This is a genomic window from Pseudomonas sp. FG13 (assembly GCF_057809755.1).
In genome coordinates, this window is record NZ_JBMDKO010000033.1 from 1 (window position 1) to 57,671 (window position 57,671).

Consider the following 57,671-nt stretch of genomic DNA (forward strand, 5'->3'; position numbering starts at 1 on the left):
TGTTTGCTCCAGTGTTGAAGGTGCCGCCGTCATCGCGAGCAGGCTCGCTCCCACAGGGAAGCTCGGTGAGACTCGAAACTTGCAGGCACCTTGGTCCCATGTGGGAGCGGGCTTGCTCGCGAAGGCGGTGTGTCAGTCGACAGGATCATCACTGATCTATCGCTTTCGCGAGCAAGCCTGCTCCAACAATAGGGGTCACTGGCCGCAGGGCCTCATCGATTGAGCAGGAACTCCAGCAACGTCCCCGCGCAGGCTTCAATGCTGCCTTCCAGGATCAGCTCATACCCATGGGTGTTTTCCGTGGGTATCGCGATACAACCTCCCATGGCCGACACGCCGCTGCCCATGACGGCGCTGGCATCACTGGCAAAGTCCACAAGCAATGCAAATTGCGGCGCCAGGCCGCAGCGTTCGCCGGCACGGTACAGCTGGTCGACAATCCAACGGCTGTAGCAGCCTTTTTCGTCCCCCGTGTTGATGATCGGGTCGACGCTCAGTCGGGTTCCGTACTCCTGAACCACCGGCCCGACCTCAACTGCTACGGTCACCTCGCCCGGTAAGTGGGCGGCGGCGTATAGCGCTCCGGCGTTGGACTCTTCTTCCTGGGTGGTGAACACGAAATACACCTCACCGACCAGCTCTGACCGGCGTTCGGCCAACAGCGCGGCGGCCTGCAGGGTCGCGACCATCGGCGCACGGTCGTCGAGAAAATGCGCGGCAATGGCATCGCCCACCCGAAACGGCCGGCGCCAGTGCTGGCTCAGCACCACCCGCGTGCCGGGGCGCACACCGTGGCGGTGCAATTGTTCCCGGGAGCAACGGGTGATCACGTGGACATCTTCCCAGTGCACATTCCCGGACAGGACATCCGCCCCCTGATGGGTTTCGGCCGTGCTGTGCATGGAGCCGAACGACAACACACCCGGGATGAAATCCCGATCGCCCAGGATGTCCACCGGGCACACGCCGAAGTTGATCGGGTTGGCACCTCCCAAGGCCACCACCCGCAGTGTTCCATCGGGTTCGACGCGTTTGACCAGCATGGCGATTTCGTCCAGATGCGCCATGACCCTGACCGGCGTTTGGCGGCCGCTACCGCTGGCGGTACCCTCGATCAATCCGATGACGTTTCCGGCCGGGTCGACCCAGGTCTTGTCGCAATGGGGCTCCAGTTCCCGCAGGCAAATTTGCCGGACTTCGTCTTCTTGCCCGCCCGGCCCGCGGGCCATCAGCAGCGCTTCCAGCATTGGTAATGTCGACAGGTTCACTTGCATCGATCAGGTTCTCCTTATGCCTGCCACAGTCGTCGCTGTGGGAGCGGACCGAAACGTACTTGTCTTTCTTGAGGGGGCTGGCTCTGGAAAAATTTGATCGAATCGGCGGATAAACAGACGAGCGGGCCAGGCCAGGTGACAGACCGGCGGGCATATGGCAGGGTTGACCCCAGTATCGCCAGGCATCACATTGCCTGGGCCGCCGATGACCAAAGGGCGGCTTTGTCGTAGCGCAGACTTGTGGAGCCCATGACCGCGTCGATTCCGATCCGCCCCCCCTGCCCGCCTGGCGTCTGCGATTGCGGGCGCGATGCCTTGCTGGAAACGGCGGGCAGCGATCTGCGCATCCTTTGCCTGAATCGCCAGGAAGAAAAGCGCTTGCTCGAGCGGCTGGAAAACATCCAGGACCTGGCCGAGCTCGAACGGTTGCAACAGCGGCTTTACGAAAACCTGGGCATCCGCCTGACCATCGAGCCGGGCTACAACGAAGTCCGGACCATGCGCGGTATCGCCATCGAGTTCCAGGAACAACCCGGTCTCTGCCGCAAGATTCGCCAATCGATCCCGGCCGCCATTCGCCGCGGGCTGGAAAAGCGCCCGGAAATCGCCTGGCGCCTGCTGGACGCCCACGACTTGTTCCGCGACGCCTGAGGCTCAGCCTCAGCGCCGGATCCGGTGCAGGAACTCGGTTCTTTTCTGCCGATCCGCCTGCTCTTTCGCCAGTAGCTTGGGCAGCAGATCGGTGGCCTGTCGCACCCCGAGGATGAACACGCCGTCATCATCGCCGATGGCAATGTCCCCCGGATGCACAGTGACACCCGACACCCGGATCGGCTGATTGACTTCGCCGCCGAGCCCAAGGCTACGGGTCGTGAAAGCGCTGACACTGCGACTGAACACCGGCAGGCGATGGGCTCGCAGGGCGGCCACATCGGTCACCGCGCCGCACACCACGACGCCGGCCAGGCCTTTGATCAGGCCGGCCAGGGTGCGCAATTCTCCCCAGCAAGCGCAATCGGGGTCACCCACGCATTCCACCACCAGCACATCCCCCGGCTCGCTCAACAGCAAGGCTTCGCGCAAGACACTGCCGTCGGGTGTGAAGAGCCTGACCGTGACCACCCTGCCGAGCATGCGCAAGTTATCGAACAGCGGGCGAATACCCCGCAGGTAACCGCTGTCGGTGAAGTGCCCCAGGGTGGACGAAGCGATACCCCGGTACTGTGCCAACAGCGAGTCAGTGACCTGCGCTGGCGCGATTGAATCATTCATGTCTTGTTCTCTTGCGCAGCAACGGGCAGGCCGAACAGTATTCGACCGGGTTGCTCGCTTGGTAATAGAAACAGCACGTGCGCCGCAATCGCCGACAGCCTCCATCGGCAAGGGGCATGGGGGCGCGACGAAAATGCTGCAACGGGTTGTAATCCAGGCCGAACAACCCAGGATCGGCCTGGTTCAGCAGCCAGTCGAAGTCGGCGTCGATGCGCCGGCGCGCGGACGGATCCTGCAGGCTGTCCATGCGTTTTTCATACAGCGAATAGACCCGCACCGCCGTGTTTTCCCAGAGGATGCGTCGGGAGATGCCGCTGACCTGGGCGAACCGATCCCACAATGGCTTGAGCAACCCGGCGAACAGGCTGCCGACCACCGCTTCACGCCAGGCCTCCCGCTCGCCGGCGGCATAGGTCCAGGGCTCCAGGTCCAGCAATGGCATCGACGAGGTCCAGCGTCCCTCGTCGTGACCGTATTCGATGACGCTGTTGTCCAAGGACATCAGCAGCCCCTTGTCGCATGCCGACAGCGCATACAGGCAGGTGTTGGTGATGAGGAACGACATTCGCTTGCTCAACAGCGAGGCGGTGATTGCCCGGGACGGTGAGCCAAGGACCGGCGTCAGCTCGTCCAACAGCCGCAGGCACACACCGCCATTCAACAGTTCATGGGCCGCCAGGGAACGCGACGAATCGCGTTCCCCTGCCGGTTTCAACCGCAAAGGGCCGCTGAGCACCGCCCACTCGCCAGCCGTAAACCGGCGGGCCGCATCGGTGAATGCCGGTTCGATCCCGAGCCCACGAGTGACCGCCATGCCCTCAGGCCTCCAGCGATAGCCGGCGGAACGGGTTGACCACCTCGCCCTTGCCGAACGGCATGCTGCCCGGCCCACCGGCCCGCTCGATCATGGGCGTGAGCAACAGCTTCTGCGGCCAGTTTGGCGAGTCGAACAACTGCGCCTTGAGCATCGCCCGGGCCTCGGCGTCGAAGTCGATGGTCTCGATCAACTCGTCCAACACGTCCCGCAAGGCCTGCCACAAACCATTCACCGGCATTGAGTAGACCTGCGCCAGGGTGTCCATGATCGCCCGCATGTTGACCTGGATGCCCAGGGTCTGCAGCCAGAACAACAGGTCTTCAGGACGCTCGTGGTACAGCGTATTGGCGTGGCCTTTCTTGATGCGGTACACCGGGTCCGCCATGCCGTTGCGCTCCAGCCACGGCACGAAGATCCGCAGCGAATCGTGGTCGCGCAGCAGCAGGCCTTCGGCATGGCCGTCCTTCCACACCAGCACCGCGTTCTGGCCGTGGACTTCCCCCAGCATGCCGAGGCGAAACATGCGCAAGTTGATGTCGAAGAAGCTGCGGGCCAGTTCGCGGAACAGGGTCATGACCGACTCGGCGTCCGCCGGCAGGTTGCGATACCGCATCCAGTCGTCGAAGAAGTGGCGGTTGCTGCCCGGCAGCGGCGTGCCCAGGGCGGCCATGGGCAGCAGGCGGGTGTCGGCATCGCTGAGCAACGCGCTCGGGTAACCCCGGACCATGGCCGACAGGTGCCTCGGCGCCTCGTCGAACAACGTGGCCTCGGGTGGCATGAACGCCCACCACTTGCCCTCATCGCACAGGTGCAAGGACTGACGCAGGGTCGCGTCTTTGTCCAATACCTCGTGGAGCAAGGCTTCGCTCAGGCCGCCATTGATCATCTTCACCGCCGGCAGATAGCGCGACGCGCCCAAGGAGTGAATGGCCATCGGCAGCTTGAGGTAGTCGGCGCTGTCGAAGCACGAAGTCATGGAGCGCAGCGACGAGGTGGCGAAGAAATCGCCCTCGTTGAAGCTCAAGCGCTGGCAGTCACCCTTGGCGAATACCTCACCCAACTGTTTGTCGAGCACATGTTCCCACTGCCATGGGTGGACCGGCAGCGCAATGTGGCTGTCGGCCAGGCCCCTTGCCTGCATTTCTCCGGCGAGTCGGGCCTGCATAGGCTCAGGCAACAGATAACGTGCCGGATAACACTGCGCCAGGTCCCCCACGCCTCCACCGCATTGCAGAAGCGTGCGGTCCACCGCCACCCAGTTCAAGGCCACCGGGCGGGCGAATTCGGCCTGGTAGCGCAGGTATTCCTCGTCGTCGAGCCCTTGCTTGGCTTTGGCCAATGGGTGATAGGGACGATCGCGCAGCGAGGCCCATTGTTCCATGGTGCGGAAAAACGTCGCCGGATCCTGGGCCATCAACTCACGGTCATCCACCGTATGGGACAGGGACAACGCCGTCTGTTTGACGCTGGTGCGCAGCACATCGAGAAACAGCGCCAGCCCTTTATCGTTGTCCTTGAAGCGCTCGGCCATCGCGCTGAACACGCGCTTCATGAAGTCTTCCGGGGAGAGGACGGTCCATTGTTCCTCCTGCCGGGCCAGCACCGCTGTGCCCGGCACTTTTTCCCACTGCTGGGTGATGCCCGCACGCAGGGCAACGCTGATGAAGCGCTGTTCGGTCGGGTCGTAGCACCAATCCCAGATACGCTGCTGCGGGGTCAGCCCGGCGAGCGTCGGCGCTGTCGGGTGGGCCTGCTGCCAGTCGCCGATGCGTACCAGGGGCAAGGGCTCGCTGCCGAAGAAATGTTCGGCCAGCAAGCAATCCACCAGATCCTGCATGACGATATCGGCGGCTTGGGCCAGGGCTTGTGAGGTCAGGCGAGTCATCTTGATTCATGTCCTTCTGAAGAAAGTGTGGCCAAGCGGCCCTGGAGGGCGCGAAACGCAATGCCGCGCTCGTCGCCCAGTACAAAGGTGTTCACCCCTCGGGTACGCCAGCGGGCGTGGTCGTCGGGTTGGCGGGGAATGGCGCAATAGGGAATGCCGGCATCGCGGGCCGCCTGCCAGGTGTCCAGCAGCGCCTGTTGTACCGCCGGCGTGTTGATCTGCCAGGGCGTGCCAAGAGACTGGGACAGGTCCGCCGCGCCTTCGAGGATCATGTCCAGGCCGGGCACCGCCGCGATGTCCGCCGCACGCCGTACGCCTTCGGCGCTTTCAATCATCGCCACCACCATGATTTGCGCGTTGGCCAGTCCCACGTACTCGGCCAGGCTGTGTTTGCCAAACGAACCGGGGCGCCCGGCATTCAGGCTGCGCCGCCCCAACGGCTGGTACTTGCATGCGGCAATCGCATCGGCCAGTTGTGCCGGGCTTTCAATCATCGGCAACACGACGCCCTGGGCGCCGCCATCGAGCAGACGTAGCAGGGTTTTCGGATTCAGGTCCGCCACCCGCACCAAGGGTGTGATGGCGTAGGCTTCGGCCATGCGGATCATGTGCTCCACAGTTTCCGGGTTGATCAGCACATGCTCCATGTCGATGATCACGAAGTCGTAGCCCGCCTCGGCGATCAACTCGATTGCCATGGCCGACGGAATCGAACTGATCAGGCCATAGGCGGCCTGTCCCGCACCGAGCTTGAGCTTCAGTTGATTGGTTCTCAGCATGTCTGCGGCCTGAAGGCGTGCAGTGGATTGGGCACCGACTTGAAACGCCGCTCCCCGTCCCCCAGCAGGCGACGCTTGGTCAGCTCTTCCACTTCATAGGACGGTGCGAACACGTCGAACAGTCCGAAGCGCTCGCGGTGTTGCGGGTGGGCAGCCTGGTAAGCCGTGATGACGTCGGCGGTCATCTGCCAGAAGCGGGTTTCATCCAGCTGATAGTGCTGGCGCAGGAAAATCGCCATCTCCGCCAGGCAAATGAAGAAGAAACAGTCGCAGGAGAAATCCCGCACCGCATTCACGTCATCGGTGAGGATGAACGAGTTGCGGTTCAGCTTTGCATGGCTGGCGGGCAATGGCACCAGGGTCGGGCACAGCTGCGGCCGCGCCAGGTGCGCCGGGGAGTAACGCACCCCGTCATGGAAGTCCTTGAGAGCGATGCGTTGCGGCCAACCGTCCCGGGTGATCAGCACGATGTTCTGGCCATGGGACTCCATGCCGATGCCCTCGGCGTAGAGCATGTGAATGATCGGCGGCACCGTGACTTCCAGCAGCCGCTGGGTCCAGGCCTGCAAACCGTACTGGGCAATCCAGGCATCGATGAACGGCAGTTGCTCGCCCTGGCCGTAGCGGTTTTCCACGTGGCTCAGCCCGTTGAACGGCACCGCTTGCTCATCGGGTTTGAGATAGGCATGGATGCTTTCACGCCAGATCGCGCCGAGGGTGCCATAGGCTTGAGGCGCGCGGGTGGCCGGCAGGTGGTCGTAATTGAAGCTGACGCCGGCCACCTCACCGAGGATGACGAAATCCAGGGCACGGGCGGTGCTGTCGGTGGCGATCAGCTGCTGCAGCCAGTCGGTGATGATCGGGCCGTTCATCACCGTATGCCGCGCCAGAATCCGCGTGCTGGAGGTGTTGGTCATGCTCATCGCCAGCTTCACATAGGGGCGCTCGGGCGCGCTTGCGTTGGCCAGGGTGCGGATCGATTGCTGGGCCTTGTACTGCTCCTGCGAGGTGCCCAGGTAGATCAATTCGCCGCTGAGCAGCTCGGGGTAAAACGTCGGGACAATGGTGTTTTCCCACTGCCATGGATGGACGGGAAGCACCCAGTAAGCGTCCGGCGACTGACCGCGGCCTTCGAGGATCGTGGCCAGCTGTTGCAGGCGCGTCTCCCCTGCTTCCTGGCGGATGAACGCGTCGAAATCCATCTTGCCGGAATGGTTCATCGCCCCGCAGGACTTGGCCACGGCCAGCCAGACAATCGCGATGGGGCTGGCGAACTCCGGTCCGTAGCGGGTGTTGTCGTGCAGGGAGAAACCGATCCGCGATTTGTAGCACGGGTGGTAGCTGTGGGCGTCCATGAAGTGCTGTTCCAGCGCATCCACATCCAGCCGATGGGGCGCGCGCGGTACACGGTAGCCTTGGCTGCGGGATTGCAGATCCTTGAGCTGGGTCTGTTCCAGTTCCTGGATAAAACGTGGCAGGTGGGCGCTGCCTTCGAATTCGCCGAGCAGTTCCGCCAGGGCCTGGTGCAGGTCCGGCGCCTGGGATTGGCCTGCGGCATCGACGCGCTCAAGGCTGGCGTGATCCAGGCGGATCAGCTCGAAACTGCTGCTACGCAGGCCGTTGCAGTGGTATTGCACCGGTTGTTGCGCGGCATCGGTGCCCTGCACGATGAAACGATACCGGCCGTTCGCAAGCGCCTGGCACTGATACGCCAGCACGTCTTCGTACAGCAGGGTTTGCAGCAGTTGACCGACCACCCGCTGTTGGACTTTTATCCGGACATCGGCATCGGTGCCCGCCAGCCAGGCGCCTGGGGCGGTGGACTGCGGGGCTTGTTCAAAAATCGTCATGGGAATTCCTTATCGATTAACGTTGTTCGAGGGCCGCGGATGGCGCCGGGGCCGTCCGTTCCGGCATGGGGAAGCGCCAGGCGCAGGGCAAGGCCAACAGGATCAGCACGCCGGTGGCGATAAACACTTCGCTGACAGCACCCGAGGTTCGCAGCGCAGAACCCGCTTCGGCGCCCAGGCGCATTTCCAGCCAGAGCGAGGCGATCACGATGGCCAGCGACGACACGAGGCGCCGGGAGATGTTGTTCATCGCCGCGCCCTGGGTGACCATCGGCTCCGGCAAGGCGTTGAGCCCGGCGGTGGTCACCGGCATGTAGGAAAGCCCCAGCCCGGCACCACGCGCCATCATCAAGACGAACACCGTGGCGAGGGTGGCCTGCGGGCCGAGCATGCCCAGGGCCAGGGTCGAGGCGCCGGTCAGCAACATGCCCACCGACACCACGGCCCGTGGCCCATGCCGGTCGAGCAGCTTGCCGCCCATCTGGCCGAACAGGCTGGCGAATCCGGCGGTGCACAGCAGGGCCAACCCGGTCCAGATCGCGCTGTAGCCCAGCACCATCTGCACCAGGAGCGGCACCAGCACCAGGCACTCGAACATGCCCACCGATTGCACCACGGCGATGATCACGCTCAGGCGGTAGCCGCGCAGGTTGAAGATCCGCAGGTTGAGCAGCGGCTCCGAACGGCTCAGCTCGACGCGCACGAAGGCGATCAGGCACAACGCGCCGGCCGTCAGCATTGCCAGGTTGAGCGGATCCAGCAGGCCGTCGGCGTGGTGCAGGCGACTGGTGGCGACCATCAGCAAGCCAATGCCCGAGGCGATCAGCAGATACCCGGCGAAATCGAACGGCTTGCGCTCCGGCGGTTCGGAAGCCGGCAACACGCCCAATCCCAGGATCAGCGCCACCAGCCCGATGGGCACGTTCATCAGGAACAGCGAGCGCCAGCTGAACCACTCCAGCAGCAGGCTGCCGCACAATGGCCCCACCGCCGGGGCGAGCATCACCACGGCACTCCACAGCCCCGTGACCCGCCCCCGCTCGTCCTTGGCATACACCGAGAAAATGATTGCCAGGGACAACGGGATCATCAGCCCGCTGGCGATCCCCTGGACCACCCGCGCCGCAATCACCAGCACTATCGAGTCAGCCACCGCGCCCATCAGCGAACCGCCGATGAACAGCGCCACGCCCCACAAGTACAAGCGCTTGCGGCCGAGGCGATGGCTCAGGAAGCTGGTCAGCGGCATGGTCATGCCCATGGCGGTCATGAAACCCGCGACGATCCAGGTCGCCATCAGTGGTCCGATGGCGAACGCCGCCATGAACGCCGGTAACGCCGGGTTGAGCGAGCTGTTGTTGAGGCTGACCGTGAGGGTGCCCAGCATGACGTTGATCACCACCCAGTGACGCGGCACCGTCACAACCGCGCTCCAGTCGCAGTGGCGCCGACAAACTGTTGCAGCGGACGCGGATGACACAGGAAGTCCGCGTGGGAGATGTTGTAGCCATAGGCACCGGCCATGGGCAGTACCAACAGGTCCCCCACCTCGGCCCCTTGCAACTGGCGGCCGCGACTCAGTACATCCTTGGGCGTGCACAGCTGGCCGACCACGGTCCAGGCCTGCGCGGTGTCCGGCTGCGGCTTGCGCCGACGTGGCAGGTGAATGACCGGATGATCGTGACTCTGGGCCGCCGGCAGACGGAACTGGTGGGTCCCCCCCCGACAGACCAGGAAGTGCTCGCCATGGCTGGTCTTGGTGTCCAGCACTTCGATCACGTAGTAACCACAGAATGCGCTGATGAAGCGGCCGGGCTCGAAGCGCACCACCGGTGGCTGCTCATGCTGCGCCAGGGACTTGCCCAGGTGCCGGCACAGACGCTGCCAATCGAAGCGCTGCCCGCTCAGGTAGTCGACACCAATGCCGCCGCCGACGTTCAGGTGGGTCGGCTGCTCATCCCCGGTCGCCAACGCCTTCCATTCGGTCCAGCGCTGCAGGTAGAAATCCAGCAACTGCTCGTGACGTTCCACCGAGTTCTGATGGGACATCGCATGCACATGGAAGCCTTTGAGGCTCAGGTGACTGAACGCTTGCACCCTTCGCACGGCTTCCGGCAGTTCCGCTTCGTCGATGCCAAAGGGCGTCGCGGTGCCGGCCATCGCCAGTTTGCTCGACAGGGTCGACGGCAACTGCGGGTTGATGCGGATGAACACCGGTTGGACGCGACCGGCCTGTTGCGCAAGACGTTGCAGGCGGTCGATCTCATTGAGGCTTTCCAAATGGATGGCCTCGACCCGGTTCTCCAGGGCGGCACGCAGATCCGAATCGAGTTTGCCCGGCCCGGAGAACACGTAGGGCTTACGCGTCGGGCATGCCACGACCCGCTCGATCTCGCCGCCCGAGGAAATTTCGAATCCACTGACCAGGGGGGCCAGGGCCGCGAGCATCGGCGCTTCGCTGTTGGCCTTGATCGCGTAATACAGCTCCACACCGGCGGGCAGCGCGGCCATGACGTCGCTGACATGACGGGTCAGCGCCTCAAGGTCATAGACAAACAGCGCCAGTGGGTCTTCGCTGGTGCGTCGGGCCGCATCAATGGCGGCCATCACTGTTTCAGGCAGATCACGCATAACGCACCTCCTCGCCCCAGGGCGAACGCAGGCTGACGTAACCGGCCTGACGATCGGCCTTGGCGGCCAGGCGCACCTTCAGATTGGTTTTGCAGGAAATCGATTCGCCGGCGATCAACGCGTCCAGTTCCGGCGCCGGCCGTACCAGTTCCTGACGAATGCTGCGCAGTTGACGCGCCACCCGTTCCCACATCAACGGGGCCAGGTGCGGACGCTCCCAGCTCAGGGCCAGCACCGCTTCCGACAGATTATTGATCAGCAGGCAATAACTGATGCGACTCCAGCCCTGCTCACGGCTGTAGACCAGCGACTGGCGCACCCGGGGATGCAGGCCGACGTCAATGCCGGACATGCCCAGTTCCTCGGTCAGCTTGACACCTTCGAAGTCCCGCAGCAGCAGTTGCTGTGGCTGGCCGTCGTCGTGAATCAGCACGCTGTTCTGCAGATGGGGTTCCATCACGACGCCATGGTTGAAAAACAACGCCAGCACGGGACGCAGCAGCAGCGCCTGGTAGCGGTCGAACCAGTCGAGCAATTGCCCGTCATCCAATGTCCGGCCGTTGAAACCTTGCAGGAATTCATGGACCAGCGGCTGGGAATGAATATCCCGAGCAAACAGCGTACCGGCCATGATGCTCACGTCTGCGCCGCCGCGACGGCAGAAGTTCTCGCGCAGGATCGCGCCGGTCTGCTCGCGGAACCAGTGGCTGTCGGCTTCGCTCGCATGCTTGGGCGCCCAGCTCAACGAACCCGGCTCGGCCACGGTGGACAGGCCTCCCAGGGTTTGCGGCTGGATCTGCTGCAAGCGCTGGAACAACTGGTCGATAATCAGTGTGCTTTCCAGCTCATACCAGGCGTTCTTGCGCACACAGTTGGTGATGCGCACGTTCAACGAGCCCTTGATGAAATAGTCATGCCCTTCGATGTACCAGGTGCGCATGGAGGCCGTCGGGCTGGCCAGCGCGCCAGTGGTGCCCAGGTCCCGCAGCTCGCCCAGTTCCAGTTGCTGTTGCACCCGCCGGTCCTGTACGAACAGCTGTGCCTGGACCGGGTGCAGGCAGATGATCGCCCGGTCCGGCCGGGCACGGCTCTGATCGGCGAATCCGGCCAGCACTTGCTCTTCGGTCAGCCCGTTGGCGGAGATCCGCAGTCCTTCGCGCGGGACCTCGAACAGGTGCAACGCTGTCCGGGCCTGGAACTCGGGAGCGTAGGTTTCCTGGGCCAGGTGGGCTGGCCAGAGCCGCGCCTTGGGCGCCGGATGATTCGGATGACCAAACCACAACCCCTGCTCGCTGGCCAGGTAGTTGCTCAGTGGCGCCGGACCATTACCGTCGATGTTGTGGGCGACGATGGCGGCGGTCAGGGACTGGCTTTGCAGCACCTGTTCGAGCAACTCGTCGTTGCTGGCACGGGTCATGTGCTCACAGGCACCGAGCAGTTGCGCGACGAACTCGGGGAACGCCAGGTTGCTCCACGACGTATCGCCCTGACGCGCATACACATCAGACAGGTAGCGATGGCTGCCAAGACGATCGCGACGATCCACCAGCACGAAGAACTGTTGGCCGTTGGGCAGGCTGATGGTCAGGGGAATCCCCTTCGATTGCAGCCCTTCCAGATAACTTCCAGGTGCAATGCCGCGCATATCCTGGGGCCAGTGATAATCCAGGCAGTTTTCCGGCAGCGCGAACTCTTTGATCAAACAATTGAGCAAGGCGCGAGTGCTCGCCAATTCGCTGACGCGGTGGGATAAAGCAGTACGATCGGGATATTGCATAGTTGCTCCTCGTAACCTGCGGGTTACGGATGACTTCATGTCTGGGCAAGTTCGCTTTGTGTTCAGCGACAAGACAATAGGTGCCCGCCTTCCCAACTCTGGGAAATTTGTTTAATGCTGTTTAACCAGTGACTGATATGACTGATATAGCCACGTATATATCGAGTGGTTGTTTAATGGCGCTCTTGCGAAAGTGCAGCCTGCAACGCTTGTTCAAATCGTTCCATTGCCAGGGCACATTGCTCATCGTCGATGATTAACGGCGGCAACAACCGGATCACGTTGCCCTGGCGCCCCCCTCGCTCCAGCAACAGTCCGTGGTCGAAGCAGTGTTTCTGAATGGCGACGGCGAGGATGGGGTCGCCCGGGTAGCTGTTCAGGCGGTCGGGGGCCTGGCGCTCATCGACGATCTCGATGCCCAGCATCAGCCCACGCCCTCGCACCTGGCCGAGGGCCGGATAACGTTGCTGCAGCTCCACCAGTCGAGTCTTGAGCCAGGCGCCACGACGTGCGGCCTGGGCTGGCAGGTCCTGTTGCTGCAAGGCGTTGAGCGTCGCCAACCCCGTGGCCATGGCCATCTGGTTGCCCCGGAACGTCCCCGTGTGAGCGCCCGGCTGCCACGCATCGAACTCACGCTTGAGGCCCAGCACCGCCAGCGGCAATCCCCCTCCTACCGCCTTGGACATGACAATGATGTCCGGCTCGATCCCGGCGTGCTCGAAGGCGAACATCTTGCCGGTGCGACCAAAGCCCGCCTGGACTTCATCGATAATCAGCAGGATACCGTGCCGCTGGGTGACCTCGCGGATACGGCGCAACCATTGGGGCGGGGCGCAGTTGACGCCGCCCTCACCCTGCACCGCCTCGAGGATCACCGCCGCTGGCAGCGACACACCACTTTCCACATCCTCGATGAACTGGGTGAAGTAATAGCCGAGCGCTTCGATCCCGGCTTCACCGCCGATGCCCAGTGGGCAGCGATACTCATGGGGGTACGGCATGAATTGCACGCCCGGCATCAAGGACGCCACAGCGTCTTTCGGCCCGGTGTTACCCGTCACCGACAACGCACCGTGGGTCATGCCGTGATAGCCGCCGCTGAAGCTGATGATGCTGCTGCGCCCGGTGAACGTCTTGGCCAGCTTGAGCGCCGCCTCTACCGCGTCCGCCCCGGACGGCCCGCAGAATTGCAGGCAATAGTCGCGTCCCTGCCCTGGCAGCAGGCTCAACAGCTTTTCACTGAAGGCGTCCTTCTGCGGTGTGGTGAGGTCCAGGGTGTGCATGGGCATGCCCGAGGAGATGAAGTAATCGATGCTGGCCATGACGTCAGGATGGTTATGCCCCAATGCCAACGTCCCGGCCCCCGCCAGACAGTCGAGGTAGGTCTTGCCTTCCACGTCCGTCACCCAGACGCCATGGGCCTTGGCGATGGCCAGGGGCAACTTGCGCGGGTAACTGCGAACATTGGATTCGAACTGGCCTTGGCGGCGCAGATAATGTGCATTGTCCTTCTGCAAAGAATCGATGCGTACAGCGCTTTCATTCAACATGAGAATCAATCCTGATTAAGTCCCGATATGCAAATTATTCTCATTCGCTGATGAGTGCAATATTTAATTTCAAATAAATTGGGAATTTTCCGCGATCCATTTTTATTAAATGACGCGCAGGGGAAATTCACCGAAATGAATTGGAGTATTCAGGAATAAACATAGGAACAAGGCACTTTAATATCAGCACCGAAAGCAGTGTTAATCAGCTTTTATATCGAATTACAGGCCTCAAATAATTGCAGATTAATATCAACCAAAATCAGAACGATATATAACAATAGGTAAATAGCTCCGTCCCTGGAGCTGTACACCGTTTAGAAATCCACGGTAGCCGACAGAAGGTAGGTGCGCGGGGTCGACAATGTCAGACCGGGCTCGCTGTCATCCGAAGCCCCGGCTGAACTCCAGTAGCGTTTATCCGCCACGTTCTCGACGTTGGCACGCAGGGTGATGTTCTTTTCATCGACCTTGAAGCCGTAACGTGCACCGACGTCGAAGCGTACCCAGGAATCGATTTCCTTGGTGTTGGACTGGTCCAGATACTGCGAACTGGAATAGATGCCGCGGCTAGTCAGGGTCAGGCCCTGCACAGTCGGCACGTCCCACTCAGCGCCCAGATTGATGTTGTACTTCGGCGTGGCCGGCGCGCGGTTGCCGTCGTAAGTGCCGCCGGTGGTGTTGGTCAGCTCGCTGTCGATGTACATCACGCCACCTAGCAAGCGGGTGCCTTTGAGGGGTTCACCGAAGACGCTCAGTTCCACGCCGGTGTTTTCACGCTTGCCATTCGGACCGAAGACACGTGTCGTGGCGTCGGTCGCGTAGGCCGGCTGCTTGATCCGGAACAGAGCGGCAGTCAAGGCGAACGGACCGGCGTCGTACTTGGCCCCTACCTCGACCTGGCGACTGATGAATGGCGGGAAAATCTCATCCTCGTTGATCGAGGTTGACGGCGCGATCTTGCCCTGGCTCAGGCCTTCCATGTAGTTGGCATACAGCGACAGTTTATCGGTGGCCTTGAACAGGATGCCGCCCGATGGCGAGACTTTTTCCTCATCATAGGCAGTTGCACCTTTGATCCCTGCGGTCCAGTCATCCACTTCCACCCGCTGCCAGCGGGCACCAAGGGTCAGCAGCAAGCGGTCATCGAAGAAACCCAGGGTATCGGATAGCGCCACGCCGCTGAAGTGATTCTCGGTGTAGACCTTGTCATCCTTGCGCGTAGGAGTACTTGGCGTCGTGGTTTCCACCGGGTCATACAGGTTGCTGCTGCCGTTGGCATAGCGGGCACCGCCGTTGGTGAAGTCCATGTAGAAATAGCTGGCGGCCAGGTTGACTTCATGACTTACCGGCCCGGTGTGGAACCAGTTGCGCACCCCGACATTGGCCGTACGGACACTTTCATCCCGAGAGAAATCACGGGGGGAAACAGTGAAATCGCCAGCATCATTGGTGATCGAAACATTATGCCGAAGAAAATCATGATGACTCTCACGCGCACCGACACCGCCGTATAGCATCGTTGAGTCACTGACATCGTACTCGGCGTTCACCATGCCGAAGGTGTCGTTGGTGCGTGCCTTGCTCCAGGGCTGGGCATAGTTGCTGCGCACATCGCTGGCATGGGGGACCTGTGCGTTGGCGCCGACCTGCACACGTTCCTGCGGCGCATCGGTATCGCGCTCGGTATGGCCGATGTCCGTGGAGAGACGCAGCCGTTCGCCGCGAAAGTCCAGGCCAACCACCGCCATCTCGCGGTCCACGCTCTGGTGATCCCATTCGGTGTCGCCGGACTGCTTCACACCGTTGAAGCGAATGCCGAACTTGTTGTCTTCGCCAAAACGTCGGCCGACATCCACGGCACCGCCGAGCTGGTTGTTGGACGCGTAGCTGCCGGTGAACGAGGTGATGGGCTTGTCAGTGGCGTGCTTGGGCACCACGTTGATCCCGCCGCCTACGCTGCCTCGCGGCGAGATGCCGTTGATGAGCTGGCTCGGTCCCTTGAGGATGTCGACGCGTTCAGCCATTTCCATGTCGATCGTATAGGTCGGCAGGATGCCGTAGAGGCCGTTGTAGGCCACATCACTGTTGAACAGACTGAAACCGCGGATAGTGAACTGCTCATACCGCCCACCCGCCGGGTTGGTCGCACGCACCGAGGGGTCGCTGTTGACCAGGTCGCCCAGGGTTCGGGCCTGTTGGTTCTTGACGGTCTCGCTGGTGTAGGTGGTCATGCTGAACGGCGTTTCCATGAAGTCGCGCGAGCCCAGCAAGCCTTGGGAACCACGACGCGCGACCTGGCCACCGGCGTACGCCTCGCCCTCCTCCGAACTGGCGGCGCCGAGGATCGAGGTGGGCGCCAGTTGCAGACTCCCCCCTTCCTGCGCCGGGGCCAGGATGTAGGCCTGTTCACCCACCGATTGCAGTTGCAGGCCGGAGCCTTGCAACAACCGGGCAAACCCCTCCTCCACCCCATATTCGCCCGAGAGTCCGGCGCTGTTGCGACCACTCACCAGCGCCGGATCCACCGACAGGTTGACACCCGCCAACCCGGCGAAGCGGGTCAGTGCCGCGCTGAGGCTGCCGGCCGGCACCTGGTAGCTGCGCCGGGCCGCTTCTTCGGCATGGCTGGATGAGATGAAGAACGGGCTGGCGCTCAGGCTCAGCATGAGACTCAGGTTCAACAGCGGACGCCAGCCGGCAAGGGCCGGGCGAACATGCAAAGGGACTACTGCGGACATTGGAAGGAGCTCTCGTTTTTGTGCACTTGCCTTGAATGACAAGCGAGACAAAAAAAGGGGACAGGCTTCAGGCGATATTTTTTCGAAGCGTCAGAGTGACCCAATAACGGGTGCGCATCTGGATATCCAGGGGCAAGCTGGCCGAAAGTAAAGCGAGGACTTTATCGGTGTTTTCCAGACGGAAACTGCCGGTTACCCGAAGCGACTCCAGGGCGTCGTCCCAGCGCAGCACACCCGGACGATAGCGGCCCAGCTCACGGAGAAAGTCCCCCAGCGGCTGGTTCTGCGCCACGAGCACCCCGTCGCGCCAACCCGGTTGCGTGACGTCGAGCCCGACCACTGGCCCTGCGCCTGCTGCGTGGAGGCTGGCCTGCTGGCCCGCCTCCAGCCGCAGCACAGGTCCGTGCAACGGTTGCAGCTGTGCCGAACCGCTGACCACCGACACCCGGCAACCTTGCTCACCCAGGCGCACGCAGATTTCACCCCGGTTGACGGTAATCAGCCCATAGGGCGCCTGGACAGCCAAGGGCGTGACGCCACTGACCTTAAGGGCCATTTCGCCTTGCACCAGCCTCAGGCGCCGGGCCTTGAGATCCAGGTTCACGGCGCTGTCGGTGTTCAGTTGCAAGAGGCTGCCATCGACCAGCGACCAGCTCCGCTGTTCGCCGGTGGCGGTGTGCAGATCGGCGCGCCAGGCGTCCAGTGGCAACGCCCGGCCCAGCATCCAGGCCGTCGGAACCAGCGCGACGACGCCCAATGCGCGCTTGAGTACGGCACGCCGGGGCAAGGCTGGACGATCCAGGGTCGCCATGCCCAGCGAAGGCGGCACCCCGGCGAAGCGCTGACGCAGCCGCTGGGCCTTCTGCCAGGCCGCTTCGTGGTGAGCGCTGCTGTCGCGCCAGCGTTGCAGGCCGGCGGAGTCGAACTCGTTGCCGCCGAACTCCATCAGGGTCAGCCAGCGGGCAGCCGCCCGGGCGACCTCCCGAGCCTCGGACGACGGGGCCGGACGTATCAAAAGTCCACCAGCAGGCAATGCTCATAGGCTTGGGCCATGTAGCGCTTGACGGTGCGTTCGGACACCTGCATGCGCTCGGCGATTTCCCGGTAACCCAGGCCTTCGAGCTGACTCCACAAAAAAGCCCGCCGCACCTGGGGCGGCAGGCCATCGAGCAATTCGTCCAGGGCATGCAGGGTTTCCAGCAGCAGCCAGCGTTGCTCCGGGGACGGAACGCACTCTTCGGGCAGGCTTGCCAGGGCATCGAGGTAAGCCTGTTCCAGGTTGCGACGGGTATAGAAATTGCTCAGCAGCCGCTTGCCCACTGTGAGCAGATAGGCCCGTGGTTCATGCAGGTCCGCCAGGGGTTGGGCACTGGACAATACCCGCAGGAAAGTATCCTGGCGCAGATCCGCCGCATCCCAGGCATTGCCCATGCGCCGCCTCAACCAGCCTTCCAGCCAACCGCCATGGTCACGGTACAACGCGTGAAGGGAGTGCTCCGCCGGCGTAGCTGCATCAAACATGTCAAGAAGCCCTGCGCATGGAATGTCTTAAATGAGACTGATTCTAATTAATGTTCGCGAGCTAATCCAAGTCCTTTGTGCGGCGAGATGTGTAAATAAAGGCGAAACCGAGGGCTCTAGGCCAACCATCTCTTGTGGGAGCGAGCCTGCTCGCGATGGCGGTCTGCCAGTCAACACCAATGCAAGCTGACCCATCGCTAGCGCGAGCAGGCTCGCTCCCACAGGGGAATTGTGGGCATTCAGGACTTTCGCAGACGCCGCGCAATACTGTGGGGCGGCGGCCAGACGCTGGGATTGGATTCAACCGGGACATGGTGGGAGCGAGCCTGCTCGCGATAGCGATGGGTCAGTCAACATCGATGCAAGCAGGTCTACCGCTTTCGCGAGCAAGCCCGCTCCCACAGGGGTCTTTCTGACACACAAAAAAAGCGCCCTTGGGATCAAGGGCGCTCGGGTGGCGTGGGATATCAGTGGCTGGCGTGCAGGACTTGCGGCACTTCCGGCATGGCCGAAGAGTGGTGGTTGATGATCTTCCACTGACCGTTCAGGCGCTCGTAGAGGTAGGTGTAGCGCGCCTGCACATCCTTCTTGCTGCCATCGGCATTGGTCAGGGTGAAGGTGTAGACCCCACTGTCCATCGCCGCATCGGGACCCAGGTGGCGGATTTCCCGGTAGTTGATCTGCCCGACCGGCTTGCCCGCCAGGAAGTGCTCGAAATAATCCTGGATCTGCGCCGGCGTGGTGCGCACTTTGTTGGAAAGGGTCGGTTGCAGAATCGCATCCGGCGCGTAGAGCCTGGTCATCGCGCTGGCACTGCCGCTCTGCAGGGTCTTGTTCCATTGGTCGAACAGCGCAGCGATCTCCCGATCATTCACGTTCTTGGGTTGTTCGGCCACGGTGCGATACACAAAAGGCGTGGCATCGGCGGCATGGACAAAAGGCGTGGTCAGGACAAAAAAAGTGGCGAGGGCCAGGGTTTTCATTTTCATCGTAGCGTTCCTTTCGGTATTAATAGCGTCGGTTTCAATGGCCCCACTTTGCCGTTCGCAACGGCCCCCGCCATCGGCCAACCGGTGCCAATCGACTATGCCGATCGGCAGATAGGCCCGGCGCCGATGACGCGCTCTAATACCCATGTCGCGACCGGACCGGTCCCTTTCACGCTGGAGCCCCCATGCAAAGCCCACCCCATGATCCCGGCAGCGCCCTGGCCATTCGCAGCCAGTATCGTCAGTCGCAAAGCCGCGCCGCGCGCCTGGGCCTGTTGTTGGGCACTGGCCACGAACTGACCCGATTGCCCTTGGCGCAAATGCGCCAGCGTGTTGTGCAAAGGGCCTGCGCGTTCATCGCCATGGACCATGGCCTGCTGCTGGAGTGGACACCCGATCACCCGGCAAGCGCCCTCGCCAGCCATGGCAATGGCGAGCGACTCGATTGGCTCGCCAGCCTCGCTCATTCGCCACTATCCGGCCCGCAGTGGCTCGAATACCCCGACAGTCCCCTGCCCCAGGTCCTGCGGGTCCCGCTGCGAGCCGCCGACGGGACAGTGTTCGGTGTGTTGTTGCTGGGCAACAGCGTGATCATCAGCGCGCCCGACAACGAAGACATCGAATCCCTGCAATTGCTGGCGACCCTGCTGGCCGCGCACCTGGAGAACCATCGGCTACTCGAAGCCCTCCAGGCCCGCGAGCGCACCATGTCCGAACTGGTCCACCGGCTGTTCACGGCCCAGGAAGACGAACGCAAGCGCGTGGCGTATGACCTGCATGACGGTCTCGCGCAGAACCTGGCCGGCCTGCATCAGCGCTTGCAGGGGTTCGCCGGACGCTGTCCGGTGTTGCCGCCCGACCTGGCGAGCGAACTGCAAACCATCCTGGCGTTGGCCCAGGGTTGTGTCGGTGAGGGCCGGCAACTGATCGGCGGCCTGCGCCCCCATGTGCTGGATGATTTCGGCCTCTACAAAGCCGTCGACAAGGAAGCCGATCGCCTGCGCGAGGCCGGCCTGACAGTGGATTGGGTCGAACACAGCGCCGCGCGTCTGCCGGGCAATACCGAAATCGCCCTGTTCCGCATCGCCCAGGAAGGCATCAACAACATCCTCAAGCACGCCCGGGCCGGCCACGTGAGCCTGGGACTCTCGATCAGCGACGGCCAGGTGGCCCTGCGGGTGGAAGACAATGGCCGTGGCTTTGCCCTGGAGCAACCCATCGAAACCAACGGCACTCGCCATCTGGGCCTGGCTGCCATGCAGGAGCGGGCCATCCTGCTGGGCGGCCAACTGACATGTTTGAGCCGGCCCGGCGACGGCACCCGATTGCAGGCCAGCGTGCCGCTACCCCTCCACGGAGCACATCCATGACCTCTCCTTTACGGCTGCTGCTGGCCGACGATCACGAAGTCACCCGCGCCGGGTTCATCGCCCTGCTGGCCGGCAATGCCGGGTTCGAGGTCATCGCCCAGGCCCGCGACGGCCAGGAAGCCCTCGACCTGTGCGAACAGCTGCAACCGGACATCGCCATTCTCGACATCCGCATGCCGGTGCTCAACGGCCTCGGCGCGGCGCGCATCCTGCAGCAGCGCCAGCCAGGCATCAAAGTAGTGATCTTCACCATGGACGACAGCCCCGACCATCTGGAGGCGGCCATCGGTGCCGGCGCCGTCGGCTATCTGCTCAAGGATGCCAGCCGTGATGAAGTGCTGGACGCACTCAAACGGGTCGCCCGGGGCGAAGAAGCACTGAACAGTTCAGTCAGCGCGCGCCTGTTGCGGCGCATGACCGAACGTGGCAGCAGCGGCACTGCACAGCTCCAGGCCCTGACTGCGCGGGAACGCCAAGTGCTGGGACTGGTGGCGGGCGGCTTCAGCAACCGTGAAATCGGGGAAAAGCTCGGCATCGCCCCCGGTACGGCCAAGGCCCATGTGGAGCGGGTCATCGGCAAGCTCGGGGCTGCCGACCGGACCCAGGCCGCCGTGCGAGGCATCGCCCTGGGATTGGTGGCACAACCCGCCGGGCAATGGCCATGAAATACCTCGCGGCCCGCCGCTGGGCCGACCTGCCGCTGCGGGGCAAGGCGTTGGTGGTGATTTCCCTGCCGCTGGTGGTGCTGCTGCTGTCGCTGGTGCTGATCTACATCACCGAGCGCCAGACTGCCCGGGCCGAAGAAGATGTCCGTCGGGTACTGCGTGTCCAGGGCGATATTCAGACGGTGCATACCCTGCTGGCGGAAGCGGCGGCCAGTGTACGTGGCTACCTGCTGACCCGACGCGAGGACTTCCTGCCCGGCTATGAACAGGCCACGCTGCTGATCGAGGCTGCCCTGCAACGCCTGGACCACAATGTCCGCGACGCCAGGATGCGCGAACACCTCCAGACCATCACCCCGCTGATCGATGAGAAACTCAACGGGCTGGTGGAACTGCGCAGCGGCAAGAGTGGCGACACCGAGGCCATCACCGCGCTCCTGATCAAGAACAAGCAAGTGCTGGACGTGCTGCGCGAACAGATCAACGCCATGCGCATCCGCGAGGATGCCCTGCTCGCCGAGCGCAGCGCCGCCGCGTCGGCCACTCGCATGCGATTGTTGCTCGCCACCTTACTGGCGGCGGTGTGCGGCCTGTTCGGCGCGATTGTCGCGGTGCTGTTCCTGTCCAAGGGCATCGTGGCTCGGGTGCAGCAGGTACAACGTAACGCCCAGCGCCTGGCATTGGGCCAACCCTTGCTGCCGCAACCGCCGGAGCAGGATGAAATCGGCCAGTTGGGCACCCGCCTGGTGGAGGCCGGACAATTGCTGGCCGAGCGCGAGCGGGCGCTGCGCGACAACGAGGAGCGCCTGCGGCTGATCATCGACGGCGTGAGGGACTACGGGATCTTCGCGCTGGACGCCAAGGGTTACGTGACCACCTGGAACGCCGGCGCCGAACGGATCAAGGGCTACACCGAGCAGGAAATCATCGGCCAGCATTTTTCGCTTTTCTACCTGGCCGAAGAATGCCCGGCGCATCCGGAGATGGCCTTGCGCGAAGCCATGCGCGACGGCCATTACATGGAAGAAGGCTGGCGTTGTCGCAAGGACGGCAGCCGCTTCTGGGCCAGCGTGGTCATCACCGCTCAGTACGACAGCACCGGCGCCCTGCGCGGCTTCTCCAAGATCACCCGTGACATCACCGACCGGCGTGCCGCCGAGATGGCCCTGAGCACCGCCCGCGAAGAAGCGGAAAGCGCCAGCCGGGCCAAAAGCGAATTTCTCTCGCGCATGAGCCACGAACTGCGCACGCCCTTGAATGCCATCCTCGGCTTCGCGCAACTGCTGGACATGGACTCCACGGCCGGTCAGCGTCCCCAGGTCAGCCACATCCTGCGCGCCGGCCAGCACCTGCTGGCGTTGATCAACGAGGTGCTGGACATTGCCCGGATCGAGGCGGGTCGCTTGCCGCTGAACATCGAGCCAATTCCCCTGGCGACGGTTCTGCACGAAGCCCTGACGCTGGTTTCACCCATGGCTGCCGACGCCGGCATTCACCTGGCCGAGCTGCCGCCGCTGCCCGATGGCAGCGGTGTGCTGGCCGACCGTCAGCGGTTGGTCCAGGTGCTGCTCAACCTGTTGTCCAACGCCATCAAATACAACCGGCCCGAGGGTGAAGTGCGCATTGAGGTGGCCGTCCTGGACAAACGGGTGGACATTGCCGTCAGCGATACCGGGCGCGGCATCGCCCCGGAGCAGTTGGACCAGTTGTTCAAGCCGTTCGAGCGCCTGGGCGCCGATCCCCAGGTCGAGGGCACCGGGCTCGGCCTATCCCTGAGCAAAAGCCTGCTGGAGATGATGCAGGGCAATCTTCAGGTGCGCAGTGTGCCGAACGAAGGGTGTTGTTTCACCTTGCAGTTGCCAGGCGCCCAGGTCGTCACCACGCATTTGCCGCCTATCGCGGCCCTGGCGGTTACTCGCCCGCCCGTTGAATACCATGGCAGGGTCTTGTGCATCGAGGACAACCTGTCGAGCCTGGCGTTGATAGAAACCCTGATGCAGCGCCGCCCCGGCATCCAACTGCTGTCGAGCATGCAGGGCCAGATGGGCCTGGATCTGGCACGCCAGCATGCGCCGCAACTGATCCTGCTGGATGTGACGCTGCCGGACCTGGAAGGCCTGGAAGTCTTGCGTCGCTTGCGCCAGTCCCCGGCCACCGCGTCCACCCCGGTACTGATGATCACCGCCGATGCCAGCGACCTGACCCATCGCGCCCTCCAGGATGCCGGTGCCACGGCGATCCTGACCAAACCCATCCATATCCAGGCCTTCCTGGCCCACCTTGAACGTTATTTACCGGAGCCTGCATGAATCGAGACCTGCGCATCCTGATCATCGACGACCAGCGCCCCAACCTGGACCTGATGGAACAACTGCTGGCCCGCGAAGGGTTGCACAATGTGCTGAGCAGCACCGAGCCTCTGCGCACCCTGGATCTGTTCAACAGCTTCGAGCCGGACCTGGTCATCCTCGACTTGCACATGCCGGCGTTCGACGGTTTCGCCGTGCTGGAACAACTCAACCGGCGCATTCCGGCCAACGATTACCTGCCGATCCTGGTACTGACCGCCGACGCCACCCGGGACACCCGCCTGCGTGCCCTGGCCCTCGGTGCCCGGGACTTCATCAGCAAACCCCTCGATGCGCTGGAAACCATGCTGCGCATCTGGAACCTGTTGGAAACCCGGGCGCTCTACAAGGCCTTGCGCGAGTTGATTCCGGCCCAGCAGATCGAGCTGTTGCGCCAGCATCGGCCAGGGCCAAGCCAGTAGGCGCTGTGGGCTGTGGGCTGTGGGCTGTGGGCTGTGGGCTGTGGGCTGTGGGAGCAAGGCTTGCCCGCGACTGCGGTAGGTCAACCAGCAAAAATGTCGACTGGTCTGCCCCTATCGCGAGCAAGCTTTGCTCCCACAGGGTTTGCGCCGGCTGCCTGGTATCAAGGCAAGTCCTTGCTCCCATAGTAACCTGTGGGTACGGCCTCAATGACCGCGAATGTAATGCTCCAACTGCCGAATCAGATCCACTTGTTCGACGATGGCCTGCTTCACCAGGTCGCCAATCGACAGCAGACCGATCAACTGCCCGTTATCCAGCACCGGCAAGTGCCGCAGGTGGCTGTCGGTCATCACTTCCATGCAGCGCTCGATGCTCTGCTGGCTGTCGGCGGTGACCACCGGCGCGCTCATAATGGTGCGCACCGACGTCCCCACCGAGGAGCGTCCGTGCAGCACCATCTTGCGCGCATAGTCCCGCTCGCTGAACACTCCCACCACCTGGCCGTCCTCGATCACCGGCAACGCGCCGACGTTCTTCTCGGCCATGATCCGCAGGGCTTCGAGCACCGTTTGGTCAGGCGCAATGCTGTGGACGTGCTGGTTTTGCACACTCTTGAGTTTCACCAGTTGAGCGGCGGTTTTCATTATCGATCCCCAACTTCACATAAAGGGCAAACAGCAAAATTCGATTCAGACACAATCCCTGTGGCGAGGGGATTTATCCCCTCGCCACAAAAGCAGTGTTCCCGAAGGCGCGATCAATCCTCGCCAATCTCCACCACATCACCATTCAACCGCACCGGCCACACCCGCAGGCGCTGTTCCGGGTACTCCAGGCAATGGCCGTCTTCCAGGCGGAAATGCTGCTTGTACATCGGCGAGGCAATCACCAGATCCCCCTTGATGCTGCCCAACAGGCCGCGGCCGATGACATTCGCGCCCGACTTGGGGTCGCGGTTGTCGATGGCGTACAGCGGCTTGTCCTGCTGTTCGGGCAGATACAGCAGCGCCACCTGGCTGCCGTCGTGCCAGGCGACCACGCCGGAGTTGGGGACCAGGTCTTCGCGGCTGCACAGGGCACGCCATTGCACCTGGGCGGCGGCGGTGGGAATACGAACGACGTTTGACTGGCTCATCAGAGCACCTCCTCGGTGACGGGAATCAGGTGAAGTTCGCCGGCGTGAACCGGGCGACGCTGGCCGCGCTCGCGGACAAAATGCACATCCGGATCGCCGCGCTTGTCGTTGACGAACGTGCGGAAACGCTTGAGTTTTTCCGGATCCTTGAGGGCGTTGGCCCATTCGCATTCGTAGCGGTCGACCACCAGTTGCATCTGGGCTTCGAGCTCGGCTCCCAGGCCCAGGCTGTCTTCGATGATCACGTCCTTGAGGTAGTCCAGGCCGCCCTCCAGGCTTTCACGCCAGACCGATGTGCGTTGCAACTTGTCGGCAGTGCGGATGTAGAACATCAGGAAACGGTCGATGTAGCGGATCAGGGTTTCGTCATCCAGGTCGGTGGCGAACAGCTCCGCATGCCGGGGGCGCATGCCACCGTTGCCGGCGACATAAAGGTTCCAGCCTTTTTCCGTGGCAATCACGCCGACGTCCTTGCTCTGGGCCTCCGCGCACTCGCGGGTGCAACCGGACACCGCGAACTTGAGCTTGTGGGGCGAGCGCAGGCCCTTGTAGCGATCTTCGAGGGTCAGGGCCATTTGCACACTGTCCTGCACGCCGTAACGGCACCAGGTGCTGCCCACGCAGGATTTCACCGTGCGGGTGGATTTGCCGTAGGCATGGCCCGTTTCGAAACCGGCTTCGATCAGCTCGGCCCAGATGTCCGGCAACTGGTGCAGTTGGGCGCCGAACAGATCGATGCGCTGGCCACCGGTGATCTTGGTGTAGAGGTCGTACTTCTTCGCCACCACGCCGATGGCAATCAGTTTGTCGGCGGTGATTTCCCCGCCGGCAATGCGCGGCACCACCGAATAGGTACCGTTTTTCTGCATGTTTGCCATGAAGGTGTCGTTGGTGTCCTGCAACGGCACCAGCGACGGATCCATGATCGGTTGGTTCCAGCACGAAGCCAGGATCGAGCCCACCGCTGGTTTGCAAAGGTCGCAACCGGTGTGCCCACGGCCGTGTTTGGCCAGCAATTCGTCGAAGCTGATGATCCCTTCCACCCGCACCAGGGCGTACAGCTCCTGGCGGGTGTAGGCGAAGTGTTCGCACAGGCTCTTGTCGACAGTGACGCCACGGGCGACCAACTCATGTTCGAACACCTGCTTGACCAGCGCGGCGCAGCCGCCGCAACCGGTACCGGCCTTGGTGTCGCACTTCAGTTGTCCCAGATCCGTGCAGCCGCCGTCGATGGCCGCGCAGATCGAGCCTTTGGTGACGTTGTGGCACGAGCAGATGGTCGCCGCTGCGGGCAGCGCGGCCGGGCCCAGGGTCGGTGCGCCTTCGGAGGTGGGCAGGATCAGGCTGGCGGCATCCTTGGGCAACGCAATGCCGTTCTGCATGTACTGCAGCAAGGTGTCGTAGTAGCTGTTGTCACCCACCAGCACCGCGCCGATGACACGCTTGCCATCGGCGTCCACCACCAGTCGCCGGTAACTGGCGCTGGTTTCGTCGATGAACTGGAAGCTGCGCGAGCCCGGCGTGTGGCCGTGGGCGTCGCCGATGGAGCCAACGTCGACGCCGAGCAACTTGAGCTTGGTGGACATGTCGGCGCCGGTGAACGGCTCGCCGCTGTCGCCGCTCAGCTGGGCCGCGACGCTGCGGGCCATCTGGTAACCCGGAGCGACCAGGCCGAAGATGTTGCCGTTCCAGGCCGCGCATTCGCCGATGGCATAGATGTCCGGGTCGCTGCTCAAGCATTGGTCATCGATCACGACGCCACCGCGCGGACCGATCTGCAAATCGCTCTGGCGGGCCAAGGCATCCTGGGCGCGGATACCGGCGGAGAACACGATCAGGTCGGTTTCCAGGAAGTCGTCGTTGCCGAAATTCATCCGATAGCGGTAGTGCTCACCAGCGCTGATGGATTGGGTGCCCTTGGACAGGTGCACGCCGACACCGAGTTTTTCGATGCGCGCCTTGAGGGCCAGGCCGCCCTGCTCATCCAATTGCACCGGCATCAGCCGTGGGGCGAATTCCACCACGTGGGCTTCCAGGCCGAGAGTCTTGAGGGCATTGGCCGCTTCCAGGCCCAGCAGGCCGCCGCCAACCACCACGCCACGACGGGCATTGGTCGCAGCTGCGCGGATCGCGTCCAGGTCTTCAAGGGTGCGATAGACCAGGCGGGAGTCACCGTCGGCGCCTTCGATGGGCGGCACGAACGGGTAGGAGCCAGTGGCGAGTACCAGCTTGTCGTAGCCGATGCGTTCCTGGCCGGTGACAACCTGACGGGCCTGGCGATCAATCTCCAGCACCGGCACACCCAAGTGCAGCGTGACGCCGGGGGTCTGGTACAACGAGGCTTCGCCGAGGGCCAGGGATTCGGCGTCGCGGCCAGAGAAATACTCGGACAGGTGCACGCGGTCATAGGCACGCATCGGCTCTTCGCTGAACACATGCAGACGGTAATGGTTGAGGGCACCGCGCTCGATCAATTGTTCGACGCAGTGATGGCCGACCATGCCATTGCCGATCACGATCAGCGTTTGCAGCTTGTTCAGGGAAGCAACGTTGGAATTCATAGAAAGCACCCGACAAAAGCCCATCACGGTTTTGAAAGCAAAAAAAAAGACGCCTGAAACCTTGCGGTTCCAGGCGTCTTTGCCTGTTCTGTGCGGTATCGACCCGACGACTGCGCCCGATCTACCGTTATTCCCCGGCCTGCTGGCGCTCGATCTTCGTTGACCGACGGGGTTGCCCGCTCGATTGTATTCGCGGCGGGCCTGGGGGGATCTCTTGCAGCGAGCGTGCCAACCCTCATATTCCACAGGCTCCAACCGGCTCTACCCTTGTCGGGGCGGGCTTGCCCGCGAAGAGGGCCTTCCCCTCACCCTGGAAATCCAGAATCCGCAGCACCGGGGCAGCTGCCTTCCCATGGTGCGACCCGAGGCTGCTGGCTTCATAAAAGTGCAGTGTTTCTTGCAGGATCAGAGTTGAACAGGCAGGCCTCATCGCGAGCAGGCTCGCTCCCACAGGGTCTGGTGACGAACACAGAAGCTGCGTCTGCCATAAGTCCGATGTGGGAGCGAGCCTGCTCGCGATTACGGTGCTCAGTTTTAAGGAGTGCGGGCGGCTCTCTGCACCATCGCGACGATACTCACAAACAGCTCTTCCTTCGCTTCGTCAGCGCTGACCTCACCGATGGCGGCCGCGTTGGACAGCGCCTCTGCTGCTCCCAGCATCGCTCGCAGGCTCGCCTGGGTGATCGTTCTCGTACCCGCGAACGGTTCGAGGACGGTCCGGCATTTGTCGAGAAATATCGCTTCGTACTCCCGCTTGATGTTTTCCAGCTCCGGTGAACTGGTCAGCGCAGCAATCACGCCCGGAATTTCCCGCCCCTGCTGCAACACGCATTCGACATAGGAAGAGGCGATCACCCGGGCCCGGTCTTTCAGCGTCGGTTCGCTCGCTTCAAGGGCTGCGTCCATGAGCCCTGTCTGGCGGACATCGAAATCCTGGTAGAGCGCCGCCAGCAGCCCGGACCGACTGACGAAATGATCATAGACGATGGGTTTGGTCACTCCGCCCCGATCCGCGAGTCGGGCCAGGGTCAACGCGTCACTGCCCTCTTCCCGTACCAGCTGCCAGGCGACGTCCAGTAGCTGTCGTTGCCGGTCCTGCCGGGATAAGCGACGACGAGGTACAGACTGCGATTTTTCACCCGTGCTTGACATGCTTACTTTACCAACCATAACTTACTAAGAGTAACTTAACCAAGCATAACCGCTTCCCCGTCGTTGTTACCAGCAGGAGTTTTGCCATGCACGTACTCATCGTTGTGGCTCATCATGACCCACGTTCCCTTACCCATAGTCTTGCTGGAAAAATAGGCCAAGGCCTGACCCACGCCGATCCCAACCATACCTTCGAGATAGCCGATCTGGCCGCTGAAGGCTTCGACCCGCGCTTCAGTTTCGCCGACCACGCAGTCCATCGCCGCGAAGCTTCGCCACCGCCAGACGTACTGGCCGAGCAGGCGCGAATCGAGCGTGCCGATACGCTGGTACTGGTCTACCCCATTTATTGGTGGTCGATGCCCGCGTTGCTCAAGGGCTGGATCGACCGAGTATTTTCCAACGGCTGGGCATTCGATTTCAGCCTCGACAAGCCGTTTATCCAGAAGTTGCAGCATCTGCGCGTCCATCTGGTGGCGGTCGGCGGAGCCGATGCCGACTCCTTCCTGCGTCATGGCTATGGCAAGGCGATGACCACGCAAATCGATCATGGCATTTTTGATTATTGCGGCGCCCAGGTACTGAGCTCGCACCGTTTGCTCGACTCGGAAATCATCGATCCGCAACTGCACTTGCAAGCCGCCGTCGGCATTGGCCAGCGGCTGTTCGCGACGGTGGACAAGACGGTACAGCTCCACCCGAGTGCCACCCCCGCGTGACTCAGAGTGCTCGACCGCGGGCCGCGGACAGCTTCACATCCCGCCCATAGACATCCGGGATATACACCGCCTGGCCCTGGCTGTCCGCCTGCACCGTCCAATAACCCAACAGGATCGGCATGGGCTTGGCCAGCCTGAACTCATAGGTCCGCCCATCGGCCAGCAGGGTGTCGGTGCGCAGGCGTTCGGCCGGAGTCACCAGCAGGTCCCGCAGGTGCATCACTTGCTCGATCCGCACACATCCCGAGCTGAACGCCCGCGGTCCCTTGCTGAACAAGGCCTGACTGGGCGTGTCGTGCAGGTACACGGAAAACGGGTTGGGAAAGCGAATTACCAGTTTGCCCAACGGATTCTTCGGGCCAGCATCCTGACGCAGCATCAGGTCGCCCGGATGATCCCAGTCGATGTCTTCCGCCATCAGTGGCAGGCCATCGCGATCGATGATCTTCAGGTTCTGGCGGCTGAGGAACTCAGGATCGCGGCGGATCTCCGGCAGCTTGTCTTCTTTCAGAATGGTCGGGGGAATGGTCCAGGTGGGATTGAGGGTCAGCCTCGTCACCCGGGATTTGAGCAGCGGCGTTTCCCGCTCCGCCCGGCCCACCTGGGTGCGGGTTTGCCAGACCGGCGCGCCGCCCTGGTACACCGTCAACTGGGCCGCCGCGACGTTGACCAGCACACTGTCAGGTTCCAGGTCCTGGGCCAGCCAGCGCATGCGCTCCAGATTGATTCGCAGTTGCTCGCGGCGCATGGCCGGGCTGACATTCAGCTCGGTGACGGTCCAGGGCCCCACCACGCCATCGGCTTGCAGTGAATGCCGGAGTTGGAAGCTTTTCATCGCGTCCACCAGGCTCGGGCTGTAATGCTCGTCGCCCACGGCCGGCGGCGCACTCAGGTAACCTTCGCTGAACAACCGTCGCGCCAGGGCCGGCACCCGGGTGTCCTGCTTGTCCGGTTGCAACAGGGCCCCTGTGGGCACCGGCTGCCATTCGGACAAAGGTTGTTGCCGCTGCTGGGCATAAAGCCTGCGCAGGTTGCGATAAAGTTCCAGGCTTGGGCGGGCTTGTTCAAAGGCGGCGGCCAGGTTGTTCAAGCCCGGCCCGGCAATGGCCAGGATCATGGCCTGGCGGTCCTGGGGCTGCGGGCTGGCCTTCCACACCGGCTCCAGGCGGTCCTGGGGCAAATAGCCAAAACGCAGTTCATGCAAGGCTTGCAGGTAGCGCTGACTGATGGCGATGTCGACACAGGCCGGGCTCAGGGAGGTATCGGCGGCCGGCAAGCTGTAGCGGGCCGGGTCCAGTCCATCATCGGCCAGTTGCTGCAACTGAACCCGCAAGGCCATCAGCCGTTCGTCGTCCGACCAGATGGCCTGGCCGGCGTTTTGCTCGTAGAACGCCTGCAAGCTCAGCATCGTCGGAAAGTCGACACCGCCGGCCAGCACCGGACAAGCCTCCGATAACCGCACCAGCGTGGCCTGTACCGGTGGCAGATCGCCAAACGAAACGTCACCGGCTGTCGCGACCAATGGCGAAGCGAGCAATAAAAGGCTCAAGTAACATACGGGCTTTTTGAACAACTGCTTTACTCCAATCCATGGCCGTCTCGTTGACGGTTGACTTTGCGACAGGTACGACCCGCCATCATGATGCACACGAACAATTACGGACGGGATGCCGCACACAAACATCAGCCTGTAAACCCGCGTGGATTCTTTTCAGCCACGCTCACGCTCATTCGCCGGCTCTGCCTGGCCATGGCAGCGCTAGGCGCGGTATGCGCTCCGGCGCTGGCCGAGCAGGCGAATGCTCAACAGCTTTACAACAGCCTCGCCCACGCCGCGCCGGAACTCAATCCCCTGGCACTCAAAAGTGCCTTGAGCGCCATGCAATGCGCGGTCGCCAACGGTGCGCGCCAGGCCCGTCACCTGGCGGTGATCGACTATTCCCAACCGTCCACGGCCCGGCGCCTGTGGATTTTCGACCTGCGCCAGAAGAAGCTGGTACTGCGCGACCTGGTGGCCCACGGGCAGAAATCCGGGGAGAATTTCGCCACGCAGTTCTCCAATCGCCTGGGCAGCTACCAGTCCAGCCTGGGGTTGTTCCGCACGCAGGAAAGTTATCAGGGCACCCATGGTTATTCGCTGCGCATGGATGGCCTGGAGCCTGGCTTCAATGACCAGGCCCGTGACCGAGCCCTCGTGATCCATGCCGCCGACTACGTGAACCCCTTGTGGAGCTTGCGCCAGGGTCGTATCGGCCGCAGCCAGGGTTGCCCTGCCGTGCGCCCCCAGGTGGCGCGCCAGGTGATCGACAAGCTCAAGGGTGGGCAATTCATGTTTTCCTGGTACCCGGACCCAAGCTGGCTCAAACGTTCGGCCTACCTCAACTGCCAGCCGCAACAGGTGGCGAGCATTCTGGCGACCAGTGGTGGCTGACGGCCCACCGGACAGAAGCCTGCTGTGAGGATTCTGTGGGAGCACAGCTTGCTCGCGATTGCGGTAAGTCAGTCAGCAACAATGTTGACTGGTCTGTCGCTATCGCGAGCAAGCTGTGCTCCCACAGATACCATCGCTCCCAGGGATTGCGCCTATTCAGCGGGTGGTTAAAATGCCGGCCTTTCGAATCGCCGGCATTGCCTGATGAACCCTGAAGCCCTTCAAACCCTGCAGACCCACTTACTGACCGCCCTGGCATCCGTGCCGGAAGAAACCCGTCGCCTGTTCCACGGCCGCGGGCGCTGCTGGCCGGGGCTGGAGCAGATCACCGTCGACTGGCTCCAAGGCGTGGTGCTGGTTTCCTTGTTCAAGGAGCCTGCGCCTGAACAGTTGGACGACCTGCTGTCGACGCTGCTCGCCATCGCTGCCACGCCGGCATGGCAACACAGCAAGGCTCATACCCTGGCGGTGCAACACCGTTATCTGCCGCAGAGCCTCACCCAATGGCTGGTGGGCGAGCCCATCGATGAATGGACCCTGACCGAAGGCGGCTTGCAGTACCGGATCGACCTGGGCAAGAAGCAGAACAACGGCCTGTTCCTCGACATGCGCTACGGCCGTGACTGGGTCCGGGCCAATGCCGCCGGCAAGCGCGTGCTGAACCTGTTCGCCTACACCTGCGGTTTCTCGGTGGCGGCGATCGCCGGTGGTGCGCAGCACGTGGTCAATCTGGACATGTCCCGCGCGGCCCTGAGCCGGGGTCGCGACAACCATCGCTTGAACGGGCATGACCTGGGCCAGGTGAGCTTCCTCGGCCACGACCTGTTCAAGTCCTGGGGCAAGGTGATCAACAGCGGCCCCTATGACCTGGTGATCATCGATCCGCCGACCTTCCAGAAAGGCAGTTTCCTGCTGACCAAGGATTACCAGCGGGTGCTGCGCCGGCTGCCGGAACTGCTGGCCGCCGACGGCACCGTCCTGGCCTGCAGCAATGACCCGGCCACCGGCCCGGACTTTCTCATCGACGGAGTTACCCGCGAAGCCCCTGGGTTGGCCTTCAGCGAACGCCTGGCCAACCCGCCGGAATTTCCCGACGTCGACAGTCAATGTGGCCTGAAGGCCCTGGTCTTCAAAGCGGCAGCACCGGCCACCAGGCATTGACCAGGCCCATGGTCACCCGACGCACCAAGGCCTCGACTTCCCGGCTCTTGACCGAACGGTAGATGGCCATGGTGCGGCGCAGTTGATCCTCGGTGAGGGTCACCGGCCGGCCGGCGGCCCAATCCACATCCGCGACGGCTTCTAGCCCGATACGACGCCAGACCGTTCGCCCGCCTTCCGTGACCGGCTCCAGGGCACTGGGCAACTCGGGGTCCGGGTGTGCCAGGTTGTCCAGCATCACCTGGGGCCAGCGGGATGGATTCACCGGCCCGCTGAAGGCATTCACCAGGTCGTCATCGAGGGTTTCCCAGATCGCCAGCCCTTCAGCCCATTGGGGCGACATCAATTCCAGGTAGGGCCGCCACAGCATCTCGCCCGGGCTCGGGGTCTGATCGTTGCTGTTGAACGTGTCCTGGGCATCGCTGAGCCAGTCAATGAACGCGTCCCGGGTCATCTGCGCTTCGAGTTGCGCGGGGTCGGGAAATCGCTCCATCAACACGTATTCCCAATTGGACAGGTGATCCGTCAGGAAACCGGCAAAAGGCGCACCGTGTCGGGAAAGGCGCGCGCGCATGACCGACTGGAACATTCTGAAGTGCAGTTCCAGTTCGGGGAGGTCCGGCTGCTCCCTGTCCAGAATACGGGCTTGCAGACGCGTGCGCAGTTGCCGCAGTTGCTGGTCGAAGTCGCCGATCAACGTCGGCAGACGGTCATAGGCGCCCGGAGAGCCCATGTAATGCTGCAAGACCGCAGCCGCCCGCTGGCGAACGCTGAATGACAACCCGGAGGTTGTTCCACTATCGGCATCGCGCACGAGCGTAGAGAACCAGTCGATGAAGCTGCGCATTCCCGGATCATCGCGAGCGACCTCCAGGGCCCTCTGGAGCGAGGGCGAAATGTACAGCCAATCATCGATGGTGTATCGGAAAGACTCGGGGAAAATCACCCGAAGGGCGTTGGCCTGGACACTGGGTAGCGGGTTGTCGTCGAGCCAGACCCCAAGGGAGTCCAGGTCGCTCAAGCGGGCGAGCACAGGCAACAGGTCATCCTGGATGCTGGTGATGCGATTGCCGCTGAGGTCGACGACGAACGTATCGGCAATGAACACCTCGGTGTGCCTGGCCAGCACTGACAATGCCAGTTGAGGCACCCGGTCAAGTCCGGTCCGGCTCAATTCCAGGGTCATCAGATTCACCAGCTCTGGCAGATCAGGCAGGTCCCGGCAGTTATTTTCGTTCAAGCGCAGTTCTTGCAAAGCCGTGGCGGTGCGCAGGAACACGCTGCCCTCCTCGTCCAGGCGCAAGCCGCAGCGCGCCAGGTTCAGCGAGCGCAAATCCGGCAGCGAAGAGGTCAGGGCCTGCAACTGTTCAGGCGTGAAACTCAGGTTGTCGGCCCATATGACTTCACGCAGGGAGGGTATTCCGGCCAGGCTGCCGATGGCGGCAATCACCTCGGCATGGGTGCCCGCCTGTGCGCTGCCGATCCCCGACAGGTCCAGGGTCCACAAAGGGATATAGGGATCGGTACCCAGCAAAGGTGCGAATACATTCGCGTCCAGGTGCAGCGGGTTGCGGCTCAACGACAGATCCACCAATGCCCGTAGCTGCGCCACCGCAACGGGGACAGCGGTGAGATGATTGTCCTGCAGGTTCAGCGAATCGACGCCGGGGAACATCCGCAGGAAATCCGAAGGATCCTCCACCAGCCCCAGGTTGGTCAGGATCATCGTCTCGATATGTTCCAAGCGCACAGTCACCGGAGGCAGCCGGCCGAGGTTGACGTTTTCGATCCGCACCACCAGTTCACTGCCCTCGCTGCCCGGATCAGGTGCGCGCTGCCAGGCACGGCGGATAATCCGGGCAACGCTCCGACGTTGCGCCAACAGTGCCTCACGGTCCAGCGTCTGCTCGACGGGATGGTGAAATCCTTCCTGCTCTTCCCACTGGCGCAACCCTTGGTCCAGGGTGGTCCAGTCGTTCTCCAGGCGGTTGATCAAGTCATCGAAGCGAACGCCTTCGAGTTGAGCCTGCTCGACCAGGCCAAACCGCAACCGTGTCAGGGCATCCCCCGCGTGAGCCGGATACAGCCGTTCAAGTCGCTGGTTCAAGCTACCGCTCCAGTCTTGCAGCGGCAGCCGGCCACGGCCGCTGAGCGGATAAACCAGGTGCCCGTTCAACCACAGAGGCCGCGACCCAAGGCTGCCCAGGCGGCGCATCGCCAGGTAGGGACGCAACGCTTGCCGGTCCTCCAGGGCCTGCACCAGCAACTGGTTACGTAACTCGTCCGCCTCCCAGATGTTCAAGCCCAGCGCCCTGCGGGCATCATCCGGCAGCGCCCTGAGCAGCGCACCTTCCAGGTCCATGGCGCTCGCGAGTTCCTCGCCGGTTTCGTCAAAGGGGCGATACCGGTCACCTTCCTGGCGGATGACTTTGAACGAACCACCCTGCCCCACCTCAATCGGGTCCGGCAGTTCGCGCAGCCACAGGCGCAGGTGCAGCCGCCCCCGCAACGAAGGGGTATTGGCCAGCAGGTTGATGACGATGCGGTCTCGATCGACCGTGCTTTCACCTCGCGCCAAGGCGCGCAAGGCCCGGCTCAGGCGCAGTTCGCGCAAGGCTTCGGCCCCCTGCTTGCCGAGTGTTCCAGTCACCCGTCCTTCCAGCAACCGTTGTCGATCCTGACCTGATACGTTGCGGACAAGCTCGTTGGCAATGGACTCAGGCAAACCCGGGAACGCCCGGATCAAGGGAACGGCCAGCGGGTCAAGCGCGATTGACTTTGCCATGGCCAGGGTCACCCGCTTGGCATCGCGTTCCAGGCGCGCGGCCCAGCGCGCGGCCAACAAGCGACTGCGCTCCAGCGGGCGCAAGCCGAGGCTGTTCTGGCCCAGCAGCGCGGTCTGCTCATCCACGTTCAGCCCATCCAGGATTCGAGCGGCCCAGTTATCCCGCGCGAGATCTGCTCGCATTAACAGGATAGAGCGCGTGTCGGCCGCATCGCCCACAGGGTAAATTCGCATCCCATCGTGGTAGCGCAACGTCATGTCTTCCGGCCAGCCCGGCAGCTCCGCGAGGGTCTGGACGATGCGAAAATGCATGCCCTCCGGGGCTTCGCCACGGCGTAGACGGTCAATGGTGTGCCGCACCCATTGCCAGTTCCGGGCCTCATCCAGGGCATCGGCCAAGATGGCTGGCATCGGCTGTGCCTCGACTTGCAGGTAGCGCAAATGCGCCTCGCTGATGCCAACCTGGCGTTGCACGCTGAGGACCGTAGGGTTGTCCAGCTCGGCAGGTGTCTCGGCAAACGTGCGCAGCAACTCCAGATTACCGCGCTGCAACGGGTTGCGATGCGCCCACTGCCAGCCACGGGCGCGGCTCCATTCCAACGGCGGCGTGACGCCCCTGTGCCCCGACGGCAGGCGCAGGCTCAGATTGTCCTGTGTGCCTTGTACTTCGAAATAACGATCCTCGATCCGCACCCAGGCCGCGTCGGTCGTGCGCCAGACGCCCCAGGCGTCCTGCTCGGCCTCCACCGGCGGCAGGCGCCGCGCTTCGAAGGGACGGACGTCGCCATTCCACAACCGGGTGCTACCGTCCGCCACGGGCATGGGTTCAATGGCTGCACCTATGAACCCCAGGTAGGCGCCTTGAGCGACCCCGAACAGCACATTGAAAATATGCTCGATCCCCTCTTGTGCGTGGCCTTCGTTGAACGCCTGGATACCTTCGAAAATCTCATACACCAGGCGCACCCCACCGACCACCGCGGCCCCCATGCCGATGGGCACGCAGAACGGGAAAAAGGTGGCCGCGAGCATCAGCGAACGCTCGAGCAGACTCTCCCAGTATTCCAGCCGCGCCAGCAGCGCCCGCCAATCCTGATCCCGGGTCGACACCATCAATGCCGAGGCGTTGCCCAGCGCATGGCCCCGCCACTCATGGTAGGCGGCGTGCCAATGATCCTCGCGCACCTCATTCAGGCCCCAGGCGACCCTGGGCACGGGGATCCGAATGCGACGGGGATTGCCGCTCTCACCCTGCTCGCCCTCACGCCAACCGGTGATGCGAGCATGGATTTCCTGGAACAGATTGGGGTTGTCGGTGATCCTCCACTCCACCTGATCGTGCAGGGCCTCCCCCAGGCTCGCCTGCAGGCGCAGCGGGAAGTATTGCGTCAGGCTCTGGCGATAGCTGCGTTTACGGACCCGCTCGGTCAGCTCCGACGATAGCGCCTGCAAACTTGCGAACTGTTTGAGCGGAGCCACGGTATCGTGGGGCATGTGCAGGACGATCGGACGAACACCGCTGGCGTCGCTCGCCAGTCCCCAGTACACCCGGGCACCGAACAACGGCGCGGACAGCAGCTCCAGCGCCTTGACCTCGCAGGCCAAGGGCGTCACGGGCCGCGCTTCCAACTGGACACCGGCATGGGCCAATAGCCGTTCACCGGTGCTATCCAGGCGTCCGGCCAACTTCGCCTCGTAGGCATCATGAGCCAACAGGCTGCGTGCATACGCCATGTAGGCCTTTGCTACGACCGGAGTCTCACCGGCGATGCGGGGCAGCCGCTGTTCGAGCTTGCGCCGATATGCCCCACCGACGTCCACCTGCCGACAGAGGCTGGCGAAACTGGCCGGCGTCATATCCAGTGGCGCACGGTTCGTTGGGCTGTCCCCCTGGTTGAATTCTCCCGGCCTGCCCTGGATGAACAACTCACCCTTCTTATCGAAATCCCCCCCGATAACCGCGTCGGCGGGAGGGTAGTTGCCCATGGCCGCTTCGATCACCGACAACGAGGGATCGGTCACGAAAGGCCCACGCCTGACCCGTGCCCGGCGTATTGCATCGGCGACGCTGCCGCCGCCATTCACCCGGATCCAGCCTTGGAGCTGCGGCTGCACCTTGAGCAGATCGAGGGTAAAGGCATAGGGCGATGGCAAGTCGGTAAGCAACGCATTCAGCGCGTCGCTGTCGCGCTGCAGTTGCCGGGTGAGTACCTTGAAGCGTTCCTGCTGGGGTCGTGCGGCTCGTTTCAGCCAGGCGGGCAGCCGGGCCTGGATGAACTCGACATGGGTATCGAGGGTAGACATGGTGGACCTCCATCCTTGGGGGCGATTGGCAATCGAGATGCGCTCAACCGGCGCGAACCCGATGCTCCAAGAAATGGCCGTTTTTTAAAACCGCGCAACCGTTGCAAGGGGTTGCGGGCTTTGGTAGCCACGGAGGTCACCTCCCCTCACACCAGCAAGGTCAGCCACGCCGAGGCCAGCAGCAACAGCGCCATGGTCCGATTGAACCGTCCCATCGCCACGGCGGAACGGCAGAACCTGGCAGCACCGAGGCCCAGGTAAGCCCAGACGGTCATGCAGGGAATCGAGATCGCAAAAAATGCCAGGGACAGCCACAGGACCCGCACGGTACGGTCGGCTTCGGCGCCGGCAAACACGCTGACCACCGCCAGCGCCATCATCCAGGTCTTCGGGTTCACCAACTGCAAGCCGGCCGCCCCGACCAGACCGAGCCTCGGTCCCTCGACGGGCTGGTCGGGATCGATGGCCTGGGCCGGCGCGCTGAAAATCTGCCAGGCCATCCAGCTCAGCCAGGCGATGCCGGCCCAGGACAGTGCCGTTTGAATCGTCGCGTGGCGGGCCAGCACGTCCCCCAGCCCCGTGCCCACCAGCAACACCAGCAAAGCCGCCGCGGCACAGGCCCCGAGGATGATCGGGACGGTGGTCGGCAGGCCAAAGCGCGAGCTGTGGCTCAACACCAGGATATTGGTCGGGCCGGGGGTGATGGAGGCGACAAACGCGAACAAGGCAAACGGCAGTAACTGGTCCATGGAGCAATTTCTCGGTGAAGGATTAACCTTATCCTCCCCCGTGGACCGGGCTCAGTCTGGAACAATTGAGCAGCGCTTGCGGTAGTCCGCCGGGCTCAAGCGATAGGCGCGCTGGAACCAGCGGCCCAGGTGACTCTGGTCGGCAAACCCGAGCTGGGCCGCCACGGCCACAGCGCTCTCGCCGCGGGCCAGCAGACGTCGTGCCCTGGCCAATCGCAACTGGATCAGATAAGCGTGGGGGGCCAGGCCGAACGCTGCCTTGAACGCACGGGTCAGACGGAACCGATCGACGCCGGTGACCCGCGCCAGATCATCCAGGCCGATGTCTTCGTTCAGGTGGCTGTGCAGATAATCGCGAGCCTGCTGCGCAACCAACGGCAGGCGTGGGTCGGGGTTGATCCGCGCCCGCCAGTGCAAGTGCTGGGTCAGGTTGGCCAACAGAGTGTCGAGTGCCGTCTGGCGGACGATGCGGATTTCCTGGTCGTGCAGGCTCTGGAACGCCAGGGCCGTCGCGTTCGCCAAGCGTGCATCGTCGGCCAGGGTGGCGGCGAACCCCAGCTGTGCGTTGTCTGGCGCGACGTCGAACAACGAGCGCAACTCTCGCTCCAGCCAATGGGGCTCCAGGTATAAGGTGCGATAGGTAAAACCGCCGACCTGGGGCGCATGCCCGTCATGGAGTTCTCCAGGTTCCAGCAGGAAAACCTTGCCCGGCGTGCTGTTGTGCTGCTGGCGGCGGCAATGGAACTGCTGTACACCCTCCTCGGTCACGCCGACCAGGTACGCATCATGCCAATGGGGATCGTAGGCATGCCCTTCAAAATGCGCGCGCACGGTCTCGATACCGGACGTGGCGTCCTGCTTGAGATCGATCCAGTTGCGCGAGGTCATGGGTAATCCTGTTCGATTTATCCGTTTGAGCAGATTAACTGCTCAGCGCGAGGCCTGTCTGGAAGATTTGTGCAGCGAATTCTGAAGACCCTGCGCAGATCCCTGTGGGAGCGAGCCTGCTCGCGATGACGGAGTTCAGCCACTGCAGGGTCGACTGATAGACCGCTATCGCGAGCAGGCTCGCTCCCACATTGGACACACTGGCGCTCCCCACTCCGATCAAGGATCAGGAACCAGGGCCGGCAACACCGCTTCCAGCGCCAGTCGCGCCAGTTCGGCGTCCTGCTCGGACTTGACCCCGGATACGCCGATGGCCCCGATGCACTGTCCATCATGGCGAATGCTCACACCGCCTTCGAGCATGCCATGCAGATGTGGCGCACTGAGGAAGGCGTAGCGACCTTCATTGATCATGTCTTCGAAAAACTTGCTGTCACGCCGGCCCATAGCGGCGGTGCGGGCCTTTTCCGTGGCGATGTAGGCCGACAACGGCGAGGCACCGTCCAACCGCAACAGGCCAAGGGGATGGCCGCCATCGTCCACCACACAGACCGATACGGCCCACTGGCGCTGATGCGCCAGCTCCTTGGCTGCTACCAACAACTGTGCAACATCTTGTTCAGTGAGGACTGCCTTGGTTTTCATGAATCACTCCGATGTGCCACGCAAGAACCCGTGTCGCAGTATGTCCTTGGCGCCAGTTCGAGCCAACCCGTGCGAAATCCTGCTCGTCGAGCGACAACACCAATGGATCCATTAAAAATGAAATCCCCCTCAATTCGTCGATAATACGTTGACAACAAAACTAGTTAAGAGACTTAATGGATCCATAGAAAAACAAAACCACCTGGAGACCCGTCATGTATCCCAAGAACGCCTGGTACGTTGCCTGCACCCCCGAGGAAATCGCCGAGAAGCCCCTGGGTCGTCAGATCTGCGGCGAGAAAATGGTTTTCTACCGTGGCCATGAAGGCAAGGTCGCCGCTGTCGAGGACTTCTGCCCCCACCGCGGCGCCCCGCTTTCCTTGGGCTACGTCGAGAACGGCAACCTGGTGTGTGGTTACCACGGTCTGGTGATGGGCTGCGATGGCAAGACGGTCGAGATGCCAGGGCAACGGGTGCGCGGATTTCCTTGCAACAAGACCTTTGCCGTACAGGAACGCCACGGATTCATCTGGGTCTGGCCCGGCGACCAGGCCTTGGCCGACCCGGCACTGATCCATCCTCTGGAATGGGCGGAAAACGAAGAATGGGCCTATGGCGGCGGCCTGTTCCACATTCAGTGCGACTACCGCCTGATGATCGACAACCTGATGGACCTGACCCACGAGACCTATGTGCATGCCTCGAGCATCGGCCAGAAGGAGATCGACGAGGCGCCACCGGTGACCACGGTCGAAGGCGACGAGGTCATCACCGCCCGGCACATGGAAAACATCATGGCCCCACCGTTCTGGCGCATGGCCCTGCGTGGTAACAACCTGGCCGACGACGTACCGGTGGACCGCTGGCAGATCTGCCGCTTCACCCCGCCCAGCCATGTCATGATCGAAGTCGGCGTGGCCCATGCCGGCAACGGCGGCTATCACGCCGCGCCGCAGTTCAAGGCGTCGAGCATCGTGGTGGATTTCATTACGCCGGAAACCGAAACGTCCATCTGGTATTTCTGGGGCATGGCCCGGCATTTCCAGCCCAAGGACGAAGCCCTGACCGCGAGCATTCGCGAAGGCCAGGGCAAGATTTTCAGCGAAGACCTGGAGATGCTCGAGCGCCAGCAACGCAACCTGCTGGACCATCCGCAACGCAACCTGCTCAAGCTCAACATCGATGCCGGTGGCGTGCAGTCGCGTCGGGTGCTGGAACGCTGGATCGCCCGTGAGCGCGAGTCCCAGGCGGGGTTGATTGCCAGTACCCATCAGCCACAACCCGCGGAGCAACGGCCATGATCGAAGTTCAGGTCGCGGCGCGGCACAACGAAGCCCTGGACATTTGCAGCTACGAGCTGACCCGTGTCGACGGCCAGCCTTTGCCCGCCTTCACGGCCGGTGCCCATATCGATGTGCATTTGCCGGGTGGCGTGATTCGGCAGTATTCGCTGTGCAACCACCCCGAAGAACGGCACCGTTATCTCATCGGCGTGCTCAAGGATCCAGCGTCGCGGGGCGGCTCAAGCAGCCTGCACGAGCAGATCCTGCCCGGCGCGCGGTTGTTCATCAGCGAACCGCGCAATCTGTTCCCCCTCGCCCTCCAGGCCCGGCGCCATCTGCTGTTCGCCGGAGGTATCGGCATCACGCCGATCCTGGCCATGGCCGAGCACCTTGCGCAGAGTGGCGCGATGTTCGAATTGCATTATTGCGCCAGGTCCCTGGAGCGGGCCGCCTTCGTTGAGCGCCTGGGTCAGGCTCCGTATGCCGATCGGGTGTTCCTGCATTTCGACGAAGCGCCCGAGACCGCACTGGATACTGCTCGGGTGCTGGCGTCGCCCAGCGAAGACGTGCACCTCTATGTCTGCGGCCCCGGCGGGTTCATGCAACATGTGCTGGACACCGCCAGGGCCCAGGGCTGGCAGGACGCCTGCCTGCACCGCGAATACTTCGCCGCCGCCCCCACCGATACCCGCGCCGACGGCAGCTTTGCCGTGAAGCTGGCCAGCAGCGGCCAAGTGTTCGAAGTGCCCAAGGACCGCAGCGTCGTGCAGGTGCTGGAAAGCCATGGCATCGAGATTCCGATCTCCTGCGAGCAAGGCGTCTGCGGCACCTGCCTGACCCGCGTACTGGAAGGCGAGCCGGAACATCGCGACATGTTCCTGACCGAGGCCGAGCAGGCTTGCAACGACCAGTTCACGCCGTGCTGTTCCAGATCGAAGACGCCGTTGCTGGTGCTGGACCTCTAGTCCCCCAGCCTACCCTATCCCTGTGGGAGCGAGCCTGCTCGCGATGGCGCTGGATCAGTGAAAGACCTGTAACTGATACACCGCCATCGCGAGCAGGCTCGCTCCCACAATGGTATTCACTCGGAACGCAAGATCACCTTCATCCGCTCATCCGCCAAGGTCGAGCCGAACACCTCGGCGTAGCGCAAGGTGGCGTTGGCATGTTCGCGCATGATCGCCTCGGCCCGCGCGCCCTGGCGATGGATCAGCGCGTCGAACACCGAGTGGTGTTGCATGTGGGCATAGTTGAAGCGCCGATACTCGCCGGCCATGTTCTGCCGATCCACCGCCAGGGCGGTGACTGAGGCGAATGGCAGATGATCGTTGCGAGCCAGCGCATCGGCAATGGCCGGATTGTGGCTGCCCTCGACGATCACCTGGTGAAAGCGCATGTTGAGGTCGTGATAGACCTCCAGGTCTTCCTCGGTCACGTAGCCCTTGGCGAACAGTTCGTCGCCCTGCACCAGGCATTGTTCGAGGATGGCGCGGGCCTCTGCGTCGAGGCCTCGTTCGGCGGTCTGGCGCGCGGCCAGGCCTTCCAGCACACCGCGCACTTCCACCGCGCCGGCAATGTCCTCGGCGCTGACCGAACGCACCTGGAACCCACGCCCGCCGAAGCGCACCAGCAACCCCTCCTGCTCCAGCGTCCTGAACGCCATGCGAACCGGCATTCGCGACACGCCGAACCGTTGCGCCGTGGGAATCTCCATCAACCGCTCACCGGCCGCCAGCTCGCCAGAGGCAATCATTCTGCGCAACGCAACCAGCACCGTTTGGCCGGGCTTACTCATCCGGGGTACTTCCAGGGAAAAGAGACCGCCATAGTAAAAGCAAAACCCCGTGGGAGCGAGCCTGCTCGCGAGGGCGCTGGGTCAGCCACTGCAGCGTTGACTGATAATCCGCCATCGCGAGCAGGCTCGCTCCCACAGGGGTTGTTGGTGTATGCAAGCGCTGCGTACGTCGCAGATCCATTGTGGGAGCGGGCTTGCTCGCGAAGGCGTCGTATCAGTCACTTGAATGTTGACTGACCATGCGCTTTCGCGAGCAAGCCCGCTCCCACAGGTTTTGCGTGTGTGCTTAAGCGACTGTTGCCCGCAGGATCGACTCATCTTCGCCGCGGTATAGCGCTTCGACTTTCGCCGCCCGCCATTGCAACACCGCCCGCTGGTTGATGGAGCCCTTGTCGGTGATTTCGCCGCGGTCGATGGACGCCGGTTCATCGAGCAAGGCGATCCACTCGACTCGGCTGGCATTGCCGCTGGCCCCGTGGTTGAGGCGTTGCAGCCAGTCGGCGAACCAACGACGGACCGGGGCGCTGGCGAGTACCTGGGCATCGCTGGCGTCCGCGGGCAGGCCCGACAGGCGTCGGCATTCGGGAAGCCGCGGGAATACCAGGGCGCCCAGGCATTCGCGATCCGGCGCGGTCACCACCAGGTCCTGGACGTAGGGCGTGCCTTCCAGCACCGCACGGTTGCGCAACGGCCCGACGCTGACGAACACGCCGGAGGACAGCTTGAAGTCCTCGGCAATCCGCCCGTCGAACATCAACCCCAGTTGCGGATTGGCCGGATCGGCCAACTTGATCGCATCGCCCGAGCAATAGAACCCGTCCTCGTCGAACACCTCGGCCGTCTGCTGCGGCGAGCGCCAGTAGCCGGGCATGATGTGCGGCCCGCGAAAGCGGCCTTCGAACTTGCCGTCCACCGGCACCAATCGCACTTCGCAACCCGGCGCCGGCAGGCCGATGTAGCCGGCCATGGACAACGGTCCGGTGGTAAAGGTGCAGGACGGAGACGCTTCGGTCATCCCCAGCCCGGCCATCATGCGGATCCGTTCGCCGCAATGCTGCTCGGCCACTTTGTCGAGCCGGTCCCAGGTGCTCTGCGACAGGCCGGCGGCGGCAAAGAAAAACAGGCTGACGCGCTTGAAGAAGCGCTCGCGCAACTCGCCATCGCGCTCCAGGGCGCTGACCAGCTCCTCCCAGCCCTTGGGCACGGTCAGGTAGGCAGTCGGCGAAATCTCCTTGAGGTTGCGCAAGGTTTCGGCGAATCCCTGGGCGGTGGGCTTGCCGTCATCCAGGTAAAACGTCCCGCCGTTGTACAACACGATGCCAACGTTGTGACTGCCGCCAAAGGTGTGGTTCCACGGCAACCAGTCCACCAGCACCGGCGGTGCTTCGCCGAACACCGGAAAGGTCTGCAACAGCATCTGCTGGTTGGCACAGAGCATGCGCTGGGTGGTGACCACGGCCTTGGGCAGTTTGGTGGAACCCGAGGTGAAGAGAAACTTGGCGATACTGTCGGGGCCCGTAGCGGCAAAGGCATGCTCGGCCTCGGCACCGCCGGGTTGCGCCAACAGGCTGGCGAAGCTTGCCCGGGAGCGCCCCGCCATCTCGCCATCCACCGTGATCAACGGCACATTCGCCGGCAATACCGCATTGACTGCACGTTCAAACGGCGCCGCCTGGCTGACGAACACCAGCCCCGGCTGCAGCAGGTCGCAGACATGCCGCAGCTTGGCAAAATCCTGGGACAACAACGAATAGGCCGGCGACACCGGACAATAGGGAATGCCGGCATACATCGCCCCGAGGGCCATCTGCAGGTGTTCGATGTCGTTGCCCGAAAGCAGGGCCAGGGGTTTGTCGGCAGACAATCCATAAGCCAGCAGGCCCTGGGCAATGGCGCGGACGCTGTCGAGCATTTCGGCGTAGCTGACCCGACGCCAGTCACCCCCGCTCTGCCGGGCAGCGATAAAGGTCTGTTGTGGGCGCACCTGGGCCCAATGCACCAGCCGGTCGAGCAAGCGCGCCGGCAATGGGGCCAGGGCTTCCAGGGAGCGCATGTGCAAGATGCCCTGCTCCTCACTGACCTCAACCGCAGGGTGACCAATCGACACCTGGCGGTAGAGCCCGGAGCCGGGTTGGGAGGACGATCTGAACTCGGAACTCACGTACATTTCCTCCACCAAGGCACACTCGGGTCCCGCGATGCGAGTGGAGTGTGGCAGCGTCTGGCTGCGACCTTGTTATTGTTATGTCTGGCCTGCATCGGGCGGCGGTTTTCGAGGCACCGCCACCCGCAATGCGATGGATATCAGATCGGGTAGTGCCGGGGACCGTTCTGCAAGGTCACCCAACGCAACTGGGTGAAATGCTCGATGGACGCCTTGCCGCCGAAGCTGCCGTAACCACTGGACTTGACTCCGCCGAAGGGCATCTGCGCCTCGTCGTGCACGGTCGGACCGTTGATATGGCAGATGCCCGATTCGATCCGTTGGGCCAAGGCCAGTGCCCGGCTGGTGTCGCGGCTGAAAATGGCCGCCGACAGGCCGAATTCGGAATCGTTGGCCAGGCGGAGCAAGGCTTCGTCACCGCTGCCGCGCAACAACACCGCCACCGGACCAAAGGACTCTTCACGGTACAGGCGCATGTCCGGCGTCACCCCATCGAGCAGGGTCGGTTGCAGAATGCTGCCCTCCAACTGGCCGCCCGCCACCAGCGTGGCGCCTTTGGCCAGGGCATCGTCGATCATGCCCTTGATGCGCTGGCCGGCACTGACGTCGACCAGCGAGCCCAGTACCGAATCACCGCTGGCGGGGTCACCGGCACGCAAGGTGGCGATCTTCGCCTTCAACCGGGAAACGAAGGCATCGGCCACGCTCGTGTCCACGATCAGTCGCTCGGTGGACATGCAGATCTGGCCCTGGTTGAAGTACGCCCCGAAGGCAGCCGCTTCCACCGCGGCGTCCAGGTCGGCGTCGTCCAGTACGAGAAACGGCGCCTTGCCGCCCAGTTCCAACAGCGCCGGCTTGAGGTGACGGGCCGATAACTCGCCTACGATACGTCCGACGTGGGTCGAACCGGTGAAGTTGACGCGGCGCACCGCCGGGTTAGCGATCAGTCGCTCAACGATCACCGCAGCGTCCGCAGGCGCATTGCAGATCACGTTGACCACACCATCACCCAACCCGGCGTCCTGCAGCACCTGGCCGATCAAGCGGTGCACCGCCGGGCTGATCTCCGACGCCTTGAGCACCACGGTGTTGCCGCAGGCCAGGGGCATGGCGATCGCGCGGGTGGCGAGAATCACCGGGGCATTCCATGGTGCAATGCCCAGCACCACGCCGCAGGGCTGGCGCAGGGCCATGGCAAAACTGCCGGGCACGTCCGAAGGAATGATTTCGCCGTTGATCTGAGTGGTCATGGCGGCGGCTTCGCGCAGCATGTTCGCCGCCAGGTGCACATTGAAGCCATACCAGTTGGCCATGGCGCCGGTTTCGCCGGCGGCGGCGATGAACTCAGCGCTGCGGGCCTGCAACTGCTCGGCCGCCCGCAGCAGACGGCTGCGACGTTCGTTGGGGGCCAGCGCGGCCCAGGCGGGAAACGCGGCATGCGCGGCGGCCACGGCCGCGTCGGCGTCTTCCACCGTGGCGGCGGCCACACGGGACACCACTTCTCCAGTCACCGGATTGCAACGCTCGAAAGTCCGACCGTCACGGGCGGGGCACGACTGGCCGCCGATCAACAGGGGCACGTCCAGCATGGTGATTCCTCTTTATTGTCTTTATCGGGAATACGTTCACGGTAGCGCCAAGGGCCTTTGACGAACAGCCTGCGGGCGCTTCTGGAGCCACCCGCTGCGCCTGCGTCTCAGCGCTTGTAGGCCTGCAGGCCCGGCTTGATGCTCTTGTCGTCGAGGAACTGCTTCATCCCTTGTTCGCGACCGCCCTCTTTGTCCAGCAGGCGCGACTGGTCGAGCTTGGCGTACAGGTAGTCTTCGTTCTGCTCCCAGGTCAGTTCGCGGCAACGCTTGAAGCCGTGCTTGGCCGCCCGTAGTACCACCGGGTTCTTCTCCAGCAGGTTGCGCGCCAGCTCTATCGTGACCTCACGCAGTTGCGCCAGGGGTACGCTTTCGTTGACCAGGCCCATTTCGGCGGCCTTCTGCCCACCGAAGGTCTTGCCGGTCATGATGTAGTACAGCGACTGGCGATGCCCCACGGTATCGGCCATGGCCTTGCTGACGAGGTTGCCAGGCGGGATGCCCCAGTTGATTTCCGACAGGCCGAACGTGGCTTCGTCGGCGCAGATCGCCAGGTCGCATGCCACCAGCGGGCTGAAACCACCACCGAAGCACCAGCCGTTGACCATGGCAATGGTCGGCTTGGCGTACATGCGCAGCAGTTTCCACTGCCACTGCGAGGCTTCGCGACGGATCTTCTCCTGGAGGATTTCCGGTCCGGCGTCCACCTCACGGAAATACTCCTTGAGGTCCATGCCGGCGGTCCAGGCATCACCGGCTCCGGTCAACACGAGTACGCCGGCCGCCGGATCCTGCTCCAGGGTTTCCAGCACGTCGATCATCTCGCGGTTGAGGGTCGGGCTCATGGCATTGCGTTTTTCCGGGCGATTGAGGGTGACCCAGGCAATGCCTTCCTCGACGTCGACTTTGACCGTTGTCCAACGACCTTCGTAATTGCTCATGACACGTGCTCTCTTGTTCTTTGGCTGAAGATGAACAAAAGCTAAACCGCAAAACTAGTTATGTCAATTAACTATTAATCGGTTTACCCAGGTTTTTTCGTTCACAAAAATGAAGCCTTAGATCAATGAATTCGCAATCGACCATAGCCATCGCGGCATAACCTCGGCAAACTGGATAGCCTTGTTAATAATTAACCTTGAGGATGCTTTTTTCGATGGCCAAGTCTTCCAAGCTTGCCGAACCCGCCGGGAGCGCAACTGACGGCGGCGACGTGCCGGCGCCGCTGGACTCCGCGCTGGATGACCTGATCGGTTACGCCCTGCGTCGCGCCCAGCTGAAACTGTTCCAGAACCTCATCAGTCAACTGGCCGTTCATGACCTGCGGCCGGCCCAGTTCTCGGCGCTGGCGATCATCGACCAGAATCCGGGCCTGATGCAGGCCGACCTGGCCAAGGCCCTGGCGATCGAACCGCCACAAGTGGTGCCGCTGTTGAACAAGCTGGAAAGCCGGGCGCTGGCCGTGCGGGTGCGCTGCAAGCCGGACAAACGCTCCTATGGGATATTCCTGAGCAAGACCGGCGAAACCCTGCTCAAGGAACTCAAGCAGATCGCCGCCCAGAGCGACCTTGACTCCACGGCCGCCCTCTCCGGTGCGGAGCGGGAAGAATTGTTGCGGTTGTTGAAGAAGGTCTATCAGTAGCAGGATGCTTTTGTGGTGATGGAGGTGTGGGAGCAAGGCTTGCCCGCGACAAGGGCGACGCGGTCTGTCAGAAATCGAGGCGCCTGTTTCGCGAGCAAGCTTTGCTCCCACAGATATTCTCACCACAAGAAAGTTTGACTGTTACCAAATGGGCACGCTGTACGTCACCAGGAACCGTGTCTGGTTTTCATCGCGAAACGCCGCGCTGCCCGGAAAATCATTGCGATAGATCGACTTGCGCGCAAGCAACCCGACATCCTTCAGCGGGCCGCTCTGGATCACGTACCCCAGCTCCATCTGGAACTCGCGCTCCTTGCGGTCATCGGCACCGAGGGCGGCCAGGTCAATGTGGTCACCGCGTACATAGCGCAAGCGCGTCCTCAACCCGGGCACGCCGACCGCGGCGAAGTCGTAGTCATGGATCGCCTGCCAGGTGCGCTCCCGGGCATTGAGGAAATCCGAACTCATGGTCATCTCGCTCAACCCCATCAACTCGGTGCCGGACACGTAGGGCGTGGCGGTATCGCCGCTGGCGTGCATGTAGCCCAGGCTGACCCGATGACCGCCCCAGCGATAGCCGACCAGCGCCGAGACATTGCGGTTGTCCACCTTGCCGGCCTTGGCGGCACCGTCTTCACGGCTGAAGAAACTGCGCAGGTCCGTGGTCAACACGCCGTCGCCCAGGGTCAGGTTATGCAGCAACGCCAGGGTGTCCTGCTGATACAGGTCCGCCACTTCGGCGTGATAGGCGCGCAGGCCGAGGTCTTTGGTGATCTGGTAATCACCGCCGACATACGCCATGTGGGAGGCAGTGGCCGCACCGTTGAAACGGCGATTGGGTGACGCGATGCTCATCGGCTGGTAATCGGTGGAGTCGCGTCGGTTGATGCGATCGATGTAGCCGGTGTTCAGCGTCAGCCCCTCGATGTCCTTGGAACTGAGGGTCGTGCCGCGGAAGGTCTGCGGCAGCAACCGTGACGGGCTGGCGAACGCAAACGGCAGGAAAATCGACACATCGCCGGTCTTCACGAGGGTCTGGCCGAAGCGCAGCTTGCCAGTCAGCGCCAGGCGTGAATACTCGTCCGCCGCGCGCTTGTCGCTGCTGGACACCGGCAGCAGTTCGGTGCCGCTGCGATCGGGCGAAGAGTCGAGCTTGATCCCCAGCAATCCCCGGGCATCCACGCCGACACCGAAGGCACCGGGGGTGAAGCCCGACTCCATGTTCATGATCACCCCCTGGGCCCATTCCCTGGCCGCCGTCTTGGCACCGTCATCCTTGTAATCGCGGTCCATGTAGTAGTTGCGCAGGGTCAAGGTGCCATGGCTGTCGTCGATGAAGCCCGCGGCCCACGCAGTGGTCGAGGATAGGCCCAGCCCCAGGACCAGCAGATGAGCGAGACGTGTAAAGGGGGCTGCTGCACAAGCACCCCGGACAAGGTTCGGCATGTTCGAAAGTCCTTTTTATTGTTGTTGTTTTTCTGCGGTCCCCACAGCTGGATGAGGACACGGAACAGAAGAATGGAAACCGAGCGCCCTCCCCGTCAATCCGAAATGACCGATAATCGAACATTAATATCATTAACCATTTTTACTGTTTTTCTAAAATCAATATTCAACTTACTGATTTTGTTAGTAATACCTGAAAAATACCGCACCAGTTCGACACGATTCATTTTTTAGTTAGCTTTGTTAATCTGATTCAGCTTACCGGCTGGCTGAGAGTCGGGCCCCTGACAAAAACAATAAGAGGACTTGTCATGAATCATCCGGCGCGTCGTGCGACGCTGACCATCGCCTTGTGTTTCATCGTTGCGCTGATCGAAGGTTTCGACCTGCAATCGGCCGGTACCGCGGCTGCCGGCCTGCGGCAGACCTTCGTGCTAGACCCGAAAATGATGGGCTGGGTGTTCAGTGCGGGCATCATCGGGCTGCTGCCCGGGGCCTTCTTCGGGGGCTGGATCGCAGATCGCATCGGCCGCAAGAAGATCCTTGTCGGCGCCGTGCTGGTGTTCGGTGTGTTTTCCCTCAGCACCGCTTATGTCGAGCAGTACGCCAGCTTGCTGCTGGTGCGTTTCATGACCGGCCTTGGGCTTGGCGCCGCCCTGCCCAACCTCATCGCCCTGTGCGCCGAGGCCGTGGGTGAACAGCGACGGGGCACGGCCATCAGCGTGATGTATGCGGGTGTGCCGCTGGGGGGCGCGTTGGCGGCAGTGGTCGCGATGCTGTTCGGTGAACACTGGCAGATGACGTTCTTCATCGGTGGCCTGGCACCATTGCTGGTGGTGCCGCTGATGCTGCTGTGGCTGCCGGAATCCAGCGCCTTTCGCCAGACGCAGGATGTCGGCGCCGAGGCGCGTACCTCGACTGGACAGGCGTTGTTCGGTGACGGTCGGGCCCGTACCACCCTCGCGCTCTGGCTGAGTTATTTCTTCACCCTGACAGTCATGTACATGCTGCTCAACTGGCTGCCGTCGCTGCTGCTGGAACAGGGCTTCAGCAAGCCCCAGGCCGGGCTGGTACAGATGCTGTTCAACATCGGCGGAACCCTCGGCTCGTTGCTCGGCGGCCTGTTGCTGGACCGCTGCAACGGGATCAAGGTGGTGCTGTTCGTCTATGCCGGGTTGTTGAGTGCCCTGGCCGGGGTCGGCTTGTCGGTCGGTATCGTACCGATGGCCGTCGCCGGATTCTGCGCCGGCCTGTTTGTCATGGCCGCACAGTTGGTGCTGTACGCCTTGGCGCCGCCCTCTTATCCGACGGCCGTACGTGCCACCGGCGTCGGTGCGGCAGTTGCCATCGGCCGACTGGGCTCGGTCGCTGGCCCCCTGGCTGCCGGGCAGATCCTGGCGGCCGGGGCCGGGACCACGGGGGTGTTACTGGCGACGTCGCCGGGGTTGTTGATCGCGGCGTTGGCGGCAATCAGCGTGATGGTTCGCGCGGTGCCGCTGGGTGGGGTGCAGGCGGCGCGTTGACTGTCTCAATCCGTGGTGCTGGCCGCTAGCACGCTGAGTGTCCGGCGTCGGGGGTTCCAGATGCTGAGGCACCACACGCCCCACCACTCCAGGCCGTCGTCGAAATAATCACTCCAGGGGTCCCGGGCGGGATCGGGCTCGTCGCTGGCCAGCCAGTCGAGGTTGAAATTGTCGACCCAGTTCAGTACTTCCACCTCGACGCCCGCCTCAAGCCCGAGCAGGCCGAGCCACTCCCTGAACAGCGCTTGTAACTGACCATCGCCGAAGCGGGTGCCGTAAGGCGGCTCGCAAAAGGCCTCATACAAGGCAAAAGGCGGTGGATTGTGCGCCTCCCTGTCGGTTCGCATAAGTTGCGCGACCTCCTGCCGGTCCAGCGGCTTGGCTCGGGCCTTGTCCAAGTCCCAGCTCATGCCGGGAGGCGCGGTATCGGCATAGCGAGGATCGAGGATCATCTGGCGATGTCGCTCCAGCCACAGATGCCTGATGGCGAGGAATAATTGATCCACGGCCTGGCGGTGATGTACCGGGGTGATCACCTCACCAACCTCCGGGGCGAGCACGATGAATTCAAAGGCGCACCCGGCCTCTTCCATCCGCTGGCGCAGCGATGCGCTGGCCTGCTGCTCGATCACTTTCAACATGACGGGCTCCGTTGATCTTCGAGGCACCCCCACCTGGCGCTAGGCGATACTTCAGATTTTATGGCTTTGAAATGACAATCATGGACTTATTCGGCAGAAAACTGATCCCACTACATGAGGATTGTCCCAAACGGTACCAGACGGTACTGTCCCGGGATTTTAAAAGAGCGTGAATACCGTTGCCCCAGCGGGGCAAAAATTGCGCATCATAGGCGCCGTCCGCTCAAGGGAGATTTACATGCGTGCCATTTCATCCATCCTGCGCCTGGCCGTGCTGTCGCTGGGGCTGGCGTTCACCGTCGGAGCCGTGGCGACCGAAGAGACGAAACTGGTCGAGTCCATCAATCTGTATCGCAGCCAATCCCAAAGCTGCTCGGGCCAGGCCTCCCTGGAGTTGCCGCCGCTGGCGATGGACTCGCGGTTGATCCTGTCGGCCAACGGCATTGGCGATCTGCAGCAAGCGCTGGCACGCGCGGCCTATCCGATGGTCAACGTGCAGGCCATCAGCCTGTCCGGCCCCCGCGACGCACAAGCGGCGATGAAAGCCGTACAGGAAAGCTTTTGCCAAGTGGTGCTGGACCCACAGTTTGTCGACATCGGCGTCAGCCGGCTGGATCGCGAATGGCGCATTGTGCTGGCGCGCCCCTTGTTGTCGGGTCGCCTTGCGGACTGGCAGGGCGAAGGCCAGAAGCTGCTGAAGCTGATCAATAGCGCCCGGGCCCAGCCGCGCCGGTGCGGGAGCGAGGCCTTCGCCGCGACCACACCACTTGCCTGGAACGCCACCCTGGCCCTCGCCGCCGTGAACCACACCCGGGCCATGGCGAACAACAATTTCTTCGACCACAAGGACCGCGATGGCCGCATGCCGGGCGACCGCGCCGAACTCGCCGGCTATCTCGGCCAATTGATCGGCGAGAACATTGCCGCCGGGCAGGACACGGCCCTGAAGGTGGTGGACGGTTGGCTAGCGAGCCCAGGACACTGCGCCAACCTGATGAACCCGCAGTTCCGCGAGCTGGGCGCCGGTTATGCCGTGGACCCGAAGAGCGATGCGGGCATCTACTGGACCGCCATGTTCGGCACTCAATAGCGTGCTAGAGGGGCCGCGCAACGGCCCCCGGACTTACTCCTTCGCAAATATCAACGACCGATGCACCCCCGACCCGGCCCTCACTCCATCGCCCACGGACAGCGCGACCGACCCGAATGGCATCGCCGCATCGCCGCAGGCAAACACCCCCGGTACGCTGGTTTCGCGGGTCAGGTCAGTCTGGATAAAGGCCCCGAGTGGACCGTCTTCCAGCTCGCAGCCAAGGGACGCGGCCAGCGAGCCAGCCACGCGGGTATGCGGCAAGACAAACAGTCCGTCGATCGCCACCACTCGGCCATTTGCCAGAACGACACTGGCCCGCTCCCCCTCTATCCGTTCGACACGTTCCGACACCAGGGTCACCCCCCGCTGCTCAAGACTGGCCCGCTGTTCCGGGTCGGGCTCGAACGCGCCATTGAGAAAGAACGTGGTAGGCCCCCAATCCGGGAGCATCAGCGCATGGTGCAGCGACATTTCTGACGTTGCCAACACGCCAATAGGACCTTGCTGCAGTTCATAACCGTGGCAGTAGGGGCAATGGAAGACGCTTTTACCCCAGCGCTCCGCCAACCCGTCCACCGTCGGCAGATCATCGATGACCCCCGTGGCCAATAGCAGGCGCCGGGCGCTGTAGGATTGGCCCTGGGCAGTCTCCAGGGTGAAACCACCCGCCTCGGGAACGGCGCTGATGGCAGTGTCCGAGCGCCATTCCACGGTGGAATAGGCCATGAGCTGGGCTCGGGCGTCATCGGCGATGTCACCGGGCGCCCGGCCGTCCTGGCCAAGAAAGCCATGGGAGGTTGCGGCGAACCGGTTGCGACGCTGGCCGGCGTCGATCACCAGCACGTTGCGCCGGGCACGGGCCAGTTGAAGCCCTGCGGACATACCGGCGTAACTGCCGCCTGCGATGATGACGTCGTAGCGCATGATCGATCTCCAAGGGAAGGGTCGACGGGATGAAAGTCTCGACACATCGTAAGTTCCTTGAAAAGCACCTGTCAACGATCTCGTAACTTTTGCCATTACAGGCGATACTCGCAGCCGAAGCCACAGAAAACGCCATCATGAGAACCGACACCCGCCTATCGCGCATGCTCCACGTCCTGATCCACATGGACCGCCACCAGCAATCCGCCACCTCGGACACCATCGCCCAGATGTTGGGCACCAACCCGGTGGTGGTGCGCAGGACCATGGCATTGCTCAAGGAACAGGGCTATGTCACCTCGGAAAAAGGCCATCGGGGCGGCTGGACCCTGAGCAAGCCTCTGTCGGAGATGACCTTGCTCGACATCCACCAGGCCTTGGGCAGTACCTCGATTTTCTCCATCGGCTTGTCCACCGACCACCCGCAGTGCCTGGTGGAACAGGCGGTGAACGGCGCGTTGACGGATGCCTTCGATGAGGCCCAGGCGTTGCTGCTCAAGCGTTTGGGCAGCATTACCCTGGCGCAATTGGCGGAGGATTTTGACCGGCGCTTCCGAGACACGCCCGCGCCCGCGCCTCACCGCTGACCCCAGCATAAAAAACGCCGCTCAATGAGCGGCGTTCTTGTACAGCACCAGACAATGTCCGGTTTACAGCGCCATGTCGGCCGCTGGGTTGCCGTCGTTTTTGGCTGCCGGCTTGGCCGGTGCCGCCGGGGTACCTGGCTTGCCGATCGCCGGTGGCGGATCCAGTTGCAGGACCTCGCTGGTGTAAGCCCATTCCTGAGCCACGCGCTCAGGGCTGTCGTTGAGCTTGGTGCCGTAGCTTGGCACGATCTGGTGCAGCTTCTCCTGCCAGGCCGGGCTGGCGACCTTGTCCTTGAAGACCTTCTCCAGCACGCTCAGCATGATCGGTGCGGCGGTCGAAGCACCTGGCGAGGCACCCAGCAGGCCGGCGATGCTGCCGTCCTGGGAAGCAACCACTTCAGTACCGAGTTTCAGCACGCCGCCCTTCTCTTCGTCACGCTTGATGATCTGCACGCGCTGGCCGGCCTGCCACAGGCGCCAGTCTTCCTGCTTGGCTTCCGGGAAGTATTCCTTCAGTGCATTGAAACGGTCTTCGTCCGACAGCATCAGCTGGCCGGCCAGGTATTCGACCAGTGGGTACTGTTCGATACCGACCTTGGTCATCGGCCAGACGTTGTGGGTCGTGGTGCTGGTCAGCAGGTCGAAGTACGAACCGTTCTTCAGGAACTTGGTGGAGAACGTCGCGAACGGGCCAAACAGGATCACACGCTTGCCATCGAGCACGCGGGTGTCCAGGTGCGGAACCGACATCGGTGGCGCGCCAACCGAAGCCTTGCCGTAGGCCTTCGCCAGGTGCAGTTGGGCGACGGTCGGGTTCTCGGTCACCAGGAACGAACCACCCACCGGGAAGCCAGCGTATTCGCGGGCTTCCGGAATATCGGACTTCTGCAGCAGATGCAGAGCACCGCCGCCGGCGCCGATGAACACGAACTTGGCGTCGGTCTCGGTTTCGGTACCGTCCTTCAAGTTCTTGTAGGAAACGCGCCAGGTGCCGTCTTCATTGCGGGTGATGTCTTCCACTTCGCTGGACAGTTTCAGCGAGAAGTTCGGCTTGGTTTGCAGATAGGCGGCAAACTGGCGGGTGATTTCGCCAAAGTTCACGTCGGTACCCAGTGGACTCCAGGTGGCTGCGACTTTCTGGCTCGGATCACGCCCTTGCATCATCAGCGGAACCCACTTGCTGATCTGCGCGGGGTCTTCGGAGTACTGCATACCGGCGAACAACGGGCTGGCCTGAAGGGCTTCGTAGCGCTTCTTCAGGAAAGCGATGTTGTCGTCGCCCCACAGGAAGCTCATGTGCGGCGTGGAGTTGATGAACGAGCGCGGGTTCTTCAGCACGCCGTTCTTGACCTGCCAGGACCAGAACTGACGGGAGATCTGGAAGGCTTCGTTGATCTCGATGGCCTTGGCGATCTCGACCTTGCCGTCCTTGTCTTCCGGCGTGTAGTTCAGCTCGGCCAGCGCGGAGTGACCGGTACCGGCATTGTTCCAGCCATTCGAACTTTCTTCGGCAACACCGTCCAGGCGCTCGACCATTTCCATGGTCCAGCCCGGCTCCAGCTCATTGAGCCAGACGCCGAGTGTCGAGCTCATGATGCCCCCACCGATGAGCAGGACGTCCACTTTTTTTGCCTCGGCGGCGTGCGTGGTCGCAAGACCCATCGCCATCGCCAGGCCCAGTAGCGCCGTGTGTGTTTTCTTCAACATGTGTGTATCCCTAGGATGGAACGCCATTCCGCCCTCCGGTCTGTTCAAGGATAGACCACGCCTATGGCCGGCAACGCCAGCGTGACGGGTTCGAATGGACTGGAGGATGGACCTACAGGGCCGCGCAATACAGCGGCCTCGGTTTATGTCTCTCCGGCACTGACTTCTTGTAGGTCTTGGCTTCAGCTGGGTGAGGGACACTGCAAAACGGTCTTGATCGGGGCTGGCGTGGCCGTGCCCGATTGTCGCAGCGGGGGGAGTTTACATAATGAAATAACCAGACCGAAGCCTCTTTTTACATTCGGGGTGAAAACGCCGACCAAATGGCGGCGTTTTGATGGCGGTCTTCAGCTCGAAAATATTTGAGGGTTACTTGCAAAACCCTGTGGGAGCGAGCCTGCTCCGGGCGGCGATCCGACGATGACGGCGGCACATTCAACATCAATGCAAGCTGACCCACCGCTATCGCGAGCAGGCTCGCTCCCACAGAGGAGGTTGCGGTGGAGGCTAGCCCAGCAACTGGCTCAACACCGCCCGCAACTTGCCCGGCTTGACCGGTTTGTTGAGCAGCGGCGCATTCAGTTTGCGCAGGGCACGACGGCACTGGTCGCTGCGGTCGGCGGTGATGATCACCGCCGGGATGGTCTGCTGGAAATGCTCACGCAGGTGCTTGACCACTTCGCAGCCGACCACCCCGTGATCCAGGTGGAAATCCGCCAGGATCAGTTCCGGTGCTTGGCCTTGCAGCACGTCGATAGCAGCCGCTTCGTCGGTGGCGGTCAGCACGTCGCAGCCCCACTGCCCCAGCAACGCAGCCATGCTTTGCAGGATGCTGAGTTCATTGTCGATCACCAGCAG

Annotated in this window: 47 protein-coding genes (1 of these 47 running past the window's edge); 15 read left to right on the forward strand and 32 right to left on the reverse strand. The window is 62.8% G+C overall.

From position 1 onward, the window contains the following. Positions 1-212: 212 nt before the first annotated feature. On the reverse strand, positions 213-1,274 hold the full coding sequence (locus ACODTO_RS21675) for a zinc-binding metallopeptidase family protein (RefSeq protein ID WP_489107029.1): 1,062 nt from the start codon (positions 1,272-1,274) through the stop codon (positions 213-215). Between the two features lie 249 nt (positions 1,275-1,523). Between ACODTO_RS21675 and ACODTO_RS21680 the strand changes: the two genes are divergently transcribed. Beyond that, positions 1,524-1,925, forward strand: a complete 402-nt coding sequence (locus ACODTO_RS21680) for a hypothetical protein (protein WP_024777662.1) — start codon at positions 1,524-1,526, stop codon at positions 1,923-1,925. A 9-nt stretch (positions 1,926-1,934) separates the two neighbouring features. Here the strand turns inward: ACODTO_RS21680 and ACODTO_RS21685 are convergent, their stop codons facing one another. The 13 genes from ACODTO_RS21685 to ACODTO_RS21745 all read right to left on the reverse strand — a co-directional run bounded on the left by ACODTO_RS21685 (position 1,935) and on the right by ACODTO_RS21745 (position 19,086). Further along, positions 1,935-2,546 (reverse strand): RraA family protein, encoded by a 612-nt coding sequence (locus ACODTO_RS21685; RefSeq protein ID WP_464709005.1) that lies wholly within the window; start codon positions 2,544-2,546, stop codon positions 1,935-1,937. Further along, positions 2,539-3,360, reverse strand: a complete 822-nt coding sequence (locus ACODTO_RS21690) for an IucA/IucC family C-terminal-domain containing protein (protein ID WP_489107030.1) — start codon at positions 3,358-3,360, stop codon at positions 2,539-2,541. Before ACODTO_RS21690 ends, ACODTO_RS21685 begins: the two co-directional genes overlap by 8 nt. Before the next feature lie 4 nt (positions 3,361-3,364). Then, on the reverse strand, positions 3,365-5,248 hold the full coding sequence (locus ACODTO_RS21695; RefSeq protein ID WP_175384991.1) for an IucA/IucC family protein: 1,884 nt from the start codon (positions 5,246-5,248) through the stop codon (positions 3,365-3,367). After that, complete coding sequence (locus tag ACODTO_RS21700) at positions 5,245-6,027, reverse strand: HpcH/HpaI aldolase family protein (RefSeq protein ID WP_175384990.1); 783 nt, start codon at positions 6,025-6,027, stop codon at positions 5,245-5,247. The genes ACODTO_RS21695 and ACODTO_RS21700 overlap by 4 nt, the downstream gene beginning before the upstream one ends. Next, positions 6,021-7,877, reverse strand: coding sequence for an IucA/IucC family protein (locus ACODTO_RS21705; protein WP_175384989.1), 1,857 nt, complete (start codon positions 7,875-7,877; stop codon positions 6,021-6,023). Before ACODTO_RS21705 ends, ACODTO_RS21700 begins: the two co-directional genes overlap by 7 nt. A gap of 16 nt (positions 7,878-7,893) precedes the next feature. Further along, entirely contained in the window at positions 7,894-9,264 is a 1,371-nt protein-coding gene (locus tag ACODTO_RS21710) for a DHA2 family efflux MFS transporter permease subunit (protein ID WP_175385066.1), read from the reverse strand. A gap of 32 nt (positions 9,265-9,296) precedes the next feature. Continuing rightward, entirely contained in the window at positions 9,297-10,508 is a 1,212-nt protein-coding gene (locus ACODTO_RS21715; protein ID WP_175384988.1) for a type III PLP-dependent enzyme, read from the reverse strand. Further along, positions 10,501-12,285: an IucA/IucC family protein gene (locus ACODTO_RS21720; RefSeq protein ID WP_175384987.1), complete on the reverse strand. Its 1,785-nt coding sequence runs from the start codon at positions 12,283-12,285 to the stop codon at positions 10,501-10,503. Before ACODTO_RS21720 ends, ACODTO_RS21715 begins: the two co-directional genes overlap by 8 nt. Before the next feature lie 173 nt (positions 12,286-12,458). Beyond that, positions 12,459-13,835, reverse strand: a complete 1,377-nt coding sequence (locus ACODTO_RS21725; protein ID WP_175362724.1) for a diaminobutyrate--2-oxoglutarate transaminase — start codon at positions 13,833-13,835, stop codon at positions 12,459-12,461. Positions 13,836-14,152: 317 nt separating this feature from the next. Next, positions 14,153-16,576 (reverse strand): TonB-dependent receptor, encoded by a 2,424-nt coding sequence (locus tag ACODTO_RS21730; RefSeq protein ID WP_139643142.1) that lies wholly within the window; start codon positions 16,574-16,576, stop codon positions 14,153-14,155. A 67-nt stretch (positions 16,577-16,643) separates the two neighbouring features. Beyond that, positions 16,644-17,588, reverse strand: a complete 945-nt coding sequence (locus tag ACODTO_RS21735; protein WP_489107037.1) for a FecR domain-containing protein — start codon at positions 17,586-17,588, stop codon at positions 16,644-16,646. Further along, on the reverse strand, positions 17,588-18,097 hold the full coding sequence (locus ACODTO_RS21740) for a sigma-70 family RNA polymerase sigma factor (protein ID WP_139643147.1): 510 nt from the start codon (positions 18,095-18,097) through the stop codon (positions 17,588-17,590). The genes ACODTO_RS21735 and ACODTO_RS21740 overlap by 1 nt, the downstream gene beginning before the upstream one ends. 467 nt (positions 18,098-18,564) lie before the next feature. Then, positions 18,565-19,086, reverse strand: coding sequence for an SgcJ/EcaC family oxidoreductase (locus ACODTO_RS21745; protein ID WP_139643153.1), 522 nt, complete (start codon positions 19,084-19,086; stop codon positions 18,565-18,567). 185 nt (positions 19,087-19,271) lie between these two features. On the opposite strand from ACODTO_RS21745, the gene ACODTO_RS21750 reads away from it, so the two are divergent. Genes ACODTO_RS21750 through ACODTO_RS21765 form a run of 4 tightly spaced genes read left to right on the forward strand, consistent with a single transcriptional unit; the run spans position 19,272 to position 23,891 of the window. Continuing rightward, positions 19,272-20,456, forward strand: a complete 1,185-nt coding sequence (locus ACODTO_RS21750) for a sensor histidine kinase (protein WP_139643156.1) — start codon at positions 19,272-19,274, stop codon at positions 20,454-20,456. Beyond that, the gene (locus ACODTO_RS21755; protein WP_139643159.1) at positions 20,453-21,121 is read left to right on the forward strand and encodes a response regulator; all 669 of its coding nucleotides are present in this window, start codon (positions 20,453-20,455) and stop codon (positions 21,119-21,121) included. The genes ACODTO_RS21750 and ACODTO_RS21755 overlap by 4 nt, the downstream gene beginning before the upstream one ends. Then, complete coding sequence (locus tag ACODTO_RS21760; RefSeq protein WP_175384984.1) at positions 21,118-23,430, forward strand: ATP-binding protein; 2,313 nt, start codon at positions 21,118-21,120, stop codon at positions 23,428-23,430. Before ACODTO_RS21755 ends, ACODTO_RS21760 begins: the two co-directional genes overlap by 4 nt. Next, positions 23,427-23,891, forward strand: coding sequence for a response regulator (locus tag ACODTO_RS21765; RefSeq protein ID WP_024777679.1), 465 nt, complete (start codon positions 23,427-23,429; stop codon positions 23,889-23,891). Before ACODTO_RS21760 ends, ACODTO_RS21765 begins: the two co-directional genes overlap by 4 nt. Positions 23,892-24,095: 204 nt before the next feature. Here ACODTO_RS21765 and ACODTO_RS21770 read toward each other — a convergent pair whose 3' ends face one another. From ACODTO_RS21770 to nirB, 3 genes are all read right to left on the reverse strand, one after another. After that, positions 24,096-24,536, reverse strand: a complete 441-nt coding sequence (locus ACODTO_RS21770; RefSeq protein WP_489107031.1) for a CBS domain-containing protein — start codon at positions 24,534-24,536, stop codon at positions 24,096-24,098. Between the two features lie 113 nt (positions 24,537-24,649). Beyond that, complete coding sequence (gene nirD / locus ACODTO_RS21775) at positions 24,650-25,027, reverse strand: nitrite reductase small subunit NirD (protein ID WP_464709015.1); 378 nt, start codon at positions 25,025-25,027, stop codon at positions 24,650-24,652. Further along, entirely contained in the window at positions 25,027-27,588 is a 2,562-nt protein-coding gene (gene nirB / locus ACODTO_RS21780) for a nitrite reductase large subunit NirB (RefSeq protein WP_489107032.1), read from the reverse strand. Before nirB ends, nirD begins: the two co-directional genes overlap by 1 nt. Here nirB and ACODTO_RS21785 point away from each other — a divergent pair. Then, positions 27,578-27,751 carry a hypothetical protein gene (locus tag ACODTO_RS21785; protein ID WP_175362731.1) on the forward strand — a complete coding sequence of 58 codons (174 nt, stop codon included), beginning with the start codon at positions 27,578-27,580 and terminating at the stop codon, positions 27,749-27,751. The genes nirB and ACODTO_RS21785 overlap by 11 nt on opposite strands. Positions 27,752-28,122: 371 nt before the next feature. On the opposite strand, the gene ACODTO_RS21790 is transcribed toward ACODTO_RS21785, so the two are convergent. Continuing rightward, positions 28,123-28,740 carry a TetR/AcrR family transcriptional regulator gene (locus ACODTO_RS21790; RefSeq protein ID WP_139643171.1) on the reverse strand — a complete coding sequence of 206 codons (618 nt, stop codon included), beginning with the start codon at positions 28,738-28,740 and terminating at the stop codon, positions 28,123-28,125. An 86-nt stretch (positions 28,741-28,826) separates the two neighbouring features. Here ACODTO_RS21790 and ACODTO_RS21795 point away from each other — a divergent pair, with 86 nt between their 5' ends. Continuing rightward, positions 28,827-29,459: an NAD(P)H-dependent oxidoreductase gene (locus ACODTO_RS21795; protein WP_489107033.1), complete on the forward strand. Its 633-nt coding sequence runs from the start codon at positions 28,827-28,829 to the stop codon at positions 29,457-29,459. A gap of 1 nt (position 29,460) precedes the next feature. On the opposite strand, the gene ACODTO_RS21800 is transcribed toward ACODTO_RS21795, so the two are convergent. Then, a complete protein-coding gene (locus tag ACODTO_RS21800; protein ID WP_139643182.1) occupies positions 29,461-31,032 on the reverse strand; it encodes a L,D-transpeptidase family protein in 1,572 nt (523 codons plus the stop codon). A 177-nt stretch (positions 31,033-31,209) separates the two neighbouring features. Here ACODTO_RS21800 and ACODTO_RS21805 point away from each other — a divergent pair, with 177 nt between their 5' ends. Beyond that, positions 31,210-31,890 (forward strand): murein L,D-transpeptidase catalytic domain family protein, encoded by a 681-nt coding sequence (locus ACODTO_RS21805; RefSeq protein WP_139643184.1) that lies wholly within the window; start codon positions 31,210-31,212, stop codon positions 31,888-31,890. 204 nt (positions 31,891-32,094) lie between these two features. Then, complete coding sequence (locus ACODTO_RS21810) at positions 32,095-33,051, forward strand: class I SAM-dependent methyltransferase (protein ID WP_175362735.1); 957 nt, start codon at positions 32,095-32,097, stop codon at positions 33,049-33,051. Here ACODTO_RS21810 and ACODTO_RS21815 read toward each other — a convergent pair. The 4 genes from ACODTO_RS21815 to ACODTO_RS21830 all read right to left on the reverse strand — a co-directional run bounded on the left by ACODTO_RS21815 (position 33,020) and on the right by ACODTO_RS21830 (position 40,422). After that, positions 33,020-38,140, reverse strand: a complete 5,121-nt coding sequence (locus ACODTO_RS21815; RefSeq protein WP_489107034.1) for a dermonecrotic toxin domain-containing protein — start codon at positions 38,138-38,140, stop codon at positions 33,020-33,022. The two genes, ACODTO_RS21810 and ACODTO_RS21815, sit on opposite strands and share 32 nt — an antisense overlap. A 146-nt stretch (positions 38,141-38,286) precedes the next feature. Then, entirely contained in the window at positions 38,287-38,889 is a 603-nt protein-coding gene (locus ACODTO_RS21820; RefSeq protein ID WP_041024012.1) for a LysE family translocator, read from the reverse strand. Between the two features lie 51 nt (positions 38,890-38,940). Continuing rightward, the gene (locus ACODTO_RS21825; RefSeq protein ID WP_139643189.1) at positions 38,941-39,777 is read right to left on the reverse strand and encodes an AraC family transcriptional regulator; all 837 of its coding nucleotides are present in this window, start codon (positions 39,775-39,777) and stop codon (positions 38,941-38,943) included. A gap of 219 nt (positions 39,778-39,996) precedes the next feature. After that, positions 39,997-40,422, reverse strand: a complete 426-nt coding sequence (locus ACODTO_RS21830; RefSeq protein WP_139643191.1) for a GlcG/HbpS family heme-binding protein — start codon at positions 40,420-40,422, stop codon at positions 39,997-39,999. Positions 40,423-40,637: 215 nt separating this feature from the next. Here ACODTO_RS21830 and ACODTO_RS21835 point away from each other — a divergent pair, with 215 nt between their 5' ends. Next, positions 40,638-41,723, forward strand: coding sequence for an aromatic ring-hydroxylating dioxygenase subunit alpha (locus tag ACODTO_RS21835; protein WP_139643193.1), 1,086 nt, complete (start codon positions 40,638-40,640; stop codon positions 41,721-41,723). Further along, entirely contained in the window at positions 41,720-42,670 is a 951-nt protein-coding gene (locus ACODTO_RS21840) for a PDR/VanB family oxidoreductase (RefSeq protein WP_489107035.1), read from the forward strand. The genes ACODTO_RS21835 and ACODTO_RS21840 overlap by 4 nt, the downstream gene beginning before the upstream one ends. Positions 42,671-42,786: 116 nt before the next feature. Here the strand turns inward: ACODTO_RS21840 and ACODTO_RS21845 are convergent, their stop codons facing one another. The 4 genes from ACODTO_RS21845 to ACODTO_RS21860 form a co-directional block, all read right to left on the reverse strand. Then, positions 42,787-43,500: a GntR family transcriptional regulator gene (locus ACODTO_RS21845; RefSeq protein WP_139643199.1), complete on the reverse strand. Its 714-nt coding sequence runs from the start codon at positions 43,498-43,500 to the stop codon at positions 42,787-42,789. A gap of 286 nt (positions 43,501-43,786) precedes the next feature. Further along, positions 43,787-45,661 carry a feruloyl-CoA synthase gene (locus ACODTO_RS21850; RefSeq protein ID WP_489107038.1) on the reverse strand — a complete coding sequence of 625 codons (1,875 nt, stop codon included), beginning with the start codon at positions 45,659-45,661 and terminating at the stop codon, positions 43,787-43,789. Between the two features lie 143 nt (positions 45,662-45,804). Further along, complete coding sequence (locus ACODTO_RS21855; protein WP_464709029.1) at positions 45,805-47,253, reverse strand: aldehyde dehydrogenase; 1,449 nt, start codon at positions 47,251-47,253, stop codon at positions 45,805-45,807. 107 nt (positions 47,254-47,360) lie between these two features. Then, positions 47,361-48,191, reverse strand: coding sequence for a p-hydroxycinnamoyl CoA hydratase/lyase (locus ACODTO_RS21860; RefSeq protein ID WP_024777695.1), 831 nt, complete (start codon positions 48,189-48,191; stop codon positions 47,361-47,363). 215 nt (positions 48,192-48,406) lie between these two features. Between ACODTO_RS21860 and ACODTO_RS21865 the strand changes: the two genes are divergently transcribed. Continuing rightward, complete coding sequence (locus tag ACODTO_RS21865; protein ID WP_139643205.1) at positions 48,407-48,892, forward strand: MarR family winged helix-turn-helix transcriptional regulator; 486 nt, start codon at positions 48,407-48,409, stop codon at positions 48,890-48,892. 141 nt (positions 48,893-49,033) lie between these two features. Here ACODTO_RS21865 and ACODTO_RS21870 read toward each other — a convergent pair whose 3' ends face one another. Continuing rightward, complete coding sequence (locus ACODTO_RS21870; protein WP_175384977.1) at positions 49,034-50,338, reverse strand: OprD family porin; 1,305 nt, start codon at positions 50,336-50,338, stop codon at positions 49,034-49,036. Between the two features lie 311 nt (positions 50,339-50,649). Here ACODTO_RS21870 and mhpT point away from each other — a divergent pair, with 311 nt between their 5' ends. After that, the gene (gene mhpT, locus ACODTO_RS21875; protein ID WP_139643210.1) at positions 50,650-51,861 is read left to right on the forward strand and encodes a 3-(3-hydroxy-phenyl)propionate transporter MhpT; all 1,212 of its coding nucleotides are present in this window, start codon (positions 50,650-50,652) and stop codon (positions 51,859-51,861) included. A 5-nt stretch (positions 51,862-51,866) separates the two neighbouring features. Here the strand turns inward: mhpT and ACODTO_RS21880 are convergent, their stop codons facing one another. Then, entirely contained in the window at positions 51,867-52,502 is a 636-nt protein-coding gene (locus ACODTO_RS21880; protein ID WP_139643213.1) for a hypothetical protein, read from the reverse strand. 238 nt (positions 52,503-52,740) lie between these two features. On the opposite strand from ACODTO_RS21880, the gene ACODTO_RS21885 reads away from it, so the two are divergent. After that, entirely contained in the window at positions 52,741-53,592 is an 852-nt protein-coding gene (locus ACODTO_RS21885) for a CAP domain-containing protein (protein ID WP_139643216.1), read from the forward strand. A 33-nt stretch (positions 53,593-53,625) separates the two neighbouring features. Here the strand turns inward: ACODTO_RS21885 and ACODTO_RS21890 are convergent, their stop codons facing one another. Then, positions 53,626-54,519, reverse strand: coding sequence for an NAD(P)/FAD-dependent oxidoreductase (locus ACODTO_RS21890; protein ID WP_489107036.1), 894 nt, complete (start codon positions 54,517-54,519; stop codon positions 53,626-53,628). 137 nt (positions 54,520-54,656) lie between these two features. Here ACODTO_RS21890 and ACODTO_RS21895 point away from each other — a divergent pair, with 137 nt between their 5' ends. Next, complete coding sequence (locus tag ACODTO_RS21895) at positions 54,657-55,106, forward strand: Rrf2 family transcriptional regulator (protein ID WP_175384974.1); 450 nt, start codon at positions 54,657-54,659, stop codon at positions 55,104-55,106. 63 nt (positions 55,107-55,169) lie between these two features. Here the strand turns inward: ACODTO_RS21895 and mqo are convergent, their stop codons facing one another. After that, the gene (mqo, locus tag ACODTO_RS21900; RefSeq protein ID WP_139643224.1) at positions 55,170-56,813 is read right to left on the reverse strand and encodes a malate dehydrogenase (quinone); all 1,644 of its coding nucleotides are present in this window, start codon (positions 56,811-56,813) and stop codon (positions 55,170-55,172) included. 507 nt (positions 56,814-57,320) lie between these two features. Next, on the reverse strand, positions 57,321-57,671 hold the final stretch of the coding sequence (locus ACODTO_RS21905; RefSeq protein ID WP_139643226.1) for a hybrid sensor histidine kinase/response regulator. Its footprint extends 1,020 nt past the window's final position; 351 of the gene's 1,371 nt are visible here — the last part of the coding sequence; its start codon lies off the right edge, out of view; its stop codon occupies positions 57,321-57,323.

What these genes read in the sequence shown, in the direction of transcription:
- ACODTO_RS21675 (WP_489107029.1), bottom strand. Translation starts at nt 1,274, where the DNA reads ATGCAAGTGAACCTGTCGACATTACCAATGCTGGAAGCGCTGCTGATG.
- ACODTO_RS21680 (WP_024777662.1), top strand. Translation starts at nt 1,524, where the DNA reads ATGACCGCGTCGATTCCGATCCGCCCCCCCTGCCCGCCTGGCGTCTGC.
- ACODTO_RS21685 (WP_464709005.1), bottom strand. Translation starts at nt 2,546, where the DNA reads ATGAATGATTCAATCGCGCCAGCGCAGGTCACTGACTCGCTGTTGGCA.
- ACODTO_RS21690 (WP_489107030.1), bottom strand. Translation starts at nt 3,360, where the DNA reads ATGGCGGTCACTCGTGGGCTCGGGATCGAACCGGCATTCACCGATGCG.
- ACODTO_RS21695 (WP_175384991.1), bottom strand. Translation starts at nt 5,248, where the DNA reads ATGACTCGCCTGACCTCACAAGCCCTGGCCCAAGCCGCCGATATCGTC.
- ACODTO_RS21700 (WP_175384990.1), bottom strand. Translation starts at nt 6,027, where the DNA reads ATGCTGAGAACCAATCAACTGAAGCTCAAGCTCGGTGCGGGACAGGCC.
- ACODTO_RS21705 (WP_175384989.1), bottom strand. Translation starts at nt 7,877, where the DNA reads ATGACGATTTTTGAACAAGCCCCGCAGTCCACCGCCCCAGGCGCCTGG.
- ACODTO_RS21710 (WP_175385066.1), bottom strand. Translation starts at nt 9,264, where the DNA reads ATGCTGGGCACCCTCACGGTCAGCCTCAACAACAGCTCGCTCAACCCG.
- ACODTO_RS21715 (WP_175384988.1), bottom strand. Translation starts at nt 10,508, where the DNA reads ATGCGTGATCTGCCTGAAACAGTGATGGCCGCCATTGATGCGGCCCGA.
- ACODTO_RS21720 (WP_175384987.1), bottom strand. Translation starts at nt 12,285, where the DNA reads ATGCAATATCCCGATCGTACTGCTTTATCCCACCGCGTCAGCGAATTG.
- ACODTO_RS21725 (WP_175362724.1), bottom strand. Translation starts at nt 13,835, where the DNA reads ATGTTGAATGAAAGCGCTGTACGCATCGATTCTTTGCAGAAGGACAAT.
- ACODTO_RS21730 (WP_139643142.1), bottom strand. Translation starts at nt 16,576, where the DNA reads ATGTCCGCAGTAGTCCCTTTGCATGTTCGCCCGGCCCTTGCCGGCTGG.
- ACODTO_RS21740 (WP_139643147.1), bottom strand. Translation starts at nt 18,097, where the DNA reads ATGTTTGATGCAGCTACGCCGGCGGAGCACTCCCTTCACGCGTTGTAC.
- ACODTO_RS21745 (WP_139643153.1), bottom strand. Translation starts at nt 19,086, where the DNA reads ATGAAAATGAAAACCCTGGCCCTCGCCACTTTTTTTGTCCTGACCACG.
- ACODTO_RS21750 (WP_139643156.1), top strand. Translation starts at nt 19,272, where the DNA reads ATGCAAAGCCCACCCCATGATCCCGGCAGCGCCCTGGCCATTCGCAGC.
- ACODTO_RS21755 (WP_139643159.1), top strand. Translation starts at nt 20,453, where the DNA reads ATGACCTCTCCTTTACGGCTGCTGCTGGCCGACGATCACGAAGTCACC.
- ACODTO_RS21760 (WP_175384984.1), top strand. Translation starts at nt 21,118, where the DNA reads ATGAAATACCTCGCGGCCCGCCGCTGGGCCGACCTGCCGCTGCGGGGC.
- ACODTO_RS21765 (WP_024777679.1), top strand. Translation starts at nt 23,427, where the DNA reads ATGAATCGAGACCTGCGCATCCTGATCATCGACGACCAGCGCCCCAAC.
- ACODTO_RS21770 (WP_489107031.1), bottom strand. Translation starts at nt 24,536, where the DNA reads ATGAAAACCGCCGCTCAACTGGTGAAACTCAAGAGTGTGCAAAACCAG.
- nirD (WP_464709015.1), bottom strand. Translation starts at nt 25,027, where the DNA reads ATGAGCCAGTCAAACGTCGTTCGTATTCCCACCGCCGCCGCCCAGGTG.
- nirB (WP_489107032.1), bottom strand. Translation starts at nt 27,588, where the DNA reads ATGAATTCCAACGTTGCTTCCCTGAACAAGCTGCAAACGCTGATCGTG.
- ACODTO_RS21790 (WP_139643171.1), bottom strand. Translation starts at nt 28,740, where the DNA reads ATGTCAAGCACGGGTGAAAAATCGCAGTCTGTACCTCGTCGTCGCTTA.
- ACODTO_RS21795 (WP_489107033.1), top strand. Translation starts at nt 28,827, where the DNA reads ATGCACGTACTCATCGTTGTGGCTCATCATGACCCACGTTCCCTTACC.
- ACODTO_RS21805 (WP_139643184.1), top strand. Translation starts at nt 31,210, where the DNA reads ATGGCAGCGCTAGGCGCGGTATGCGCTCCGGCGCTGGCCGAGCAGGCG.
- ACODTO_RS21810 (WP_175362735.1), top strand. Translation starts at nt 32,095, where the DNA reads ATGAACCCTGAAGCCCTTCAAACCCTGCAGACCCACTTACTGACCGCC.
- ACODTO_RS21815 (WP_489107034.1), bottom strand. Translation starts at nt 38,140, where the DNA reads ATGTCTACCCTCGATACCCATGTCGAGTTCATCCAGGCCCGGCTGCCC.
- ACODTO_RS21820 (WP_041024012.1), bottom strand. Translation starts at nt 38,889, where the DNA reads ATGGACCAGTTACTGCCGTTTGCCTTGTTCGCGTTTGTCGCCTCCATC.
- ACODTO_RS21825 (WP_139643189.1), bottom strand. Translation starts at nt 39,777, where the DNA reads ATGACCTCGCGCAACTGGATCGATCTCAAGCAGGACGCCACGTCCGGT.
- ACODTO_RS21830 (WP_139643191.1), bottom strand. Translation starts at nt 40,422, where the DNA reads ATGAAAACCAAGGCAGTCCTCACTGAACAAGATGTTGCACAGTTGTTG.
- ACODTO_RS21835 (WP_139643193.1), top strand. Translation starts at nt 40,638, where the DNA reads ATGTATCCCAAGAACGCCTGGTACGTTGCCTGCACCCCCGAGGAAATC.
- ACODTO_RS21840 (WP_489107035.1), top strand. Translation starts at nt 41,720, where the DNA reads ATGATCGAAGTTCAGGTCGCGGCGCGGCACAACGAAGCCCTGGACATT.
- ACODTO_RS21845 (WP_139643199.1), bottom strand. Translation starts at nt 43,500, where the DNA reads ATGAGTAAGCCCGGCCAAACGGTGCTGGTTGCGTTGCGCAGAATGATT.
- ACODTO_RS21855 (WP_464709029.1), bottom strand. Translation starts at nt 47,253, where the DNA reads ATGCTGGACGTGCCCCTGTTGATCGGCGGCCAGTCGTGCCCCGCCCGT.
- ACODTO_RS21860 (WP_024777695.1), bottom strand. Translation starts at nt 48,191, where the DNA reads ATGAGCAATTACGAAGGTCGTTGGACAACGGTCAAAGTCGACGTCGAG.
- ACODTO_RS21865 (WP_139643205.1), top strand. Translation starts at nt 48,407, where the DNA reads ATGGCCAAGTCTTCCAAGCTTGCCGAACCCGCCGGGAGCGCAACTGAC.
- ACODTO_RS21870 (WP_175384977.1), bottom strand. Translation starts at nt 50,338, where the DNA reads ATGCCGAACCTTGTCCGGGGTGCTTGTGCAGCAGCCCCCTTTACACGT.
- mhpT (WP_139643210.1), top strand. Translation starts at nt 50,650, where the DNA reads ATGAATCATCCGGCGCGTCGTGCGACGCTGACCATCGCCTTGTGTTTC.
- ACODTO_RS21880 (WP_139643213.1), bottom strand. Translation starts at nt 52,502, where the DNA reads ATGTTGAAAGTGATCGAGCAGCAGGCCAGCGCATCGCTGCGCCAGCGG.
- ACODTO_RS21885 (WP_139643216.1), top strand. Translation starts at nt 52,741, where the DNA reads ATGCGTGCCATTTCATCCATCCTGCGCCTGGCCGTGCTGTCGCTGGGG.
- ACODTO_RS21890 (WP_489107036.1), bottom strand. Translation starts at nt 54,519, where the DNA reads ATGCGCTACGACGTCATCATCGCAGGCGGCAGTTACGCCGGTATGTCC.
- ACODTO_RS21895 (WP_175384974.1), top strand. Translation starts at nt 54,657, where the DNA reads ATGAGAACCGACACCCGCCTATCGCGCATGCTCCACGTCCTGATCCAC.
- mqo (WP_139643224.1), bottom strand. Translation starts at nt 56,813, where the DNA reads ATGTTGAAGAAAACACACACGGCGCTACTGGGCCTGGCGATGGCGATG.